This is a genomic window from Porphyromonas sp. COT-239 OH1446, assembly GCF_000768875.1.
In the GTDB taxonomy this organism is placed as follows: Bacteria; Bacteroidota; Bacteroidia; order Bacteroidales; family Porphyromonadaceae; genus Porphyromonas.
Genome location: NZ_JRAO01000030.1, coordinates 1 through 57,671 on the forward strand (window position 1 = coordinate 1; position 57,671 = coordinate 57,671).

The window sequence follows — 57,671 nt, forward strand, 5'->3', positions numbered from 1 at the left end:
CGACCCACAACGCGAGGGTCTATTACCATCGAAAAATAATCGCGTACATCCATACACCAAAGATAGCCCTATTTTGATGCGGTTGCTCTTGGCTCTTGCAGGTTCGGAAAAATGTTGTACCTTTGCATCGTCAAACCTCAAGAGTGAGACTCCCTACGAGGGCCTATAGCTCAGCTGGTTTAGAGCATCTGTCTTACAAACAGAGGGTCATAGGTTCGAATCCTATTGGGCCCACTACTTCTCACAGAGCTTCACCGAGAGATTTGACGTTTGGGGCCTATAGCTCAGCTGGTTTAGAGCATCTGTCTTACAAACAGAGGGTCATAGGTTCGAATCCTATTGGGCCCACCCGAGCATCAAGAGCCGCTCTCTCATTTTTCGAGGGAGCGGCTCTCCTATTTATGGATGGGATTATGGTGTAAACATTTGTGATCCTCCTGTGTTATCCTCTTAATTACAAATCAATAAGAATTCGATTCAAGTATGAAAAAGATCTTCTCTATCCTCCTGGTAGGTTTCATGGCTCTAGACAGTCTCTCGGGACAGGAGGCCTCTACCTCACCCTGGACTCTGAAGCAGGTATCGGGCTTCAATGTCGCCTATACGAGCCTCACGAACTGGGCGGCTGGAGGCGAAGACACCTTCTCGTGGAATGTTTACCTCAATGCCGCAGCCAATTACAAACGAGACAAATGGAGCTGGGACAATGCTCTAGCCGCAGACTTCGGCATGAACTATACCGAGGGTAACAAATGGCAGAAGAGTGTGGATAAGCTCAACATCAGTACCAAGGCTGGTTATGCCTTTGCCCAGCACTGGTATGCCTCACTCCTGGGGGACTTCCTAACGCAGTTCGCCGAGGGGCATAAGAATGCTGCAGACAAGCTCGCCGGTGCTAAGTATGTCTCCCGATTCATGTCCCCAGGCTATATCACCATCGCCTTGGGTGCGGATTACAAACCGAACAAGAACTTCTCCCTGCTCGTCTCCCCCGTAGCGGGCAAGCTCACTCTTGTAACGGACGATTATCTCTCCGAGCAGGGGGCCTATGGGGTAACTAAGGGTAAGAAGGGCTTCGCCGAGCTTGGTGCCTCGGCTGTGGCCAACATTAACCAAACACTTTGGACTAATCTGAGTATTATCAGCAAGCTCACCCTCTTCTCGGCTTATAACAATAACTTCGGCAATATCGACATCAACTGGGACGTTATGCTCGCTTACAAGATCAATAAGTTCCTCACCACAACGCTCACGACGAACCTCATCTATGACGATGATGTCAAGAGCTATGACAAGGCTGGGGTGCAGCATGGGCCGAAGGTTCAGTTCCGCCACATCTTTGGCCTCGGGGTCTCCTATAGCCTCTAGAGGGCTTCTTGGCCGCTGTTTGGATGAATGGATGGTGTCTCTGAGCTGTATGGAGATCTGCTCAGAGGGCAGCTCTTCGGTGTGAATGCTTAGGGAGGGGAGTTGTGCGCTTTGCAGTACTCTGAGGTGCTGACTATTTTAGTATCTTTGTTGCTGTACATCAGGTGTCTACATCTCAGCAGATCATCTCGCAAACATATTAGCTTCGCATGACTAGGCATTACATCCTCACTCGGTTCAACCTCGGTTTGTACAAGCGCAACAAGTATCTGCGTTCGGTTCGGAATGAGGCCTGGCTTGAGCATCGCTTCGAGCTCTTTGAGAAGTACTGTCTGCCTAGCGTTGTCGCCCAGGATAGCCAGTCTTTTGTGTGGCTTGTGCTGTTTGACCAGGATACTCCAGAGGCCTACAAGGGTCGAGTGAGGGGTTATATGAGGGCCTACCCATTCTTTCGTCCCCTATCTGTAAGGGGGGAGTATGCGGCTCACTTCGTACAGATCTACCAGCAGGCGATCCAAAAGGATCTCCAGAGGCTCAAGGCGGCGGGTATCCCTGTCGATCGAGTCATCACCACTTGCCTGGACAATGATGATGCCCTCTCTTCGGACTTCGTTAGCCGTGTGGAACATCTCTATCGACCGCTGCCAGACGCAAGCTTTATTACCTTCTTGAGAGGGCTTCAGTACTTCACGGAGCTCAACATTGCGACTAGGATCAAGTACCCGCAAAATCATTTCTTATCCTTCGTCGAGACCCCGACCGAAGACCTGTGGGTTCGTACCGTCCATGCCTATGGAGATCACTCCCACCTCTACCAATACCAGGGGGTGCACATCCACGAGGTCGATACCCCCGAAGAGCCTGCATGGGTAGAGGTCGTGCATACGACCAACATTGCCAATGATGTATTGATGCACCGAGGGACGGAGCTGGAGGCCGATCGGGCCGTGTTACAGAAGCACTTCTGTATCGACCAGCAGCTCAGTGATAGGGGCTACACGATCTACTGCACCAGCTTCCGAATGCGCCAGGCAAGAGAAGTGTTTCGCAAAGCCTTTTTCAAGGCCTTGTGTTGCCTCCCTGCCTCGGTCTTTAGCAACCAATTTGCCCCTAAACGGGAGGCTTTGCCAAGGGAGTGAGTGCCTCTATATCCTGCTAGAAGCTGTATTTAGCCTTTACCCATATCTCCGAATTGTGCTTGTATACACCAAACACCCCCTCATCACCCCCAAACCAGTCGTAACCGGCCGAGAGCTGGATATAGTCGTTCAGCGCATAGGAGGCTGCAAAGCGACTGAACCAGCCCTTATGGTTTAGGTCGAAATAGGTGAAGTTGGAGAATTGCAAGGTGCTCTCTAGTAGCTTCTTCGAGACGTTGAGCGTAAGGAGCGAACTGTGTCGAGGCTGCATGATAGAGCTCTCGTGTCTCAAAATGCTTTCGGAGGAGAACTGTGCCGACAGCATCCATTCATAGGGCGCATACCAGTCCACCCCGACGAGGTAATTCACAGTATTGAACCCCTTTGGGGCCATGGGGTCTCTCTGAGGTTTATAGCCAAAGTGCTTGCCGATATTGAAAGAAGCTTCGCCTCGCAACACGAACTGCCCCAGCGGCTTGGATACATCCCCGCCGACAAAGACCATACGGTAATAATGTGGCGAGAGCGTGATCTGTGTGGCTGAGGGTTGGTAGGTGATCACAGGCATTTTGCTCCACGTATGCAGTGCAGCCAAAGAGCAATCCACCCCTGGCAGGGTAAAGCTGAGTCTCCCCCCATACTCTATGTTCGAAAAGCGGAGCTTAGGGCGGCTTCCCTGCTCCCTCCATACTAGGGGTCGGAGGACATCCCGGGGCAATATGCTCCACGGATTGATAGCATCGGTGGGCAGCCTATAGCTCTCGAAGGTGGGCACGGCAAGTAGCTCGAGCCTCATCTTATCATTGAAGATGAAGAAGCGCAAGGCATTGACAGGCATGCGAATATCATCATAGTCCTGTGCCAAGAACTCCGTCAAGTCCATAGGAGAAACCAAGTCCGTAATGCGCACACCATCTGCCACCCCCCAAATGACCAGTTGCCGCCCGAAGCGAAAGCCCCAGTGCTCCTCCCGATGGTCAAGGTATGCCTCTCGCAGCTCAAAGCCTGTACGCTCCTCCAACAGAGCGTTGTGGGTGGCATTGAACGACACAAAGAGCGACGAGCCCCCAAAGTTTTTGCCTATCTCCCCCCTTATTCGAGTACGTGAGGCCATCAGGTCATTCGACCCTTCCGAGCGCAAGGCATGATAGGTATCTACAAAGCCCTTGAGTTGCCACGATGATCCACCCTCCTCTTGCCCCCATAGAGTCTTTATAGGCATCAGCAGGCAAACCAGCAGAAAGAGCCTTGCAGCACTACTATTACTCATCTTTGTCATCATAACCTCCCCTTCTCCAATGTCGTAACATTGAATTTTGCCTCCTCTAGAGAGATGTTATACCTCGGATTTTTGATCTCAATAATCGTCTGATGCCCCGTCTGCACATTGGTCATGTGTAGCTTTTGGGCAGTCCAAAATCCCTCGACCTTGGTGATGTCCGAGAGCTTGAGGCGGCGGTGCAGCTTCCCCATCTTGTCGTAGTACTCCACCTCGATCGGGATCAGACAATCTTGGCGTATGAGGGCTATCTTCTTAGAGTAAATCTCCCGCTTATCCTGGGGGGTGGACTCCAGTCTCCAGCATTTATATCCGTCGATATTCTCTTCACCCAGCAACTTGTGCGTGTCCTCGTCCACATTGCGGCTTCCCATGTCGTCATAGGTAAAGTCGCTTCCCATGAAGTAGTCCTGCTTGGCAGATGACCCACTGATACGGCGGATCTTCTTCATCGCAGGTAGGTAGAGCCACTTGTCATCGTTCCTCTTCGGGTCGTCGTAGTCCCACGTTAGGAAGCCCGTACCCTTCACATCCCCAGGGTGTTGGAAGAACATCATGCTCTTGCGATCCTTCTTCCCCTCCCCTACATCGACAGAGTAGGAACTGAGCTTACGCTCACGCACTGCCCCTCTTTTGTTGATCAGCTTCATCACAAGCTCCGACTGGCGAGTATCACCATCGGGACGATCCTTCACCTTTTGGGCAATCTCCCTGCCCGTTTGTGCCATTGCATTGGTAGTGAGTATAATAACCATTACCACTGCTAAGAATCCTTTTTTCATTGTCTTGTTGTTTATTTAGATCTTCACTACTCTCTATCACTAATGCCCTGCTAGAGCAAGGGCCTAAGCTATTCTGTCTTCGCTTCTCTGCCGAATAGCTGGAACTTTTGGAACAGTATAGGTGTAACACAAAGGTCTGCAAGTAGAGCCGAAGCAATACCAGCCACAGAGAGTATCCCCATGTGCATAAAAGAAAGGCCCTCAGAGGTCATATAGACGGCGAAATTGGCACATATTACCACACTCGTCAAGACTATTGGTGCTCCAATGGTTCGAAACGAACGGAGAATACCCTCTCGGTAATTACCCTGACGGTCAAACTCCAAGTGCCCATGGTTGATGAAGTGAATGGTATCATCTACTGCCAGCCCGAGGATCATCGGCATAATAGTGGCAGTCATCATATCCAACGGATACCCCATCCATCCCATCAATCCTCCAACCACTAGAGCCGGGGTTATATTCGGTATCAGGCCAATTAGCCCGATACGTACACTACCGAAGACAAACACCATCAAAATGCCGATTATAAGGAGAGAGATAACGAATGAAACCATCTGTCCACGAGCGACATACTGCATCATTACGGTAAATTGGGGGATGCTACCTACGGTAGTAACAGTAGCTTGAGGAAAGAGCCTATTGGCCTGAGCAACAATATCATTTAGCTCCCACTCTGTCTCCCCCGAGTCGTACGACCTCATCTCGACCATCAGGCGGAGGCGTCGATAATCGTAGTCGATCCAATATTCCGCTTCGCTGCCCCCTGCATTTTCGTAGAGAAGCAGCAGCTGTGCCACCTCGTCAGGATGCTGAGGGATCGTATAATAGGCAGCATCACCGTCATGCAGGGTTTGGTTCAAGTCTTTGAGGATGTTCAATACCGTGGTCGTGCGTTTGGTCAATTTATATCCATCAGCATGTCGAGCCAAGGAGTCTAATCGGACGAGTATTTCGGGGGACTTTGCCAAGCCATCTTCGGGCAAATCGATCATTACGTCATAGGTGTAGATAGACCCTAGCTCGCTTTCGCCGACACTTAGTAGCTCGTTTACATAGGGGATTCTCCTCCCTAGGGTGCGCTCTATGTCGAAGGCTGTCTCTATCTTGGTGAATTGGTAGATAAGTACGGCAGTAATCAGCCCAGTAGCCCACAAAATCAAGGAGGCGTGCTTGAGGACGCACTTCCCCAAAGCCTCTAGCTTCTGATCCAACCACCGCCCCCCTGCTTCCTGCACTTTGGGGTGAGGTACACCATCTTTGCCAAAGCTTAGAAGTATGGGCATCAACGTGATAGCGATGAAGAATGAGAGCATCACGCACGAAGAGGTTGCAACCCCGATAAACCTCATGGGACGCATCGGTATAGCAAGGAAAGAAAGCAAGGCCGCAAAGGTGGTGAGTGCACTGAAGAGTATCGGCCATCCCATTTGCCCAACAGTCTCTTCTACAGCTTGTTTCCTCCGCCCATGTATGAGAAACTGACGTTTGAAATAAGAATATATGTGTATGTTGTAGGCAACCGAAACGGCAAAGGCCAATAACATGGGGATCAGCATCATACCGCTATCTATTGTCATTCCTATATAGCCCAGCATACCATATACTATGATAATAGAGCTCGTGGCAGTGATAAGGGGTACGATAACCCCTATCAAAGAGCGTGTTACCAGCATCAGGATGAGGATGGATACGAGGGCAGCAATACCCATTACACGGGGCATCTCTTTGTTGATCCACTTCATCTTCATAGCGGTAACATAGGGTAGACCAGTGCCTTTGGGGTGGAGCTTTTGATACTTATCTTTGGTGATAATACGCTCCAGTTCGCTGCCAGTGAGCATTTCGGGAGAAATGGAGTTCTCCCCCTTATTCCACACCGAATCCTCGGGAAAGGTACGCAACTTGAGGATAATCCACGAGAGTGTCCCGTCTTTGGAGACAAGCCGTTCGGCAATATGAGGCTTTAGGTAGGCTTTGCGTCGTATCTCCTCCAGCTTGGCCAGATCTGAGGGGATTGTTTCGGGGACAATCTGCTCGATAGCAACCCCTTCTTCCCCTCCCATCATAAATTCGATATCGGTGAGTGACGTTATTTTATCAGCATAGGAGAGGCTATCCATGATCTCGTTCGTAAGCTCACGGATGAGCTCTAGGTTCTCCTTGGTAAATGTATTGTCGCATCGGGTCAGTACCGCAGAGAAGTTGTCATTTCCGAATATCTCCTTGAACTCTTCGGTTTTGACAAGCATCGGATCATTCTCGAGGAAGTAGTCTTCCCACGAAGTACTCACTCTGAAGTATTTCAACCCCATAAAACCGATGGCAAAGACAAGAGCAAAGCCAGCCAACACCAGCCAGCGTTGCCTCACTATCCATCTGCCCCGAAGGGCAAACCAATCGTTAATTCTCTCGATTTTCATATATCTTCTTATTTATTAAGTCCTTTCACTTAGCATAATACATCGGCAGCGCAAAAGAGAACAAATGACCATTTTGTTCAAAAGCAGAGCGAGCCACCCTCCGAGGGTGGCTCGCTCTGCGGAATATGTTGTTGCAATAGGGTATCCCATACACCCGAGGGCTAGAGCAAGCCCAACAACTCAGTCCGTGGATATTTGACTCTAGTAGTCTCATTTCTAGCAGCAATGTCTTCTTTGTCTAAAATCTTTTTGCAGTGAGAGCTATCTCTACTCTGCGTAACCCAAGACTCTTCACAGAAGAAGAGCCCACCAACTCCCTGCACGAGAGTTATTTCTTCATTGCTAATAACATTGGTAACACTCATATACTATACTGATTCTTTTGATTGTACCTAAGACTAGGAGAGAGTTTCACTTCCGATCATTCGCTTCTCCCCTTTACATTCTGCATTCATGAGCTTCTCCCATCCGCCTGTACTAAAGAGGATATACTCCCTGATAAAACATTCGATCTCCTCAGAGGATAGCTCTTCATGCAGTGCGATTTCGCGCAGCATATTGATCCACCAAGAGCAGGTGAAATGCATGAAAAAGGGAGAGATGCAGGTATGTAGATCGGGATGTAGCTTCCTCATCTTCTGCATATATTCCATCCCGATCGCAGTGCTTTTCTCGATCCACTGCTCCCAATAGTCTTCGAGTCGGGAGTCTTGTGCATGGAGGAATAGTAACTTAAACTCTCTACGATAATGGGTTACAATGCTCATCATCTCTCGCATGGATGCACGAAGATAATCTTCGGAGGTAAAGACTTCGAGTGAGAAGCCTTCCGGGCGATTATGATTTTCTAGCATGCTGTTCATTGCCTCCAAAAGGGGATGTAAGACGACAGCTAGTAGATCATCCTTACAAGGATAATAATTATATATATTGCTCAGACCGACACCCGACAATTTGGAAATCTCACGCATGGAAACAGCCTTGAAACCTTTCTGAAGGAAGGCCTCTCGAGCTGTTTTTAGCAATAACATACGTATATGTTCCTTTGTCGTTTGCACAAATTAAACAGAATTTCGCTCTTTGTTGCAAAGGTCGTCATATATCCTTGGATGAACAATACCTAGAAATAGTGATTTTTAAAAGTGTGTTCTTACTTCAATTCACCCCATTGCCACACTCATAGATGGGGTGTACAGAACAAGTTAAAAGTCGCCGAGAGTTGGTGCATTGGGGGATATTAATTAAATTTGTGCGGTAATTAGGAGTTCGAGAGAGCTCGACAGTGTGCTCAAGCCCTCTAGCTCCATCAGCCGAATAAACAGAGCAACGAATACTCAATTTATAATTAACTTACAAGAAAATGATTAAAGTAGGGATCAACGGTTTCGGTCGTATCGGCCGCTTCGTTTTCCGCGCAGCTCAGACTCGCGATGACATCCAGATCGTAGGTATCAATGACCTGCTCGATGTAGAATACATGGCTTACATGCTCAAGTATGATACGATGCATGGCCGTTTCGATGGCACTGTAGAGGTCAAGGATGGCAACCTTGTGGTAAACGGCAACGTAATCCGCGTTACTGCTGAGCGCAACCCAGCTGACCTCAAGTGGGATGCTATCGGTGCTGAGTATGTAGTAGAGTCTACTGGTCTCTTCCTGACCAAGGAGAAGGCTCAGGGCCACATCGATGCTGGTGCGAAGTATGTAGTGATGTCTGCTCCTAGCAAGGACGACACCCCTATGTTCGTATGCGGTGTAAACCAAAACAAGTATGTTAAGGGCACTCAGTTCGTGTCAAATGCCTCTTGCACCACTAACTGTCTCGCTCCTATCGCTAAGGTTCTGAACGACAAGTTCGGCATCGTAGATGGTCTGATGACTACTGTGCACGCTACGACTGCTACTCAGAAGACTGTAGACGGCCCATCTGCTAAGGACTGGAGAGGTGGTCGTGCTGCAGCTGGCAACATCATCCCTTCATCCACTGGTGCTGCTAAGGCCGTAGGCAAGGTAATCCCTGAGCTGAATGGTAAGCTTACTGGTATGGCTTTCCGTGTGCCAACTCTCGATGTATCTGTAGTAGACCTGACAGTGAACCTCGCTAAGGAAACAACTTATGAGGAGATCTGCAAGGCTATGAAGGAAGCTAGCGAAGGCGAACTCAAGGGTATCCTTGGCTATACTGAAGACGAAGTGGTATCTAGCGACTTCCTTGGCGATGCTCGCACCTCTATCTTCGACGCTAAGGCTGGTATCCAGCTCACTAAGAACTTCGTGAAGGTTGTTTCTTGGTACGACAACGAGATCGGCTACTCTAACAAGGTGCTTGACCTCGTAGCGCACATGGCTAAGGTGAACGGATAAACCACCATCATCCAACACTCCAACAGACGGGGCATCCACTTGATTGGCGGGTGTCCCGTCTTTAGTATTCAGTAGAACCGATGAAGATCAGATCACGCTTCGATCACTTCAACTTCAATGTCCTAGACCTCGAGCGTAGCCTTAAGTTCTACGAGGAGGCTCTGGGGCTTGTTGAGGCTCGGCGCAAGGAGGCCTCCGATGGCTCATTCATCCTCGTCTATCTGTCCGACAGTGCCGGGCACTTCCAGCTCGAGTTGACCTGGCTAAGAGATCGGCACGAGCCCTATAATCTCGGCGACCTCGAGTATCATCTCTGCGTCCGTGTGCCAGGGGATTATGATGCAGTGCGAGCCTACCATCGAGAGATGGGCTGCATCTGCTACGAAAATCACAGCATGGGTCTATACTTCATCGCTGACCCCGATGGTTATTGGATCGAGGTCTTGCCTGAGAAGTAAGGGGAGAACAATTGCACATCAACCCGTGCAAATGTGCCGATTATTTAAGTATTTTTGTGTGCCTCTATAGGTTGATCGAGGCAAGACTGAGTGAAGATATTGCATTCATATTAGGTTGTTACAGATGCTATTCCGAAATCTATTCTTCCTGTGCCTCGCAGTGGCACTGAGTGTCCTGGGGCTTAGAGCAGAGAGCTCGAGACCATTTGTTGTCGTGCTGGATGCAGGGCACGGTGGGCATGACCCTGGTGCTGTGGGTAATGGGGGCCGAGAGAAGAAGATCACTCTCTCGGTCGTTCGCAAGCTCGGGAGCATGATACAGAGGGCTCATCCAGAGGTTATGGTGCTCTATACCCGCACTACAGATACCTTCGTCGGGTTGCAGGCTAGAGCGGACTTCGCCAATCGTAACAAGGCCAACCTCTTCATCAGTGTGCACGTCAATAGTGCCAAGTCTGAGGTCTCTGGCACAGAAACCTATGTCTTAGGGCTGGCCAAGCAGGGCAGTAACTTCAGTGCAGCCATCCGAGAGAATAAAGCCATGCTACTCGAGAAGGACTACAAGAGGATCTATCGAGGCTTTGACCCAACGTCTACGGAGAGCTACATTATGTTTGACCTGATGCAGGATGCCTACCTCTCTCGCAGCATCGACCTGGCTAACCTTATCGAGCGAGAATATAAGCGTCTCGGGCGCAAGAGCCGTGGGGTACGCCAAGACATCTTTTGGGTGCTTAGCCAGTCTGCTATGCCCAGCGTATTGACCGAGATTGGCTTCATCTCGGACAAGCGAGAGGCCCGCTTCCTCATCAGCGAAGCGGGGCAGGAGCAGATCGCCCGTGCACTCTCGAAGGCCTTTACCTCCTTTTATTCGGGTTCTACGGAGGCCTCTGGACTGGCCATCGCCTCCGAGCCTACCTCGAGTAAACCTAGACAGGAGGTTGAGGAAACACAGAGCAAGATCAGTCGCTCAAAAGCCGATCGTACGACCTCGGACAGACAAGAGGCCGAGGCCCAGCGTATCGTCCGCAATGCCAAACAAGCCAAGGCACAGAGTGCGCAGCCAGGGGGCAAGAGCCTCAGAGAGATGAGGGCTGAGGACAATGCCCTCAGGGCTGCCGAGGTCAAGGCTGCTCTAGCGCAAAGGCAAGAGCCCAAGCAGGACTTGAAGCACAAGCCTAAGGCCAGTGCAGGAGCACAGACCCAAGCCACCACCGTACAGAGAGAGGCTAGAGCGACAGTGCAGTCGCAGCCAAGCTCGGTCTATCGCATTCAAATCTTTGCCCTCTCGAGGAGGCTTACAGCGGAGTCGCCCGAGTTGAGCTCTCTTGATATGCCCATCACCATCACCCAGGAGGGTGGGCTATACTACTACACTGTCGGTCAAATGTCCACGCTTGGCGAGGCTCGCAAGCTACAGCAGCGCATTCGCAAGCATTACAAGGACGCCTTCATCGTGCGCTATGAGGGTGAGCGACGGGTAGAGAAGATCTTCTAGTCGAGCCTCCAGCTTAGAGGCCGACAGAGGAGTATATTGTATCATTCACGTCTAGTTAAGCAAAGTACTTATGAAGATAAGTAGAGAGATCCGTATCGGGATGCTGACCCTTATAGCCTTAGGATTGGGCTATATTGGGCTCAACTTCCTCAAGGGGATTAGCCTCTTCTCCTCCAAGAGCGTTTATTACGCAGAGTTCTCCGAGCTCAACAACGTCTCTGTCTCCACCCCTGTCATCATCCGAGGGTATAAGGTTGGCTCCGTCCGAGAGGTCAACTTCGGCTATAGCCAGGGCCGAGGTCATGGGGCACAGCTCACCCTCAATATCGACCCTAAGGTACAGCTCCCAGAGGGCAGTACGATCCACATCAAGTCGAATATGCTCAGCGGCCCAGAGGTCGTTATCCAAACTCCAGACAGCAGCTCCGGACGCTTCATTAGCGTAGGTAGTCAGCTCACTGTCCAAGAGAATAAGGGCGATCTGATGACCCTAGCGGCCGAGAAGATCGTCCCTGCTACCAATGAGCTCCTGCCCGTCATCACCTCGATGCTCAACCGAGTGAATGACCTGGTGCGCAGCCGAGCCATAGACTCGACCTTCATCTCCCTAAGACGTACCTCCGAGCAGTTACACGAGCTGAGCATGCACCTCAATCGCTCGGCTGAGGGGATGCCCGAGGCGATGGACAATATCAAACGCTTCTCTCACAGCATGGCTGTCGTGGGCAATGAGCTTCAGAGGATCAAGCTCGACTCGATTATGATCAACCTCGAGCGCACGACCAATAGCCTACGCAAAGCGACCAATCAGCTCAATAGTGGCAATAGCAGCCTCGGGATGCTCCTCTACGATCCGAGCCTCTACAATCGTCTCGATAGCCTGGCCGCAAGTGCCGAGGCCCTGATGAGGGATATCAAGGAGAATCCCAAGAGGTACGTACACGTGTCTGTATTCTAGAAGCTATGCCGATGACACAGGACAAGAAGCGTCTCTTGATCACTGGAGCTACGGGCTTCATCGGAGGGCATATTCTGCGCCAGGCCCTAGAGGACGATAGCCTCGAGGTGTGGGTTGCTGTGCGCCCCTCGACTAATATCTCACGCCTCGAAGGCCTCCCGATACGGGTCGTCGAGATGAACTATGCCGACGAGGAGGGTCTCGTGGCCATCGTCCGCCAATATAGCCGAGAGCATGAGCCCGCCTGGCACTATGTGATCCACAATGCTGGACTGACCAAGACGGCTAGACCCTCGGAGTTTAGAGAGGCGAATGCTGAGAATACCCGCCGCCTCTTCGCTGCTCTAGCCTCGGCTGAGCACCTGCCCGAGCATGTGGTGCTGATGAGCAGCATGAGCACCTACCACACCCCCAGCAGCATGGAGGAGATCATCGTCGAGACAACCCCCCAGAAGCCTCGCTCACTCTACGGGCAGAGCAAGCTACTGGCCGAGCAATATGCCAAGGCCTCGCCCCTGCCCTGCACCATCCTCCAGCCCACGGGAGTCTATGGGCCTGGTGATGAAGACTACCTCATCGCCATTCGCTCGATCAAGCGAGGCCTAAACGCAATGGCAGGACTTGTGAGCCAACGTCTAACCTTCGTCCACGGGGCCGATGTGGCCAGAGCAGCCCTCTTCGTTCTCCGTAAGCCCGAGGCTATTGGGCGCAGCTTCATCGTCTCGGATGGGACGGAGTGCACAGACATCCAATTCGGCCATTTGGTGCAGGGATTACTAGGCCGCCGTCATGTGCTGCATCTGCGTATGCCTCTGCCCCTAGTGCGCCTAGTCTGTATCCTCGGGAGTATCGTGGGGCGGATCACAGGCAGGGCGACCCCGCTCAATCGGGACAAATACCATATCTTGGCACAGCGCAACTGGCGTTGCTCTTCGTTGGCTTTGCAGCTGCTGGGCTTCTCACCCAAGTATGACCTAAGCCGAGGAATGCAGGAGACCATCGAGCACGGGATCAAGGGCTAGCCCTCCCTCGCTCTAGCTATGTTTGTTACTTCTGCTCGAGGGCGGGGCGGAGGGGGTGTTTTCGGCTGCAAGATACAACCTCGAGCTACCCCTTGTCAAGGGTTTTGCCCTAGAATTTGTCCACGACGAAGACAAACCGCTCTCTGACAGGCCTCTGAGGGCGAGGCCCTAGACCGGGGCTTGGGAGGCTATGCTCTCGAGGAGGGCGATGGCAGACTTTCGCATAAAAGTCTTACCTTTGTGCCACTTATCGCATAAGATACAAATCGAACTATAAACTAAAGCAATAAATACATTCGCTATGTCATCACATGATCCAAAGATCGAACAGGAAACCGTAGTAGACGAAGTAATGGTACAGAGTGAACGCTGGGCCGAGCGCAATTACAAAACCATCATCATGGCCGTAATCGCAGCGACCGTGCTGGTGCTCGGAGGGTACGCCTACTACAAGCTCGTACACGAACCTCAGGCAGAGCGTGCCTCGGCCGAGATGTACGTAGCCGAGGAGCACTTCATCGCAGGGCAGGACAGCCTGGCCCTAGTAGGCGAGGGGATCGGCAGCAAGGGCTTCGAAGCGATCAAGAGCGAATACTCGGGCACAGATGCGGCCAACCTGGCTCAGGTCTACAGTGGCATTGCCCTCTACGATGCAGGCAAGTACCAGGAGGCCCTCGAGGCCCTCAAGGAGTTCTCCTCGAGCGAACGCTATGTAGCCCCCTCGGTGCAGCGTCTCATGGGCGACTGCTATGCACAGCTCGGCAAGCTAGAGGATGCCGCCTCGATGTATGAGCGTGCGGCCAAGGCTGCAGACAACGACGCCATCTCGCCCAGCTGCCTCATCAAGGCTGGTCATGTGTATGAGAAGCTCGGTAAGGCCGACAAGGCCCTCGAAGCCTATCAGATGGTTAAGACGAAGTACTACACTGCCCCCGAGGCGCAGACGATCGAGGCCGATATCCTGCGTGCAGAGGCAGCCAAGAAGTAATGCTCTAGGAGAGCTCGACAATAGATTAGATCATGTCTACAGAAGCATACGTTCGCTCTCGCCAAGGAGAAGCCCCCAAGCTTGACGGTAAGGGGCTCTCGATCGGCATCGCCGTGGCAGAGTGGAATAGCAACATTACCGAGGCCCTGCTCGAGGGGGCTATAGCGACCCTTAGGCGTGCCTCGGTCGATCAGATCGAGGTCATGCACGTGCCTGGCACTTTTGAGCTGACAAATGCCTCGGCTCGACTGCGCCTCAAGGGTTACGATGCAGTCATCGCCATCGGCTGCGTAGTACGAGGCGATACCCCCCACTTCGACTATATCTGCCAGGGGGTAAGCGTAGGCATCAGCATGCTCAACGCCACCCCTCTACCCAGCTCGAGGGAGGAGATCTCTCCTGTGATCTTCTGCGTCCTGACGACGAACAATATGGCTCAGGCAGAGGAGCGAGCAGGGGGTGCGCTGGGCAATAAGGGCGAGGAGGCAGCCGAGGCGGCAATAAAAATGTGCCGCCCCTCTTGCACAGTTCAGAAATAGTCCTTACCTTTGCACCGCAAACCTACAGCAAGGGCAGTTACCAGAGTGGCCAAATGGGGCTGACTGTAACTCAGCTGGCTTACGCCTTCGGTGGTTCGAATCCATCACTGCCCACGCAGATAGCTTTCGAAGGTTGCGGAAGTAGCTCAGTTGATAGAGCATTAGCCTTCCAAGCTAAGGGTCGCGGGTTTGAGCCCCGTCTTCCGCTCATAAGAGATGGTGTGGTAAACGAATGTTTGCCACACCATCCCTCTTTTTGCCCCTATAGGTAGGTGTCTCCGAAGGGCTCTGCCTTGGTGGGAGGAGCTCGGGGCGAGCCTAAGAGAAAATCCCTGCCCTCGGCGAGCGAAGCCGCTCCGAGGGCAGGGATTGGTGTTTGTTGGGATAGCCGCCTGGGCTAGAGGCCTAGCTGCTGGAGCATCTTGTCCAGGAGGATGGGCATGGCATAGTCCTCCCGCCGCTGCTGGTCGATAGAGAGGTAGTCCGAGCCCTCGTAGGCATCGGCCTCGATGAGGTAGAGGCGGGCGTGCAGGAGGCGGTGGGTGAGGCGATGCTTGAGGCTCGCCCTAGGAGAGGGGACGAAGCGGGGGGAGCGCAGCTGAGCGATCAGTGCCTGCCAGGCCTCGAGGCCGACGAGCTCACTGGGCTCGACAGCCTGCTCCGTCTCGATGAGGGGGAGCTCATACAGTCCCTGCCAAATATCGCCCCGACCTCGGCGACGCAGGAGGATCTGCCGCTGCTCGCCCTGCCCGACGAGGACGAGGAGGTAGTTGAGGTGTCGCTCGCTGATGCGTAGCTTGCCCACCTTGACGGGTAGGGAGGCCGCATTGCCCTGCCTACGGGCTACGCAGTAGGGTTCTAGGGGACACTCCGAGCAGCGAGGCGAGCGGGGGAGGCAGACCAGGGCCCCGAGCTCGATCATCGCCTGATTGTGCCGCCCAGGGTGCTGCCTATCGAGCAATTGATCGGCTAGGAGGCGGAAGGCCCGCACCCCCTCGGGCCGATCGATCGGTGCATCCAGCCCGTAGAGGCGGCTGAGCACCCGATAGACGTTGCCATCGACAGCAGCGTGGGGCAGATCGTAGGCGAAGGAGAGCACAGCAGCCTGTGTGTAAGCACCCACCCCTGGCAGCCGCTTGAGCTGCTTGGGATCGCTGGGCACCTGGCCGTCGAACTCCTCGACGATCATGCGGGCGGCACGCAGCAGGTTGCGCCCACGAGAGTAATAGCCGAGCCCCTGCCAGAGGCGCAGCACCTCATCCTCGCTGGCCTCGGCGAGCGATTGCACACTAGGCCAGGTCTCCACGAAGCGCAGGTAGTAGGCCATTCCCTGATCGACCCGTGTCTGCTGTAGGATGACCTCCGAGAGGAGGATGTGATAGGGGTCGCTGGTCTCTCGCCAGGGCAGTACCCGAGCCGAGGCCTCATACCACGAGGCAAGCTCTCTCTGTAGCTTAGATAGAGAGGATGCGCAGGTCATCGACGAGGCGGCTGTCTATGGGCTTGTTCTTCTTGATGGCCTTGCTGAAGGGGACGTAGACGATCTCGTCGTCCTGGATGCCGATCATTACATTGCGCTGCCCCTCGAGCAGGGCATCGATGGCCGCCACACCCATGCGACTGGCTAGGATGCGATCCTGTGCGCTGGGCGTCCCGCCCCGCTGGATATGACCGAGGATGACCACTCGACTGTCGAACTGTGGATACTCGTTGCGCACACGCTCGGCAACCCCTATGGCTCCGCCGAGGGCTTCGCTCTCGGAGACGAGTACGATGCTGCTATTCTTCGTCTTGCGGAAGCCGTTCTCGATCGTATCGGCCAGCTGGTCTTTCTCGAGGGCGAACTCGGGGATGATGGCTGCCTCTGCTCCCGAGGCAATCGCCCCATTGAGGGCCAGGAAGCCCGCCTCACGTCCCATGACCTCGATGAAGAAGAGACGCTCGTGCGAGGAGGCTGTGTCTCGCACCTTGTCCACGGCCGAGACGATGGTATTGAGGGCGGTGTCGTAGCCGATGGTCAGATCCGTCCCCGTGAGGTCGTTGTCGATCGTCCCCGGCAGGCCCACGATGGGGAAGTCATATTCGGAGGCGAAGAGGCGAGCTCCGCTGAGCGACCCATCGCCCCCAATCACCACGAGGGCATCGATCCCATGCTCGACGAGGCGGTCATAGGCCAGGCGGCGGCCCTCAGTCGTCTTAAACTCGTCGCAGCGGGCAGTCTTGAGGATCGTCCCGCCTCGCTGGATGATGTTGCTCACGTGCTGGGTCTCGAACTCCTCTATCTCGCCCGTGATAAGCCCCTTGTAGCCTCGGTATATGGCCTTGACCCGCATCCCGTGATAGATGGCCGAGCGGGTAACGGCTCGTATAGCAGCGTTCATCCCTGGAGAGTCTCCTCCAGAGGTCAGTACGCCGATACATTTGATGTTGGACATAGTCTTCGTAATGATGGATTATTCCTTGTTATATGAGGACAAAGATACATCAGAGAGGGCAATCCCGCCCCAGGATCGCTCTGCATTCGCCCCCTCTGAGAGGCTGGATCTCGGGGCGAAGCCCTCTAAGCCTCTCGGCTCGGGCCTCGAGTGAGCCTCGGATGAGGGGGGAGGCTAGAGGAGCGATGGAGGTATAGATAGGCTCGCAGATGAGACCCAAGTAGGATTGCAAGTGAGACTCAAATAGGAACTCGAGCGAAGTCCTACTTATACCTCCATCGAGCTCCTATCTGAGCCTCGAGTGAGGTGTCAGATAGGCTCTGAGAGGAGGTGACCATAGGCCCTCTGCCGCACTCTAGGTAGGGGCTCACATCTTCAAAGGCAACCACTCCGCAGCTGCCCACGAGGGGCATACAGCCGCCCTCTAATAGGTCGCCCGAGCTTCACCGGCTGGATATAAGGTGGTCAATTGGGCTAGAGATATTAACTTTGCATACATGATTTGAGATGCCTGCACGGGAGGCAACCTCCCTCGCACGGGTCGTAGCCCTCGAGGCTAGAGGGCCACTAGGCCCAGCCATGCCCCGAGATCTATCTCGGCGAGGTTGATACTTCCAGTGCTTAGGGCTCATCACCATTTAAGTTATCAAGACAAAGTCATGATCCAGTATTCAGATCTCAAGGGGGGGCACTCTTTCTTCCTCATGGCTGGCCCTTGCGCCATCGAGGACGAAGCGACGGCCCTCAGCATCGCTGAGCATATCACCAAGATCACCCAACGCCTCGGAATCCCCTACATCTTCAAGGGCTCGTACCGCAAGGCCAATCGCTCCCGTGTGGACTCCTTCACCGGTATCGGAGACGAGCGGGCTCTCAAGATCCTCGGGCGTGTGCGCTCGGAGTTTGACATCCCCGTCGTTACGGACATCCACGAGACGCAGGAGGCTGAGATGGCTGCTGCCTATGTGGACGTCTTGCAGATACCCGCCTTCCTCTGTCGTCAGACAGACCTCATCGCTGCTGCTGCACGCACTGGGCGTATGGTCAATATCAAGAAGGGGCAGTTCCTCAGTGCCTCGGGTATGGCCCATGCTGCTCAGAAGGTCGTCGAGTGTCAAAACGATCAAGTTATCCTCACCGAGCGAGGCAATAGCTTCGGTTACTCTGATCTCGTGGTGGACTTCACCAATATCCCCGAGATGCGCTCAACTGGCTTCCCTACTGTGATGGATGTAACGCATTCGCTGCAGCGTCCGAACCAATCCTCGGGTATCACGGGTGGCAAGCCTGCCCTCATCGAGACTATCTCCAAGGCTGCCATCGCCGTCGGAGCAGATGGCCTCTTCATCGAGACCCATCCCGAGCCCTCTATCGCCAAGAGCGATGGGGCTAATATGCTGCGCCTGGAGCTCCTCGAGGGGATGCTCGAGCGATTGGTGCGCCTGCGTGAGGCCATCCTCTAAGCCTATAGACGATGAAGACGACTAGACTGCTTCGCCTGCTCAGCCTCATGGTCCTCCTCCTCGGGGGGGCTTCGTACACGCTCCATGCTCAGCAAACACATCGCCTCTCGGACTACATTGCCCAGTGCCCTCTGATCGATGTAGAGGCCCGTGGGCAGATCGTCGAGGCGATGCGTAGCCTCGAGGCTAAGGGCTCTAGCTCGGAGGTATTCACCCTCCAGGCCAATGAGGTCTCGAACCTCTCGATCACCCTCATGCCTATGCCCAACGGCACACCTGTGATCTGCGTCATCGAGACCCTTAGCCGTCCTCGCCGAGATAGCTATCTGCGCTGCTTCTCGCCCCAGTGGCAGGAGCTAGATGCTCGGGCATTCATTCACCCCGAGCCTCGCCGAGAGGAGCTACTCGCAGCTCTGAGCCTTGCGCCCGAGAGCATCCGAGAGCGTCTGCGACAGATGCTCACCCCCCTCTACTGGGGTCTCGAGTGGGGCGACGGAGCGACCCTGCGCTTCACGCCGCAGCCCATCCCTCTGCCCGCAGGTAGCACCGAGGACGAACTCAACGAATGGCTCTCCAAGCTGCCGATACTCGAGTATCGCTGGCGGGGCGTGCGCTTCGAGCGTCAATAATCCCCCTCTTGGAGTACATTGATCCACTAAATCTATGAAGCTAAAATATACGATCCCCGCTGCTCTGGCCTTCGTGGCGATAGTCGTGGCGGTGTTTTTCCTCTTGCTAGATAGAGAGCGAGACAAGCTCGAGGCCGAGCGGGCCGAGTATGCCCGTGTGCAGCAGGAGGTCATGCAGGAGATCATGCAAGAGGAGCTCAACAAGATCTCCAAAGAGTACGAAGAGCAATATCAGAAGATCAGCTCCAAGGGCAGGGACGGACGCAGCCTTGCCTTCTCGGCCGACTCGCTGCTCAGCCAGCTGAACCGAGAGCGAGAGCGAGTCGATAGCCTCAAGAGAGAGCTCAAGCAGAGCAAGGAAGCCAGCATCCAGCGCATTGCCCAGCTACAGAGAGAGATCGGCATGCTGCGAGATGTGCTCAAGAGCTACGTCGTACAGATCGACTCACTCCATGCTACGAACGAACGCCTCAGGGCCGAAAACAAGGAGGTGCGCCAGAGCTACGAGCGAGTCTCCGACGAGGCTCGGCAGCTCTCTGACGAGAAGGAGCGGCTGACTCAGCGAGTCAATCTCGCCGCCAAGCTCGATGCCACGGCCATCACCGTAACCCCTATCGACAAGCGAGGCCGAGCCACGAAGCGCATCAGCAAGATGGTGCACCTGAAGATCAACTTCGTCGTGGTCAAGAATATCACTGCCCCCGTGGGCTACAAGCAGTTCTATGCCCGCATCATGCGTCCCGACGATGAGGTCATGCTCAAGAGTGAGGCGGGGAACTTTGAGTTCGAGGGCCAGCAGATCCCTTACTCTATCCGCCGAGAGCTGGAGTATGGGGGCGAGGAGCTACCCGTGGAGATGTTTTGGCCCATCGAGGAGACCCTCCTGGCGGGTAAGTATCGCCTTATCCTCTTCGCCGACGGCAATATCATCGGTGAGTCTACCTTCTCCCTCTAACTCCCAAAGTCGAGCAAACTCATGCAGCCCCTTCCCTACGACCTAGGCCTTGCTCTCAGCGGAGGCAGCATCAAAGGTTTCGCACACCTAGGTGTCCTCAAGTGCCTCGAGGAGCGAGACCTTCGGCCCGACATCATCGCTGGCACGAGCGCAGGGGCTCTCATGGGGGCCCTCTATGCCGACGGCTATTCGCCCCAAGAGATCTTTGAGCTGCTGCGTGAGCAGGGCTTCATGGGGATGACGACCCTGAGGCCCTCGGGTGGTGGAGTCTTCGACACGAGTAAGTTCGTCCGTTATCTCAAGGAGCTACTCCATCACGAGCGTCTCGAGGAGCTGCCCCTGCCCGTACGCATCGTAGCCACAGACCTGGATGCAGGCGACCAGCACGTCTTCTCCGAGGGCCCACTGGCCGAGGTTATCACTGCTTCGTGCTGCATCCCCGTGCTCTTCAACCCCATTGTCCTCGACGGGGTGCGCTACGTCGATGGAGGGCTATTCCGCAACCTCCCCGTCTCGGTCATCCGCTCCGAGTGCCGAGAGGTTATCGGGGTGAACCTCGGCCCAGAGGAGGACAGCGAATACAAAAAGACCGTCTTCGGCGTGGCCAATAGAGCCTGGGAGCTCGTCTTCAGACAGAATACTCGCCCCGACAAAGAGGCTTGCGACCTGCTCCTTGAGACCCAGGAGGTGCTCCAGTATGGGATGTTCGAGGTCGATGCCGCCACAGAGATCCTCGAGATCGGCTACCGCCTGGCCTGTCAGAGCCTCGACGAATACAAAGCAAAGAAACAATGAAGCATCAAGAGAAAATCATCATATACTCCCTGCTGCCCCGCCTCTGGGGCAACGACACCCAGCAGCTGATCCCCTCGGGCTCTATGCAGCACAACGGCGTGGGCAAGATGGCCGACCTGAGTAGCGAAGACCTCGACTACATCCGCTCGCTCGGCTGCAACTACGTCTGGTACATTGGCCTCCTCGAGCATGCGACGAAGACGAGCTTCGCCCACGAGGGCATCCCCACAGATCATCCCGCCATTGTCAAGGGGGAGGCAGGCTCGCCCTATGCCATCCGAGACTACTACGACATTGCCCCTAGCTTGGCCGAGGTCGTCTCGGAGCGTATGCAAGAGTTTGAGGCCCTCGTCGAGCGAAGCCACAGGGCAGGCCTCAGGGTGATGATCGACTTTGTCCCCAATCACGTAGCCCGTACTTATAGCTCCGACCAAGCCCCCCGAGGGGTGCAGGATCTTGGCCAGGGGGACGACCCTGGTCTGGCTTTTAGCCCCACCAACTGCTTCTACTATCTTCCTGGGCAGAGGCTCGAGCTCCCCCAGGAGGCGCAGCAGAGCTCTATCCCCTACGAGGAGATGCCTGCTCGAGCCACAGGTAACGACTGCTTCTCCGCCCACCCCAGCATCAACGATTGGTTCGAGACCGTCAAGCTCAACTACGGCATAGATTACCAGGGCTCGGGCCAGCTCTCGTGCGAGAGCATCCCCACGACTTGGCATCGCATGCTTGAGATCCTCCGTTTTTGGGCCGCTAAGGGTGTAGATGGCTTCCGCTGCGATATGGCTGAGATGGTGCCCGAGGCCTTCTGGGCCTGGGCTTTAAGTGCCCTCAAGGCCGATTATCCCGACCTCATCTTCCTGGCAGAGATCTATCAGAACCATCGCTATGCCGCCTATCTCGAGGCCGGATTCGACTTCCTCTACGACAAGGTGGGTCTGTATGATGGCCTACGCAGCATCGCCATGGGGCAGGCCTCGGCCTCGACCTTCACGGCTGCTCGAGATGCTGTCGGGGCTATGCAGCCTCGGATGTGCTACTTCCTCGAAAATCATGACGAGCAACGCTTCGCCTCGGACTTCTTCTGTCCCGAGGGCAAGGCCTGGCTACCCAGTCTAGCGGCTACCACCCTCTCAGGGCCTAATCCGTACCTGCACTACTTCGGCGGAGAGCTAGGCGAGCGAGGGATGGATGCCGAGGGCTTCAGCGGTCGAGACGGCCGTACGACCATCTTCGACTACTGGGCTCTGGACAAGGTGCAGCGGCTTCGGCATGGCGGCTTCGGCCCTGCGCTACTGACAGATCAGGAGCTAGAGCAGCTGACTGAGACGCAGCTCCTTCTAGGCAGCATCGCTCAGCATCCTCTAGTCCTCGAGGGGGGCTATCATGGGCTGAATTACTGCAACGAGGCCTCACCCGAGTACGACAGCCATCGGGTACTGAGCTTTGCCCGCTATAGGGATGGCGAGCTCCTCCTCGTTGTCTCTAGTTTCGCTTCAGAGGCTCGGGAGCTCTCCCTCCACCTACCCAAGTCCGTCCTCGAACACATGGGCATCGATGTAGGCAAGCCCATGCTCCGCCAAGATCTACTCTTTGGAGGTAGTGCCATCATGGCCCTCACACCTCTAGCCCCATTGAGACTAAGCCTAGGGGCCTATGATACCCTCATTTGGCACTTCATCCCCCTCTCCTGAGAGCTTCCCTAGAGACCAACGAAACAAAATGAATCAGACTAATCCTATACTGCTACCCTACGATACCCCACACGGGGCTTACCCCTTCGACCGAATAGATATCGAGCACTACCGTGAGGCCTTTGCAGAGGCTCTCAAGATCAAACGTGCCGAGGTTGATGCGATCATCAACAATCCCGAGCCGCCAACCTTCGACAATACCATCCTCGCCCTCGAGCGGTGTGGCGATGCGATGGAGCGGGTCTCAGGCATCTTCTTCAACCTGCTGCATGCCCATGCCAATGACGAACTGATGCAGATCTCCGAGGAGATCATCCCTCAGATGTCCGAGCTATCGACGTATATTATTCTCAACGAAGCCCTTTTCGAGCGGATACACTCTGTCTATCAAGAGAGAGAAAGCCTCGGTCTCGATGAGGAGGAGCAGAGACTGCTACAGAATTGCTACGAAGGCTTCGCCGAGAGCGGTGCTACACTGCCCGAGGTGCAGAAGCAACGCCTGCGAGAGCTCAGCCAAGAGCTCAGCCGCAGTGGTCTGCTCTTCGGACAGAATACCCTTAAGGATCAGAAGCGTTATCGCCTCTACCTCAGCGACGAGAGTGAGGTCAAGGGGATGCCCGAGTCATCTCTACTCATGGCTCGAGAGGCTGCTGAGAGGGAGGGACATCCAACGGGTTGGCTCTTTGACCTTTCTGCCCCTAGCTACTTCCCCTTCATGCAGCATTGCCCTGTGGGTGAGCGCAGACGAGAGATGTACCTGGCTAAGATGGCCATCGGAGCTGCAGGGGATGAGTACGACAACCGAGAGCATATTCGTTCACTTGTCAATGGTCGCCTAGAGGAGGCTCAGCTACTGGGCTATGAAACCTTTGCCCATCTAGCCCTACACAAGCGTATGGCCAAGCATCCGAGTGCGGTGTATGAACTCCTGGATAAGCTCCTCGATGCCTACAAGCCCGTCGCAGAGCGAGAGATCGAGCAGGTGCGGAGGTTTGCCCTCGAGCGAGGTGTCGAGACAGAGCTACAGAGCTGGGACTGGAGCTACTGGGCCGAGCAATACAAGCAGGCCTATTACGAACTGGACGATGAACTGTTGCGCCCCTACTTCGAGCTCTCTCGAGTGATCGAGGCTGTCCTAGGCCTTGCTACCCAGCTCTACGGCCTAGGCTTCGAGGAGAGAGGGGATATACCCGTGTATCATCCTGATGTCAAGGTCTTCGAGGTCAAGGATGAGGATGGCTCTTATCTAGGCCTCCTGTACACAGACTTCTTCCCCCGAGAGGGCAAGCAGAGTGGGGCTTGGATGAATAACCTACAGGAGCAATATCACCTGGAGAGTGGTGAGGATCATCGCCCGCATATTGTCCTGGTGATGAACTTCACCCCACCGACGGCAGAGAGGCCTTCGCTGCTGACTGTTGGCGAGGTGCACACCTTCCTGCACGAGTTCGGTCATGCCCTGCATGGGCTTTTGTCTCAGTGTCGCTTCTCCTCGCTCAGCGGTACGGGTGTAGCCCGAGACTTCGTTGAGCTCCCCAGTCAGATCATGGAGAACTGGCTCTCGGAGCCCGAGTGGCTAACCAGCTTCGCTCGGCATTATCAGAGCGGTGAAGCGATCCCGAGCGAATATATTGATCGGATGCAGCGAGCCCGCCACTTCCTCGTTGGCTATGCTGCCTGCCGTCAGCTGAGCTTTGGTTACCTGGATATGGCTTGGCATACGCTCAGAGAGCCCCTGGGTGAGGCGTTAGATGTCCGAGCCTTCGAGGATGAAGCCTGGCACAAGGCCCTCGTACTGCCTCCAGCCTCCGAAGGGGCTATCATGAGCACCTCCTTCGGGCACATCTTCTCTGGGGGCTACAGTGCTGGTTACTATGGCTACAAGTGGGCGGAGGTGCTGGACGCAGATGCCTTCTCCCTCTTCAAGCAGCATGGGATCTTCAGCCGAGAGGTCGCCCAACGCTTTCGCCGAGAGATCCTCTCTCAGGGGGATAAGCGGGAGGCTATGGATCTCTACGAGAGCTTCCGAGGGGCTAAGCCCTCGATCGATGCGCTGCTGCGCCGAGACGGGATCTTGCCCCTAGAGGCCTAAGCCTCTAAGGTTCTTATCATACTTTCACTTCATTCTATTTCTCAATGCAACACGCTCCTATGCAACAGCCTCAGAGCCCAACCCTACTCTATGCCTCTCGTGCAGGCATAGTCTTTGGGCTTTACTTTGCCATCAAGTATCTGGCCTTGATGTATATGATTCCTCATCCAGGTCTCTCCCTAGCCTTTTTGCTCGGGACACTCTTCGTGCCCTTCTTGGCCTATCGCCTGACGAAGAGCTATCGAGAGATAATAGCTCCTGTGGGGGACTTCAGCTTCCGAGACGGATGGGTCTTTGGGGTCTTGATCTACCTCTTCGCCTCGATCGTCGTGCTGATCCCCCACTACATCTTCTACACCCGCCTCTTGCCTGAGCAATTCCCCATACTGGCGGAGAAGCTCTCCGAGATCTACGCACAACTGCCCGAGATCTATCAGCAGCATCAGCTCCTACTCGGAGGTGAACCCCTGGAGATCATGACCGAGCAGATGCAGCAGCTCCCTGTGGGACGAATGCTCGTGGCCGATGTACTCAACAACGTCTTCCTCGGCTCGCTCCTGAGCCTCATCAACGCAGCCCTGCTCAGACGCAAGGCCTAACCCCTCTACAGCAACATCATGGATATATCCGTTGTCATACCCCTGTACAATGAGGCAGAGTCTCTGCCCGAGCTCGAGGCCTGGATCCGTCGGGTCATGGACGAGCATGGCTTCAGCTATGAGATCCTCTTCGTCGATGATGGCAGCACAGATGGCTCTTGGCAGATCATCCGAGGACTACAGAAGAGTAATCCGCATATCCGAGCGGTGAAGTTTCGCCGCAACTATGGCAAGTCGCCTGGGCTGCACTGTGCCTTCGAACGGGCTCGAGGAGAGGTCGTCATCACAATGGATGCAGACCTACAGGACAGCCCGGAGGAGATTCCCGAGCTCTACCGCATGATCAAGCAGGAGGGGTACGATTTGGTCAGTGGTTGGAAGCAAAAGCGGTATGACCCTATACTCACGAAGAACCTCCCCTCGAAGCTCTTCAATGCTACGGCTCGTCGCCTCTCGGGCATCGACAACCTGCATGACTTCAACTGTGGTCTCAAGGCCTATCGCTGCGAAGTGGTCAAAAACATCGAGATCTACAATGATATGCACCGCTATATCCCGTACATGGCCAAGAATGCAGGCTTTCATCGTATCGGGGAGAAGGTCGTGCAGCACCAGGCCCGCAAGTATGGGCAGTCCAAGTTCGGCCTCAACCGCTTCGTTAATGGTTACCTCGATCTGATCACGCTGTGGTTTACGTCCAAGTTTGGGCGCAAGCCCATGCACTTCTTCGGTCTAGCGGGTAGCTTGATGTTCGTGGTAGGCTTCATCGCTCTAGCCATTATCCTGCTGAATAAGTTCCTGCATCTCTACCACGGTACTCCTGCACCACTGGTAACCGATCGGCCTTACTTCTTCATTGCTCTAACGGCGATGATCATCGGGACACAGCTCTTTCTAACAGGCTTTGCGGCCGAATTGATTAGTCGCCAGGCAAGCGACCGCAACGAATACAAGATCGAAGAAGAAATATAACCCCACTTCCCCTATCGCTCCTATGGCATTCTCTACTGGCAAACGACCCAAGTGGCTCGTCTCCCTCTCTCGCCTTATCGCTGTCCTTCTAGTCGTGTGTTGTGCCTATTGGGGCATCAAGATCTATAGGCAGTCGCAGCAGCATCATGGGCAGTTCTCTCATCTCTCGGGAGAGATCTTCCACACCTATTACTCGATCAAGTATGACCGCACGGCGAACTACCAGGCGGCGATCGACTCGGTCTTCTCTACCTTCAGCCATTCGCTGAACCCCTTCGACAGCACAAGCCTCATCGCCTATATCAACCGCCATGAGGCTGGGCCTGCGGACTCGATGCTGCTGCGTGTCTGGGCGGCCTCTCGCCGCATCGCCGAGGCCTCGGGCGGTTCGTACGATGTAACCTGCTCACCACTGATCAATGCCTGGGGCTTCGGCTTCTCCGACTCGGATACGATCTCGGCCAAGGTCTTGGATAGCCTGCGCAGCTTCGTCGGTTACAATCGAGTGCGGGCGACGAGGGACTCGCTCATCAAAGAAGATCCTCGGATGAAGATCGACTTCTCCTCCATCTCCAAGGGCTACTGCTCAGACCTCGTGGGCGAATACCTCCATGCTCAGGGAGCCGAGCACTATATGGTCGATCTAGGGGGTGAGGTGGCCTTCCGAGGGCTCAACCCCCAGGGGAAGCCCTGGCGCATAGGGGTCAGCAAGCCCATAGACGACCCCACTGGCCTCATGCAGGAGCTGGAGCTTATCATCAGCCTCGATATGCCCCAGGGTGGGCTTGCGACCTCGGGAAACTATCGCAACTACAAGATGATCGAGGGGAAGAAGTATGCCCACACGATCAACCCCCTGACGGGCTACCCCATACAGACCGATGTGCTCAGTGCGACCATCATAGCTCCCAGCTGCATGATGGCTGATGGGCTGGCGACGGCCTGTATGACCAAGACCTCTCAGGAGATCCCGGCCTTCCTCGCCCAGTTTGAGGGGGTGGAGTACATGCTCATCCTTGGGGGGGAGGGACAGAGCTACCGTAGCATCATGAGCCCAGGCTTCTCTAGGCTCGTCGTCCCAAAGGAATAGCCTCTACCCATACTCCGCACCATAAGCCCGCCCCTCGAACTGCTCCTAGGAGTCTCGAGGGACGGGCTTGTTCTTTCTCGTCCTAAGGGATCGGGGGAGGTAGCGAGCCTCTTACAGAGCCCCTCGGTACGTCTCTAGCAGGCTCTCCGACGAGGTACTGATCGGGCCTCGGCGGAGGTCTCGGTAGGTTCGCAGATGAGACCCAAGTAGGATCGCACGTGAGACTCAAATAGGAACTCGAGTGAAGTCCTACTTATACCTCCATCGAGCTCCTATCTGAGTCTCGAGTGAGGTGTCAGATAGGCTCTGAGGAGAGGCGACCATAGGCCCTCTGCCGCACGCTCGGTAGGGCCTCGGTCGAGTGCCTCCCCAAGTCGTACTCCAGCCCCTATGACGCAAAGAGGGCGGAGGCCGTGAGGCACTCATTGCTGAGCCCACACTGGCCTCCGTCCTCACGGACATTCACTAGTCCCCTAGCTGCTCGAGCGAGCTGCTAGGTCGAGGGGGATAGCTTAGTTCTCGGGGACGTAGATGATCTCGCCATTGTCCAGCTCGTAGGCGATACCGACACGTCGTCCTTTGCTCCGGTTCGACGAGCTGGGCTCTTCCTTGGGGATAAACTTCTTGATCTCTCGACCTTCTTTGGTGATAATCTCCATATTATCCTTGCCCGGATTCTTGACGATAGTGAAGTCCTCCTTACCAAATATCTCTGTCATATTCATGTGCATAACCATGGCCACCATGAGCGAAACGGCGAAGACCATCGCCACATCGAACATATTGACAATAACCGATAATGGATCTTCATCGTCCTGCCCGAGGAGCATCCCCCTGCGTCTCGTATGCCGCTGGGGATTGCTCCTTCGTTGGGCTTCCGGGCGATTCTCAGATGTGATATGATTGTCTTGCTTCATAATATTGCGAGGTTTGGCGGATTAGTTCGCCCGACGTTGCTGCATGACACGGGCGATGTAGAGCAGATTGTTCGTATCCTTGGCGTACCAACGCTGCTTATATTGCAGGGTAATCAATCCTACAGCACTGATCACGAGCCCCACAACCGTGGTTGCGAAAACAACCTGCATATTGTAAGCCATACCCCCAATATCGCCCGTCGAAAGGCCTACGAGGGCTGGGCTCATGGCAATCAAAGTCCCTACAAGACCAAGTACAGGCCCCATCTTGGCCAAGAGACGGCTTAGTGTCAGGTCTTTGGTCGCATGAAGCTCAAAGTTTGTGATCGTATATTCGGCAAAGTCCTCATCAGCCCCATGCTCGAGGATCTGACGCATATAGGGCATCACAAGCGTATTGTCTCGCTTGGGCAGAAGCTCACACAGCTCTTCCAACTCGTGCTCTCGCAAACGATCTATGATAGGCTGGAGCTTGACCATATTGCGACGATTGGCGGTGAATTGGGCATAGAACGAACCTGCTAGCATGATCGAACGAACAAAGAGAGCGATCAGCAGGATGATGTCTGGGATCAGCAAACTATTGGCAATGCCAAAAAGAAGTTGGGATATAAAGTCCATAGAAAGTATTAGGGATGATTAGCGATGACCTCGGGCCGAACGATACTTCCTCCTCAACTCAAGAAAGAATCCTGCTCCGAAGAAAATCAAAAAGACAATTAGGGCCAAAAGATATAGGATAAAGGGTGCACGGCTCGAGGCCATCGGTGCAAAGAGAATCTCTTCGCTCGTGGTCGACAGCAGTGCAGAGATACAGAGCAGGATCGAAAGCGAAAGAACTAGCTCCTCTCGCATACTGCGCAGCGGCAGAGCCCAGCGCATCAGCAGAGCCACCAGGGGAAAGAAGAGCAACGACCCCACCGCAACAAGTAGTGCCGAAAGCTCGAAGGCAACTCCAGGCAAAGCATAGATCACTTGCGTCTCTATGAAGAAGAGCGTCGGCAACACGAGCAGCGATATATAGTACTTCTGCAACCACCATAGTGGGGTCATCAGACGTAGCTTGATCGAAGCCCAGCGTCCCTCATGCCTTAGCTCCTCTGGATTCTTCGAAACGCTCCACTGTCTGAAGGCAAAGGCCAATACAAGGGCACACTCGATCGTTACCCAAATGGCCACATACTGCCGAGCCTTGAGCGAGGCTAGATAGCTCGCCACTTCGTTGCGGCTGCTATCAATAGCCCAGGGCATCACGAGCCAGGCGAAGAGACCTAGCAATGCCCCATAGATCAGCGTTCGCCACGAGCCAATGAGGCTCAGCTTGGCCGATACGGCTAGGAGGCAGAGCAACATGACGATGTAGACTAGCGTTGTCATTGGACTAATAGGGTTCGGGAGCACGAGCAGTAGAGCCCCTCCACCACCGAGGCGATGGGCCGAGGGATCAAGGGGCTCTATATGCTCTAGGGTGCTAGGTTAGTCTTCGATATTCTGATTACGCTTGCGCAGCAGGAGTATCCCACCGATGAGCAGAACCAAGATCCCTGCTCCGAGGGCGAGATACCAGCCCTTGGACTCTTGCTCATCGCTTTGGTGGCTCTGAGCCGTGGCCTGCTGGGTCTTCTTGTCTTGCTCCAGGACGACACTCTTCTGATCACTCTGTTTGCGCTGCTCGAGTGGAGCCTTCATCTGCTGTTGGTACTGCTTCGCTGCCTCGGGCTTGAGTCGCTGAGCGATGAAGTCTCTCAGAGCAGCATTGGAGGCCGCAAAGCCTGCTCCCGAAGGGCCATGGCGCTGCACGATCTGGCTGTGCAGCTCAGAGAGCCGCTGCACCTGCTCGCTCGAGGCTGCCCACATGCCCTTGCGTGCAGTCTCGAGCATAACGCCCGTGATCTGCTCGAGGGCAGCAGGATTGTTCTTCTCGAAGAACTCCTTCGTCCCCAGGCCTTGCTTATCCTCGATCCATGTGTCGTAGATATTGTCCCAGAGCTCGTCGTCGATAACCTCGGGCTTCGATACTTCCCAGCCGTAGGTGTTCTCGATGATCTCAGCGATGCCTCCAGCACGAGAGTTGCCCCCCTTGAGGGCCTCGCGAACATAGTAGGGGTTGAGGATCGTACTGCGACTCTCGATCCCGATAGCCTCCTTCAGATCCTGCATCTTGACATGATTGCGGTTGCGATAGTCGGCGAAGAGAGCCTCAGGTTCCTTGCCCGTTACCTGCGTGATCGTGAGGTTGAGCCCACCCATGAACTCGAAGACGTGGTCGAGACTCAGTGCTCCCCAGCTATTACTCTGTCTGGGCTGGATGATCACATCCGTCCTCTCGACAGCGGCACGGAAGAGCCCCTTGGCCACCGCCCCCCAGTTCTCTGTAGAGGCATAGGCTGCTCCCATGTTGTTCAGGTAGACCTCAGCGATCTCGGCACGGTCGTCCCACTTGTCTCCAGCCTTGATCATCGCTTGAATGCCTGTGCCGTACATCCCGTTGATGCCCCCGAAGACACGTACGCCAGCCCACTCTCTAGCCTCGCGGGGCGAGAGACCAGCCTCGACGAGACGCTTCTCAATATTCACGTTGCCCTCGTGGACGAAGTTGGTGTGGTATTCCTCCGTCCCTGCTGCAGCCGCTAGAGAGACAGCCTTGGAGATGAGGTTGAGGCGAGAGGCTGCCAGGTCTCGGAACTGCCCCGAGGTCTGCACCAGCACGTCTACACGAGGACGGCCGAGCTTAGCCGAGGGGATGAGGCGTACATCGCTCACTCGTCCCATGACATCTCGGACGGGCTCGACCCCAAGCATATACAGTACCTGGGCGATCGTAGCCCCGCCGGTCTCGATAAATTCGCTACTCCAAAAGGTGTAGCTGACCTTCTTGGGGTACTCCCCATGTTTCTTGACATAGGCCTCCAGGGTGCTCTCGGCGAGCTTCTTCCCCTTCTCCCAGGCCAGCTCGGTGGGCGTTACCTCAGCGTTGATGCTGTAGAGGTTACGCCCCGTAGGGATAGCCGAGGGATTGGCCACAGGGTCTCCGCCCGAGGTGGGGGCGATGTAGCCTCCATTGAGGCCTCGGATGACAGAGGAGAGCTCAGCCTCGGGGCTATGCTCTAGGCCTGTTTGGTAGCGGCGAACGTTCATTAGCGTTCGGGTGAGTTCCATGATGGCCTCGGCATGGGCCTTCTTCTCGGGAGTAATCCCTCCCTGAGCCGACAGAGCCCCTGGATGTCCACCCATTGCCTGAGCCATTCCCTTGGGCATGCCTCCGGGGTGTCCCTTGGACTTGCCCATCTCTTTAGGCATGCCGCCAGGGTGTCCTCCCATCGCCTTAGGCATCTCCTTGGGCATCCCAGCAGGGTGTCCCATGGCCTTGGCAGAGCCATCGGCAGAGAGCTCCATGCTCTTGCGGGCCTGCATGGCCTCCATCATAGCGGCCATGCCCGTGAGACGAGGGCGGGTCAACTCAACCGCCTGGCGCAGCTCATCCATCGTGATCCCTGCATACGAGCAGACGAAGGCCGAGTCTATCTGTCGCCCATCGAGGATCTCCCCGACAAGACGCTTAGCAGGGGCGAGGTAGTGGTCTGTTAAGTAGGTCTGACGAGCATAGTTCTCCTCCGAGAGCTTGCCCCGCATACGATCGAGGGCCGCACGGCTATAGCCTATCGGATCACTAGCCATGGCCAAGACAGTCGAGCGGATCTTATCCTTGGCGAAGGGGATACCCGTGATGTAGAGGGCTGTGCTGATCTTCTCGCTGGCGATCTCTTCGGCGAAGTTGTCCAGACGTAACATATCCTCCTGGCTGTAGGGCTCACTCAGCACGCTGTCTAGGCGCAGCTCTCGGTGCAGGCCCATGCGCACAGCCTCTCGCTTGACGTCGAGGGCGAACTTGCGCTTGATGTCGTCTCGGTCTGCCTTCTCGTAGGAGATCATATCTCGGCGTAGACGGTCGAAGCTCGAGCGCATGCGGCTCTCTTCATACGGAGGGTTGAGGTAACTGAGAGTCGTGGCATAAGAGCGTCGCTTGGCCATCATGGACTCCCCGACGTTGGCGATGGTGTAGTAGTAGAAGTGAGGAGTAGTACCTACTAGAGCATCAGGCCAGTCGCTACTAGAGAGGGCCACTTGCTTCTGAGGGGTGAACTCGAGGCTGCCATGCGTACCGAAGTGCATCATAGCATCGGCCTTGAAGGCCTCCTTAGCCCAAAGATAAGCTGCGACATAGGGGTGTGGAGGGGGAGACTTCGCTCCGTGTACAATGGCGAAGGAGTCGCCTCCGACGCCCGACATAGGTTGGGGCAGGAGGACAACATTGCCTAAGTTAACGGTGGCGATGCTGATGAAAGGGACTCCGTCCTTGACCCCACTCATGTATTGCCCTGGTGCTGCACCATGGACCTCGGTAAGCTCGGCATACTTCTCGGGTGTCAGTCGTCTCTTGAGCCAGGTGTCATACTCTGCGGCATCGACCTGGAGGGTAGAGGCCTGCTGCATGAATTCCTGGATCGCCCCCTCTGTGAAGTCGCTAAGCACTGGGCCGTGCTTCATAATCAAGGCCATGAGAGCCTCGGGACTAGAGGGCAGATCGAGCGTGTAGCCCTCGTCCTTGAGCCGCTTGAGGACGTTGTAGAGTGAGGGAACAGTCTCCAATCCCTGAGCCAATAGGCCACTCTGTCCAGGGCCCTTGAAGTAATAGATGGCTAGACGCTTGTCCTTGTTGGCCTTGCGCTGTAGGGCTACGGTATTGGCTACAATATCGGAGAAGCGGTTCAGACGCTCAGGGATGGCGATGGTCTCGACGATGCCGTCAGCGTTCTCTCGTTGGGCATTGACGACATAGGGATAGATCGCTCCATCGAGCTCAGGCATGACGAGGCTTTGAGACATGAAGCCCCCCGACATTCCCATAACATCCTGCTGCCAACGTTGCTCTGTGGTCATCATCGTGAGGGGGATGAAGAGAGGGGCATTGTATCTCTTGAGGGCCTCAATGACTTCATCGCCTGAGCCTCCCGATATCCGTCCATGGGGGAGGTAAATGATCGCTTGGGGCTGTACGGCATCGAGGAAGCCCAGTCGCCCACGGCCCGAGAGGATGGGGTAGACGTTGAAGCCTCGAGTATGGAAGGCCATGATCATGCTGTCGAGGTTGGCCTTATTACCACTATAGGGGTCGTTGATAGCCCCTGTGATGGCCACGCTAGGGCCTCCCTCGTGGTAATGGCCGATCTGCTTGAGATAGGCGTCGAAACTAGGCTTATCCTTGATGGCGACATCCTCGTCTATGTGGTAGAATACCTCCGAGGCTAGAGGAACGACCTCGAGAGGCTCGGGGGCAAAGAAGCTCTTCTTGTCAATGTACTTGCGGATGTAGTTGGCTAGAGAGACATAATTCTTCCGGTTACCGTTGTTGAAGTACGAGAGCAGGGTCTCCCCTGTGATGCTGTCTAGGTTGTTGATGCTGTTGGCGGGGTTCGTTACCCGTACGACCTTGAGCGGATGCCCCGCATCGGCATAGCGTTGGATGGCAGCTCGATGCTCCTCGTCGATTTTGAGGCCCATGCCGGAGATGAGGACGAAGTCGTAGGTCTTCGACCCGTCGAACTCCGTAGCCGAGAGGACATGGTAGGCGACATGGGTGTTCTCGTTGGATTTGACGATGGCCGAGCTCTGCACAGCCGGGAAGTTCACCAGTGCCACCTGAGTGGTCGAGCCCTCCTTGCTCCACCACCACCAGAGGGCAGCTCCGATGAGGACAAGCGAGCTTAGGACTAAGAGAATGCGGTTAGGTTTCTTCATAGGATTTACCGTTGTTAGTGATTGTTGTATGCCTTTTGTTTACAGTCTAAAAGAGAGTTTAGCAGCGAAAACACGCCCTGGGGTTAGAGAGGCGTTCTGCACACCGATGTTATTGGCCTTGTAGTTGAGCAGATTGTCCGCACTCACCGAGAGAGTGATACGATGGTCGTAGGACAGACTGGCCGTGGTGCGCAGCATCGGATAGCCCTCGAAATAGCGAGGATGTACGGAGAGTTCTTTGGTCTTACTATCCTGATTGATGAGGTTGATAGTCTGCCCTGAGAGGTACTGACCGATGAGGGAGGCTGAGACACTCCACTTAGGATGCCACGACTTGTAGGCATCGAGCTTGAGGAGTAGGTTGTGTGGGCGTACTCGGCTGATATTGACCTGCTGCCCGTTGATCTTCTGATAGAGGGGGTTGTAGGAGAAGGTATAAGATGCCGAGAGATTGATCCCATTGTAAATGCGCCAAGAGGCTTGGGCATCAAGGACAGTCATGTGCGAATAGCCATCGATGTTGATGTGCTGTTGATTGCCCTTGCTGTCGGCTCTCATGACGATGCGATCGTGGAAGAGCGTATGCGTCGCTCCAGTCGAGAGGCTGAGCCCTCCTCTAGACCACTCGGCATTGACGAGGAGCTGGTTGGCTGTCTCAGGTTTGAGGTTGGGGTTGCCGAAAATCTCGAAGCTCCCCTGATGACTCCACCTGAAGTATAGCTCCATGAGCGAAGGGAACTTGAAGGCTCGAGCGTAGCCTCCCCTTAGAACCCAGTTTCGGTGCTTGTAAGAGAGGGTTGCCTTGGGAGAGAAATGCAAGATCTTGTTGGGGTGGTAGTCTGCACGGGCTCCATAAAGTAGGCGCAGGCGAGGACTGATGTGCCAAAGGTGCTGGGCGAAGAGGACACCATAGTGGATCCCCTTCTTCTCCTTTGCCTCTCCGATCTGGTCTGAGAGCATCGACTCGAAATGCCCCTCGAGCCCGACGCTGAGGTTACTCCCCCCCTCAAGCTGTAGGTCGTGCTGCAAACGCATCGTCTGTACGAGGTTGCGGTGTAGGGTATCGACCTCATTGGCCTTGACATATTCTCTCCTGCGCCAGGAGAGGTCTGCATTGTAAAGGAAGTTTAAGCTTGAGTGAGGGCTCAGCTTCCAAGCTGCTCTCAGTCCGTTGGTGAGATAGTCATAGACATCATGCTGGTATTCGTTGCGGTATTGTCTACGATTGGAGTGATTGAGATCCCAGCGTAGAGAGATATTTTCGGTAGGGTTGAAGCGCAGGCTATTGCCCAGGCGCAGGACGTCGTTCTGAAGGACATTCATCGAGCTCGAACCGTCTCGAGAGCTGAGCAGATAGCCAGCTTCCCGGTCGTAGGAGCCGTAGGTAGAGTTGTTGAATCGCCCCAACTTAAAGCCTGCTTGTAGGTTGCTTGTCCATCCGCCCAACTGACTATAGCCAGCCGATCCATTTAGAGAGAGAGGTTGATTGTACTGTCTAGTAACTAGGTTGACCACTCCTGCGATGGCATTCGAGCCATAGAGTGCAGAGCCAGCTCCCTTGACAACCTCTACACGCTCGATGTTGTCTGGGCTAAGGCGAGAGAGGTCTATACTCCCATTCTTCAGGCCTGCGACCTCCTCTCCATCGATGAGGAAGGCAATGTAATCGGCCTTGTAACCCTGCATGGTAATGTGAGTAATGCCACCATGCTGGCTGAGCTCGATCCCAGGGATGGAATAGATGAGGATGTCTCGAGTTGATGTGGGGGCAATGCGTTCGATCTTGGTTCGATTGATTACCTGAACAGGTACGGGGACGTCCTTGTGATGGCGTAGAGCTCTAGTCGAGGTTACAACATATTCTTCGAGGTCATTGGATCGTTCCTTGAGCATCAAATCACCCAAATCATGGTCTTTGTTTCTCTGAGAGAGTTTTGTCCTGTACGGCTCATAGGTTAGATGGCTAATGCGTAGTGAGAGGCTCTCTGTCCCCTTGCTCCTAAGACGAAGGATAAGGCGAAAGTACCCCTGGGCATCGGTTTGCCCTCGTACTACGATGCGCTTCCCCTCGAGCAGCTCAACGATGGCATCTCTGACTGGCTGCTGGTTGTGTTGGCTGATCACCCGTCCTCGAATACAGCTCTCACCCTCCCTCGACTGAGCGAGAGAAGGTGAGCTGTAGACAAGAGATATGAGTAGGACAATCAAGCCAAGGCTGTGTCTAGCACTCATATGTATAATCTATCGTGAAGGCTTGTAGTTCTTAGAGTTCTTGGTATTGGAAGGAGAGGGTTGCTCCACGCTTACCCTTGGCGTTGGTAGAGCCTGTCATGCGAAGTTTGTAGTAGGTCTTACCATCAGCTGCTCTGAAGACAAAGATGTTCTTCCTAACTGGATACATGGCAGCAGCACCCTCCATCATTTTCTTCATATCTATGTCAAAGAGTTGATAAGTATTAGGCTTACCCACATAGACGAACTTCTGCTTCTCCATCTTAGGAGCCTGCCCTTCAGGCAGCCCCATACCGCTCTCGACCTTGAGCATAGCCTCGACGTTGGTCTTGAACTCCAAACCTGCTGTCTTGATCTCAGCATTGAAGTCCGTGCTCCCCGTCATTACTACCCCTGCCTTGCCAGGATAGCCGAGGGCGGCATTGACGCGGATATTAGCACGATTGAAGGCTACGTCCCACTCTGTGCTTGTCTCTGGCTTGGCGACCTCTACGACCTTACCTGTGGCAAAAGAGAAGTAAGTCCACTTGTCGTACGCCGTAGCATCGATATACTCGGCCTTCTTGATCTCAGTAGGTTTCTTCGGCTGGGGGTCGGGGTTGTTTTTGTTGTTTTTGTCGCAGGAGGTGGTCATTAGAGTCAGACCTGCCAAGAGGGCGGCGCAGAGCACCTTCGAAAACTTGTTCATAACAGTGTTTAATAAATTTGGTTTGTTTATGAATAATGTTTGTTGGTTTCGACATTGCAAAAGTAGGCCTGTACCTAGCCCTAGAAAATACTCCTTAGTAGGTATTTTCCCCTCCTGTCTCCTCATTATGAGGTATAAGCGCAGAGAATGATGCCTTCGAGGACACTGTCAACTTTTTTCAGTACACGACACTCGATCGAGCTCCTACTTGGGTCTCGATAGCGATCCTATTTGAGTCTCTATTGCGATCCTACTTAGACCTCGATTGCGATCCTATCTTAGACCTCGGTGGAGGTTCCACTTATACTTCGATTGAGGCTCTATCGAGATCTCGGTCAAGGAGAGAAGAGGACTGTCGCTCAGAGCCTTCCTGCACTCAAAGACCATGATAAAGAAGTAGATAAGCCAGTTTTGTATATCTTTGCCCAGCGAAAACTTAGGGGGCTTCCCCCCTCATGGATAATCTAAACAAAGACTAATGAGCAAGATGACTACAAACAAGGGCCTGCTGCTGGGCAGCATCCTTGCCCTAGGGCTCGTGGCTTGCAGCCCTAGCGATCGTGGCCAGAGGGCCGAGGATCTGCTCGCCTTCGTCGATCCCTTCATCGGGACGGGAGGCCACGGGCATACCTTCCCAGGGGCTACACGTCCTGGAGCAATGGTACAGTTCAGCCCCGACACCCACCTCCTGGGTTGGGAGGCCAGCAGTGGTTACCACGAGAGCGATAGCGTGATCCATGCTTTTAGCCTCACACACCTTAGTGGTACAGGCATTGGCGACCTGGGGGATGTAGCCCTCTTGCCCTTCTCTGGGGCTTATGAGCAGAAGCCGATTGCCTCCTTCGACAAGGCTCAGGAGGTGGCCTCCCCTGGCTACTATGCCGTGAGGCTGGAGAACTTCGGCATCCAGACCGAACTCACCTCTACCGAGCGTGTCGGTCTGATGCGCACCCGCTACGACAACCCCTCGGATCGTAAGCTCCTGCTCGATCTCTCCCACATCTTACAACCCAACTGGGGGCACAAGGTAACGGGTAACGAAGTCGATATCATCAGCCCCTCGGTCATCCGAGGCACTTACCATACCAAGGGGTGGGCCGATCAGCACCGCATGAGCTATGCCCTGCATCTAGATCGTGCCGCCGACTCGATCGTCCTCGAGTGTGGGGGCGTACGTCAGCGAGTAGAGCGATTTCCCCTACATCTGGCCGATGACGAGGTGATCCGTCTCTACATTCATCTACCTGAAGGCGAAGACCTATGCCTTACGAAGGTTGGCCTCTCGCACGTTAGCCCCGAGCAAGCGGAGAAGAACCTCCAGGCCGAATTGCCCGACTGGGACTTCGACGCCGTGCACGAGCAGAGCCGAGCGCAGTGGCGTGAGGTCCTCGAGCGCATCCGCATCCGCACCTCGGATCAGGATGTCCTGCACAACTTCTACACAGCGATGTACCATGCCCACATCGCTCCCTACAACTATCAGGATGTGGACGGACAGTTCAGGGGGATGGACAAGCAGGTGCACACCAACGCCAACCCAGCCGATGGCCACTACACGGTCTTCTCCCTCTGGGATACCTATCGTGCCCTGCATCCCCTGCTCACGATCATTGACCCCGACAAGGCTCTGCGCTACGGACGCAGCCTCGTGTCCGATTACCAAGAGGGCAGCATCCTGCCTCGCTGGCCTTTGGCGGCGAACTATACGGGTTGCATGCCAGCCTATCACTCGGTGAGCGTCTTGGCAGACCTCGTGGCCAAGGGATTGGCTTCGGACGAGGATCTCAAGCTCTGGACAGAGGCCTGCCTCAGGAGCTCCGTTTACCGAGCCGACCTCGCAGAGCGATTTGCCGGCACGAGGGAGCTAGACCTCATCACCCGACACCCTCACTACAAGGAGACCTTGGGCTTCGTGCCGGCCGACTCGATCCCCGAGAGCGTCTCCTGGGGTGTAGAGATGGCCTACGATGACTGGTGTGTCGCCCGCATTGCTGAGGCAGCAGGCCTCGATTCGGTGGCTAAAGCCTATGATCAGCGCGGTCTCTACTATCGTCGCTACTGGGATCCTGAGTATCGCCTCATGCGTCCAGTCATGGCAGACGGCAGCTTTCGTACACCCTTCAACCCTCGTTACTCTGCCCATATGAAGAGCGACTATACCGAGGGGAATGCTTATCAATGGAGCTTCTACGCTCCGCACGATATGCCTGGCTTCATCCAGCTCATGGGGGGGCGAGAGGTGCTCGAGGCTAACCTCGATACCCTCTTCACTACCTCCTCACGCATCGATGGCCAGGAGCAGTCAGGCGACATCACGGGCCTCATCGGACAGTATGCGCACGGCAACGAACCCAGCCACCATATCGCATACCTCTACAACCACACCTCCTCGCCACACAAAGGGCAAGCTCTATTGGACTCGATCCTCTATACCTTCTACAAGCCTGTGCCCGATGGCATCATAGGCAACGAAGACTGCGGACAGATGTCGGCCTGGTACATCCTCAGTTCGCTCGGCTTCTATCAGGTTTGTCCTGGACTGGCCGAGTACTCGATCGGCCGCCCCATCATCGACGAGGCCGAGATTAAAGTCAAGGGTGGGACGTTCCGCATACTAGTCAAGGGCAACAGCCGAACGAATAAGTACGTTCGCTCGGCACGCATCAATGGGCGAGACATCAGCCGAGACTTGACCTTCTCCCACGAAGATCTCAAGCCTTCGGGCACGCTCGAGATCGAGATGGGCCCAAGCCCCCAATAATTCCTTCTAGTGCAGAGAGCTCGGGCTTCGGGAGAGCTTCCCCGAGCCTGAGCCTTCTGCGCCTCTTATTCTCCCACCTTAAAGATTATAGAGGTGGTAATATTATCCTAACCCAACAACATGATACTAGAAACAAGCTGGGAAGTATGTAATAAGATGGGCGGTATCTATACCGTCCTGAGCTCTCGCGCTCGAGTGATGATGGAGCGTCATGCAGGAGAGGTAGTCTTCGTTGGTCCGCTCCTCGCTGCTGAGGGCGAGCCCTATCCGCTGGACTTCGAACCCTGTGTCCCCGAGCAGCTGCTTCCCTGGGTCGAACGAGGGCAGAGGGACTTCCCCCTGCGCACTGTGGTCGGACGCTGGCGTATCCCTGGAGAGCCAGCCGTAGTGCTCGTGGACTTCTCTCCCCTGTGGCAGGAACGTGATGCTCTATACTTCGAGATGTGGAGTCAGTATGGTCTTCAGGGAGACAAAGGCTATGGAGACTACGATGAGTGTTGCCTCTTCGCCGTAGCGGCTGCCCGTACGATGGGTAGCATCGAAGCCTTCACACATCGAGACGGAGATCGCTCGATCTTGATCTTCAATGAGTGGCAGACAGCCATGGGCTTGCTCTATAACCGCATCTATGCCCCCCAGTTGGCTTCGATGTTCATTACCCATGCGACGACGGTCGGCCGCTCTATCGCAGGCAACGGCAAGGAGCTCTATGAGTATATGCCGCATTATAACGGCGATCAAATGGCGGCAGAACTCAATGTCGAGGCGAAGCACGCCGTAGAGAAGAGGGCCGCTCACGAGGCCTCAGTCTTTGCCACCGTGAGCAAGCTAACGGCTCGCGAGTGTAGCCAGCTCATCGAGCGCACCCCGATCGTGCTGCCGAATGGCTTCGAGGCAGACTTCGTCCCCCAAGGGCGGGCCTTCGGTGCGGCACGCAAGAGAGCTCGCAAGCGTCTCGCAGAGGTTGCCCGTGCTTTGACGGGTAGAGAGATCGAGGAGGATGCCCTCTTTGTCTCGCTAGGTGGACGATATGAGTACCGCAACAAAGGCATTGACCTCTTCGTCGAGTCCATTGCTCGTCTGAGGGAGCGGCATCGAGAGGGGCGCAGCGTTGTGGCCTTCCTCCTCGTCCCCGCTTGGGTGGCTGAGCCTCGGGCCGATCTAGCCTACCTTCTCAAACATCCTAAGGAGCTCACCCACGAGCCAATGCAGCACCCTACGCTGACGCATTGGCTGCACAACCTCGAGAGCGATGCTACGCAGAGCCATCTGAGACACCTAGGTCTCGATCGGGCGAGGGCAGACGAGGCTGTGCACTTCGTCTTCGTCCCCTGCTACCTCGATGGGCACGATGGGATTATGAATATGAGCTACTATGACCTGCTCATCGGGATGGATATGACCGTCTATCCGAGCTACTATGAGCCTTGGGGTTATACTCCACTGGAGAGCATTGCCTTTGGAGTACCTACGATCACAACGGGCTTTGCGGGCTTTGGCCTGTGGGCAGAGGAGGAGCTCGAGGGCGACTCAGCTTTTGAGCGAGAGAGGCTACCCGTGTGCCTCATCCGTCGTACTGACCACAATCGGGACGAGGCCATCGAGGCTATTGTCTCGCAGCTCGAACGTCTAGTCTCTGGAGAGCTGCCCGAGACTGCGAAGATGCGCCGCTTAGCCCAGGACTTAGCCTCTCGGGCAGCGTGGAAGCACTTCTATCGCTACTATGAGGATGCCTATCGTAGTATCACGGATCACTTCTAGAGCGAGGGTCTCGATCGAGTCGAAGCAAATGCGAAAGGAGCTCTCCTGCCCGAGGCAGGAGAGCTCCTTCGTTATATAAAGCCACGAGTAGATAAAGTGAAAACTCCGAGAAACAAGATTTGAGTGCCTAACTCCCTTTGTAATCCACTGAGCTAAGCTCTCCCGAGGGAGTGTGGCCCGCCATTAGGAGGTCGGCTGAACTCGGAATTGAGATATAAACGATGAGTTTCCCTATCGATCTCGTGGCTTATAGAAGCCTTTTGTCTGAAGCAAAGATAAGGACTTCGGCCCAAAGCTCCAAACTTTTTGACGAGTATTATCTCTCGGGACGCTGGATGTAGGCGATAGCCTCCTCGAGCAGCTCGATCCGCTCGGCCGGGATCTCTCGCCTAAGGTCTTCGACACTGGCAGCTACACAATAGTCTCCAGCAATGCCTGCGACATAGATATGTTCAGCCTCGAGCAGTATCGAGGGAATAACCTTCTCGAAGGCACTGTAGCTGTCTCGCTCCTGCGTCGTCGCCTTCTCGATCATTAGGACAGGCCGCCCCTCCCTGCGCTGGGCCTCTACAGCCTCGAAGACCGCAGGGTGGATCGCTGCACCGACACTATAGCGGACGCAGTGAGGTGGCCATGGCCCTCCCTCGTGGGCGAAGCTGCAGTGGTTAGCTGGGTGCTGATCCATGGTTAGGACGATGGCCTCATAGTCAGAGGCATGACCCTTGATCCAATCTGCGAGGAACTGCATGGCTTCCTCTGCTTTGGGTACGGCTAGTGAACCGGATATGAAGTCGATCTGAGGATCGACGATAAGTAATACGTTCATACGTCGCGTGTGGATAAGTGATATTCGGTATAATACAACAGAGACCACCCCGAGAGGGTAGTCTCTGTCTTAGTCGATAGGATTGTCAAAGCTCGAGGTCGAGGTCGAACTGCTCCTGCCAGGGCAAGCCCTGTGTCATGAGCTGCTGCATGAATGGATCGGGATCGAACTCCTCGACGTTGTACACCCCAGGCTTGCGCCAAAGGCCCTTCATGAACATGATGGCACCAATTGTGGCAGGTACACCCGTTGTGTAGCTGACTCCCTGGGCGCCAGTCTCCTGGTATGCAGCCTGGTGGCTACAGTTATTCCAAACGTAGTAGGTACGCTCCGTGCCGTCCTTGATGCCTCGGATGCGGCAGCCGATCGACGTCTCTCCAGTGTAATTCTCGCCGAGGTCGCCTGGGTTGGGCAGTACGGCTTTGAGGAACTGGATGGGGACGATCTCGACGCCGTTGTACATGATGGGGTCGATGCGTGTCATCCCAATATTCTGCATCACGCGCAGGTGGGTCAGATACTCTTGCCCGAAGGTCATCCAAAATCGTGCTCGCTTGATCGTGGGGAAGTTTTTCACCAAAGACTCGAGCTCTTCGTGGTAGAGGAGGTAGGACTCACGCTGCCCGATATTAGGGTAGGTGAGTGGGAGGTGGATCTCCTGAGGTTCGGTCTCGATCCATGCGCCATCCTGCCAATACTTTCCCTTCTGCGTGATCTCTCTGATGTTGATCTCGGGGTTGAAGTTTGTGGCGAAGGCCTTGTGATGGTCTCCGCCGTTGCAGTCTACGATGTCGAGGTAGTGAATCTCGTCGAAGTGGTGCTTGGCTGCGTAGGCAGTGAAGACTCCCGTTACTCCAGGGTCGAAGCCGCAGCCTAGGATAGCCGTTAGTCCAGCTTCTTTGAAACGCTCCTGATAGGCCCACTGCCAGCTGTACTCGAACTTAGCCTCGTCAAGGGGTTCGTAGTTGGCAGTATCGAGATAATTGACTCCTGCCTCTAAGCAGGCGTCCATAATGTGCAAGTCCTGATAAGGGAGGGCAACGTTGATCACCAGCTCGGGGCGAAACTCTCGCATCAAAGCTACGAGTTCGGGTACATTATCTGCATCGACGGCAGCTGTTTGGATCTTTACGTTTTTGATTTCGGACGCGATCTTGTCGCACTTGCTTTTGGTGCGGCTAGCAAGCATGATGTCAGTGAAGATATCACTATTCTGAGCGACCTTCTTGGCCACTACAGTCCCTACGCCACCAGCACCGATGATAAGCACTCTTCCCATAGGCTCTATTTCTTTTGATTGCTATTAAATTATAAACCTTTTCGTTCTGTCTCTACGATTTACTTTGCAAAGATAACAAGAATAATGTACTGCTCGAGGATGCACCCCTTGATGCCGCATAATATTCAGATATATAGTTTGTTGGTGTCTTTTTTGAGGGCTTGTCCGTAGTCCCGTCGATCTGGAGGGGTAGGGAGGTATTGATCAATGTCTCTAGAGAGACCTTATAATTGCTTGATATATACATGCTCATGCGAGGATGCTTGCCTCTCTTTAGAGGTTTAGATAGGATCGAGGATGAGACATAGATAGGAGCTCGAGTGAAGTCCTACTTATGCCTCGATCGAGGTCTAAGTAGGATCGCAATAGAGGTATAAGTGGATGCTCAACGTAGCACTCACATGGAGCGCACTCGAAGCCCTAGTAGACCTGCGCCGATCGGTTAGAGGGAGATGCTTCGGATACAAAAAGCAGTAAGGGAAGTCTCTAGTAGAAACTTCCCTTACTAAGGCTGGGTGGATGATGGGGCTCGAACCCACGACCTTCGGAACCACAATCCGACGCTCTAACCAACTGAGCTACAACCACCATGTGAACAGGAGTGCAAGTGCTCTCGCTCTCTTTCGAGTGCAAAGGTAATATATCTTTCGAAATTGACAAATACTTGCCAAATCTTTTGTCTCTCGAGGCTAGGCCCTCATCCCTCCGTCCTCTCCGTTCCCATGGTGGGGTAGGCGAGGCCTTTCCCCTCCAGCCTTCCTCGGAGATACAAGAGGCTGCGCCCGAGGGTCGATACGCTCAACCCTCCGGCGCAGCCTCTCTCTCTCTCGATGCCTAGCGGTCTAGTCTCTAGGTCTAGTAAGCTCGGGCGAAGATCACGCGCTGAGCACTGGGCTTGCCCGTTACCATGCACTGCCCAGGGGTCTTGTCCCCCTCGAGAGGGATGCAGCGGATCGTGGCCTTGGTCTCGGCCTTGATGCGCTCCTCGGTCTCGCTCGTCCCGTCCCAGTGTGCCAAGATGAAGCCCCCAAGCTCGATCTTCTCCTTAAACTCTTCATAGCTATCTACCATGATCGTATGGCTCTCACGATATTCGAGGGCCTTGCGATAGATATTGCTCTGGATCTCCTCCAGTAGATCGGCTACATAGGCATCGATCCCCTCGAGGCTGACAGTCTCCTTGGTGAGCGTGTCTCGGCGAGCAACCTCGATCGTTCCCTGCTCGAGATCCCTTGCTCCGAGGGCCAGGCGTACGGGTACGCCCTTGAGTTCGTATTCGGCGAACTTCCATCCTGGCTTCTTGTTGTCCGAATCATCATACTTGACACTGATGCCCCGTGCCTTCAATGCGGTTACGATGTTAGCTACTCGCTCAGACACCCTGGCTAGCTGCTCCTCGCCCTTGTAGATGGGGACGATGACCACCTGGTAGGGGGCTAGCTTGGGAGGCAGTACGAGCCCGTTATCGTCTGAGTGAGACATGATGAGCGCACCCATGAGGCGTGTAGAGACACCCCAGGATGTGGCCCATACATACTCCTGTGCACCTTCCTTGGTAGCGAAAGTTACGTCGAACGCTTTGGCAAAGTTCTGTCCCAGGAAGTGTGAAGTACCACTCTGTAGGGCCTTGCCATCCTGCATCAAGGCTTCGATCGTGTAGGTGTCTACTGCTCCAGCGAAGCGTTCGTTCGCACTCTTGACCCCAGTAACGACGGGTACAGCCATGAACTCTTTGGCAAAGCGTTCGTAAACGTGTAGCATACGTACAGCCTCTTGCTCGGCTTCCTCTCGGGTAGCGTGAGCTGTGTGCCCCTCCTGCCAAAGAAACTCTGCCGTGCGCAAGAAGAGGCGTGTGCGCATCTCCCAGCGTACTACATTCGCCCACTGATTGCAGAGGATCGGTAGGTCTCGATAGGACTGTATCCAGTTTTTATATGTATTCCAAATGATCGTCTCGGAAGTAGGGCGGACGATCAGCTCCTCCTCTAGGCGTGCCTCTGGATCGACGACGACACCTCCCTCGGGGTTAGTCTTGAGGCGATAATGAGTTACTACGGCACACTCCTTGGCGAAGCCCTCCACATGGTCAGCCTCACGGCTGAGGAAGCTCTTGGGAATGAAAAGCGGGAAGTAAGCATTCACATGCCCTGTCTCCTTGAACATATCGTCCAGCACTCGCTGCATCTTCTCCCATATAGCATAGCCATAGGGCTTAATTACCATACAACCTCGTACAGCCGAGCTCTCTGCCAGATCGGCCTTGATTACCAAGTCCTGATACCACTGAGAGTAATCTACGCTGCGAGAGGTTAGTTCCTTCAGTTCTTTAGCCATCTAAAAATATATGTTATTTGTATTGTTTCGACTTGAATGCAAAGTGCTGGCAAAGTTAATAAAAACGTCCATGCCGTCTAAGCAAACTGCTTGATCCATGCGCATTCTACCGTCCGTTGAGGGGGTGGTGATTGTGAAAAAATGCTCAAGAACTAGTTTATATTAAAATTATTTAATAACTTTGTATCCGAAAAAGGAGGTAATTAAACCTCTTCTTATCAATGATGACAATGTATATGAAGCAATTATTTACAATGGGGTTAGCCCTGGCCGTTCTCTTCAGTAGCTGTGGCAAGAATGATCCCATCCCTACCCCCCACCCCCCTAAGCCCACTCCTGAACAGCCACAGACCAAAAAGCCTGGTGAGGAGAAGAAACCCGAAGACCCCAAGACTCCGCAGAAGCCTGAGGAGCCTAAGAAGCCCGATACGCCTCAGCCCAAGAAACCAAAGCAACCTGAGGCTCCTAAGCAGACACCTCGTCCTCAGGATGTCGATATGGGTTTGCGTTCGATAGCTAAGTGGTCTGTCTCTGAGGCCAAATACCTCAAGGACTTTAACTTCGAGGCTCTCTATGTTGATAACAAAGCCGAAGAACTCAATATCCAAGCCTTCAAGGATCTTATCTCCATCGAGGTTGTTGGCTTTGACGGATCTACCTATACTTTCACCGAAGAGGATCTGAAGCATGTAACGATACAGGATGTTAAGTTTACAGGGTCGGACTTTACGAGTGGTCGTATTACCTTCCGTACAGTTTACAAGGGAGTACGCAGTCAGATCGAGACTTCTCTTCCCTTCGATCACAAGGCTTTCTATAGGAATAAGATCTCAACGAACCTTGCCAAGACAGGCAAGCGTTACCTCAGAGGGTCGGCCGAGTATCTGTCGGTTTTCTACAACAGCCTGTTGAACTATGACACGGATCGCTACCGTATCATTCTCAAGTCAAGCCTCGGCGTCTCTGTTAATGAGTCAAGCAATAGCATCACTTGCCACCTCTCTGTGGAGCACATTGGCACTGACAAGCCTTTGGCTACGATCCTCTACGAGATCGAAGGCTTCAAGACCCTCTCAGCGCTCAAGAGCGAGCTACAGATTGCCAGTACCCACGAGCTTATGACCAATATGAAGGATAGGTTCAAGAGATATTCTCGTAATCCACAGTTGTTCTCGAAATCGGTTGAGAGCACGGTGAAGCAATGGATCAAGCTTGCCGACCTCTCCATCGATAGAGGGGATAGTGGTGTGCAGACTCTGTCTTGGGAAGAAGTCTCTGCTCAGGGTCGTGGGATCTTTGATGTCCTCAAGGCAGGAGGCGAATACTACAACTTGGATGCTAGCTTTGAGTCCCCCCAGTTCATAGTAAAGAATGTTCGGTGGGATGACACAGATCTTCTCATCACGGTAGAACTACAGGCGATAGGCGAAGTCGCAGGTCTCGGCATTGAGAAGACGATTCGAGTGCCCAAGGTGAAGGCTTAGCCCCCTCGCCCCCTCTCTCGAGAAGGCAATCGCCCCGCTGTGCATCGATGCACAGCGGGGCGATTGCTTTGTGGACAGCCTCGTAGGCGGGGGTTAAGGTTTGGCCTGTAGGCAGACGATAGGGTTATGTTCATCGACCTGTATCTTCATTTCTCGAGCGATGCGCCAGCCATGGCGGTCGATAGCCTCTCGGAAGAGCGCAAGCGTATCCTCGGAGACCGAATTGAAGACGATACAGGGGTCGCTACCCTCCATCAGAGGGATGAGCCGATCGATGAAGAGGCCCATCTTGCCACCATGCCCCCCGATGAAGGCAGCCTCTGGAGGAGCGAACTGCGAGAGATCGAAGCTCAAGAAGTCGCCGATATGGTACTCGATACCTGGGGCTCCGAAACGACGGCTATTTGTACGCATGAGTTCCTCTCCCTCTGCTCTGATCTCGAACGAGGTAATGCTGAGGTGGGGGAACTGTAGTCTCGCCTCGATGGATACCGACCCTGTGCAGAAGCCGATATCCCACAAGCTACGCTTGCGGTGTAGCTCTAGGAGGCTGAGGCTAAGCAGTCGGATTGGCATCTTAGTAATCATATTAACTCGTCCGTTCAGAGGCATGAAGTCCAGCTCGCTGAGCCCCAACACAGGGGCATAGGCCTCGGTGGGGTTGAGGCACTCGATGATCACGCAGTTGGGGACGTCGAAGCTCTGCGCCCGAGCCTCCTGAAGCGACAGGGTGTAGAGCTGCTGACGTGCTCCGCCGAGCTTGACCCCGATATGCATCCGATAGCCCGTGTAGCCGTAGTCTATGAGGCGAGCAGCTATGGCCTCGGGGGTATTCTTGCGGTCAGTCAAGATGCCGATCTTGGGGGCTCGCTCGATCAGGGCTCGGTCTAGCTCCTGCCATGGGCGACCTGTCAGCGAGACCACACGCATATCGTGGTAGGGCAGGGTGAGGGCATGTGAGAGGAGCTGAAGCGAGTTGAAGGAGGGGAAGGTACGTCTCACTCGCCCTGGAAACTCCCGCATCAGCGTCGTCGTATAGCCGAAGAAGAGTGGATCGCCCGAGGCAAAGACGAGGATGGGTTGGTTCAGCTCTCGGTAGCGTTCGTAGACTTGGCTTAGAGGGACGGTAACATCGATCCACTCCGCCCTCTCGGGTAGGAGGTGAGAGACAAGCTCCCGATGTCGTTTGCCCCCAGAGAAGGCCTTGTGGGTCGAGATCAAACTGAGGACTTCTTCTGTGAAGAGGGGGTTGTCTTCGTCGCTCATGCCGACGACGACGAAGCGCAGGTCATCTTGCTCCGAGGGTCTACACATCTCGTCCTGGTCTTAGCTGTGCGGCATCGTCGAGGGTGAGGATGGAGTTCACCAGCGTTGCGGCGAGGTTGCTCCCTCCCTTACGTCCTCGGATGATCACCTTGGGGATATCCTTGAAGGGCATGCACATATACTTAGATTCTCTCACATTAACGAAGCCCACGGGGGCTACGACCATCCCACCAGGCTTGGCCTTGCCCTTGCGCATGAGCTCGCACAGCTCGATCACTGCCGTAGGGGCATTGCCGAAGGCGAAGAGGGCATTCGGATGCTCTTCCACAGCCAAGCGAATGCCTGCCTGTGAACGGGTGATCCCTAATCGGCTGGCCATCTCACTGGTGCGAGGATCATTGAGGTAGCACTTGACATTCAGACCGAGACGCTCGAGTGCGCCCTTGCGGATGCCCGAGGCGACCATCGTAACGTCGGTGATGATGGTGTCGATCTCCCTTCGGACGATGGCTTGATGGAGGCGTTCGATCGCACCAGGATCGCTGTAGAGCAGCTCCTCCATCTCAAAGTCTGCGGTCGTATGGATCGCATGGAGCATTGCCCACTTGTGGTCGAGTGGACGCTCGGGATTGCTAAGCTCTGAGTGGATGGTGCGGAAGCTCTCGATCATGATCCCTTGGCCGATATTGACCTCCTTGTCGAAGCGTCCCTCTCGGTAGTAGCCCCGAGGGGTAATGAAGTGATCCTCGTAGATGTAGGACTGTGTATTGCCGATGATGATGACGGTAAACATGTCGATCTCCTCGGGGTCGAAGGCTTCGAGGGTCGTTAGGACAACCTGCTGCTCCTCTCGACCTGCCTGGCGCACATAGCCCACTGGTGTATCGGGCGAGCGGTGCTCGGCGAAGATCTCTAGGAGGCGATAGAGCTGCCAGTAGCGACCGACACTCTTGGGATTGTAGATGGCGGTGATGAAGTCGGCCTCGGCTGCAGCTCGTATGCGACGCTCGATCAGCATCCATGGGGTCATCAAGTCGCTCAATGAGATGATGCATAGATCGTGCCCGATGGGACAACCCAAGACGCTCGCCGCTTTCTGAAATGCGCTAATGCCTGGCAGCACCTCGATCTCGATGTCCTCGACCCCCTGCTCTCGCTTCATCTCATAGATCAGGGGGGCCATGCCGTAGATCCCAGCATCGCCCGAGCTGATCACGCAGACGGTCTTGCCCTCGAGAGCGTAGCGGAAGGCTTCCTCGGCTCTCTGACGCTCCTTTTTCATGCCGCTGTCGATACATACGGTCTCGGGGCGCAGGTAGGGGGTGATGAACTGGAAGTAATACTTGTAACCCACTACGACGTCGCTCTCGACGATCGCTTTCATGACGGCGGGCGTGATGTCAGCCTCGCTGCCAGGGCCTATGCCCGCAACGATAATTCTATTCTTGGAATGCTTATCCATCCTGTTTTGATGTTGATATTGGCGTTGATATTCTGCTTGTGGTGTGTGCTTTAGTTCGGTGCACAGCACACCATAATTACTCAACAATTGAAGGCTCGAGTTCGTTGTCCCCTCGAGGGTGAATTTTATCTCCTCCTCCGTATGGGCCGATGTCTCTCCCCCATGTGGGGCGGATGACCTCGTCCAATCGGAAGGCTCGATAGGTCAGGCTTGCTCCCTTTGTATGGGAATTTTTTATATGTCTGTATTATAGCTGTTTATTGGCTCTCTTTCGAGGCCCTATGTATTCCCCTCTAGAAGTCTAGATAGGATCGCCATCGAGGTCTAAGTAGGATCGCAAGTGAGGCATAAATAGGAGCTCGATAGAGCTCCTATTTATGTCTCGAGAGAGGTCTCGTCTAGCCCCTCAGTTGAGGTCTCGATAGGGCCTTGATAGAGGGGGGATTGGGGTACAGGTAGAGGCTCTCTAGACTTGCTAAAGAGGCTAGGATATTTGGAGTGAAAAGGCTATCTTTGCCACAATACATTCATTTCAAGTCTCTCATGGATCAAGTCTACTTCATCGGTATCGGTGGCATCGGTATGAGTGCCATCGCTAGGTACTTCAAGGCTAAGGGGTTTTCCGTAGCTGGTTACGACCTCACCCCCAGTCCCCTGACTCGTGCGCTCGAGCAGGAGGGGATGCCCGTGTGCTATAGTGATGAGATAGAGGCCATCCCAGCGAGTTACCGCTCGGCTAAGACCATGGTCGTCTACACGCCTGCTGTCCCCGAGAGTCATCGACAGCTCCGTTACTACCACGAGCTAGGGGCACGGGTGCTCAAGCGTAGCGAGATCTTGGGTGAGATCACCCGTATGGCCCGAGCTCTCTGTGTGGCTGGGACGCATGGCAAGACCTCGACCTCGACCCTCCTGGCGCACCTGCTGCACCAGAGCCATGTAGGCTGTAGTGCCTTCCTCGGGGGCATCTCGAACAATTATGAGACCAACCTCTTGCTTTCGGAGCATAGCCCCTGGGTGGTGATCGAGGCGGACGAATTTGACCGATCCTTTCACCGCCTTAGCCCCGAGATGGCGATCATCACCTCGGCAGACCCCGATCACCTCGACATCTACGGCACGGCTGAGGCCTACCGAGAGAGCTTCGAGCACTTCACCAGCCTGATCTCTCCCAGTGGTGTGCTGGTGATGCGCCAGGGCATCCCCGTGAGCCCTCGCCTGGCGGCTGGGGCACGCCTCTATACCTACGATGTGGAGCAGAGGGCAGACTTCTATGCCTCAAACATCGAGGTGCGGGAGGCGAAGCTCTACTTCGACTGGCATTACCCCGCCGTGGGGGATGCACCCGAGGGTGTGATGCGTGTTGAGTTGGGTGTACCCCTACGGGTCAATGTAGGCAATGCTACGGCTGCGATGGCCCTGGCTTACCTCTCGGGGGCAAGGCTCGATGAGCTGGCCGAGGGCGTCTGCTCATGGAGAGGGGTGCATCGACGCTTCGACCGAGTGGTTGATAGTGCACACTGCGTCCTGATTGACGACTATGCCCATCACCCCGTAGAGCTCGAGGCCTCGATCGCCTCTGTACGGGCTCTTTACCCCGAGAGACGACTGGTGGGGGTCTTCCAACCCCACCTCTATAGCCGTACAAAGGACTTCTACCAAGAGTTCGCCCACAGCTTGGATGGCCTCGACGAACTGATCCTACTGGACATTTACCCCGCCCGAGAGCTCCCCATCGAGGGCGTGAGCTCGGCAATGATCGCTCGGGAGATGAAGCATTGCCCCGTGCAGCTGATGACGAAGGAGGCCTTCTTGCCCTATCTGCAGAGCCTCGAGCAGCTGCCCGAGGTCATGCTCATGGTCGGGGCAGGGGATATTGACCGCTTGGTTGCCCCTGCGGCCGAGCTTATTCGACAGAGATTATGATCAAGCGTATTATCCTCATCTTAATAGGACTACTCTTACTGGGTTATATTGGCTACACCGCTTGGCAACGCCCAGCCCTACCTCATGGGGCGCAACCCTGTCGAGGCGTAGAGGTTTCGCTCCATATCCCCGAGGGCACAGCAGCCTTCATGAGTGAGGCCGATGTGCTGCGAGAGATCGAGCGGATGCAGATCAAGACCGAGGGCACGCCCCTCGAGCAGATCGATGTCTATCAGATCGAGCAGAAGCTCAAGGAGAACCCGATCTTCAGCACTGCCGAGGTATACCTCAGCACCTCGACGCAGTTCCTGCATGTGGATTTAGAGCAGAAGGAGGCCCTCTACCTCGTCTTGCCCGATGGCGAGCACCCCTATTACGTTACGAGAGAGAGGGGCTTCATCCCCGCTCAACCCAATTATACGATCTATGTGCCTGTTGTCTCTGGACGGGTCAAGCTCGCCGATGCCCTCGGACGCATCTACGACCTCGAGGAGTGTCTCAGGCAAGATCCAGACTATCGAGACTACTTCGGCCAGTGCTATGTAGACCGGGATGGGGCGATCACTCTCGTCCCTAGAGCCCTCGGCCCTAAGATACTCCTGGGGCACAGCACCCAGTGGCAGGGGATGCTCGACAAGCTCCGAGCCTTCGAACGTGAGGTCTCTGGACGCAGAGGACGCAATGCCTTCGAGTATCTCAAGCTACAGTTCGAGGGGCAGGTCGTGGCCAAGAGCCGCTTCACCCCCGAGAAGAGCCCCGAGGCCAATATCTAAGCACAAGCAGCATACAAACCAAAGACCATACTAGTTATGAGCGTAACTCCAAACGAGCCTCTATACGCCGTCATCAATCTAGGGACGGCTTACATCTCTGGGATGCTTGCCCGCAAGCACCCCAATGGGCGCATCTATCCCCTTGCCCAGCATCGCATGCCTAGCTCTGGATGTATTCGCCAGGGCTGTGTACACAACATAGACAACGCCGCCTGTATCATCGACAGCATCATCGAGGTACTCAGCAGCTCCCTCCCCGAGCAGGGCCGCATCAACTCCGTCTACGTCGGTCTCGATTGCCGCTCTATGGCCTCGCAACCCTATACCACACAGATAGACTTCGGAGCTCAGGAGCAGATCATCACCCAGGAGCACCTCGACGAGCTGCGCAGGCAGGCCTTTGCTGTACAGTTCCCCTCGCTAGAGGTATTACACCTCTCTGCCCCTAGCTACATCCTCGACGGCAAGAGAGAGGCGAACCCCCGAGGGGTGCGCTGCCGCCGCCTCGAGGCTACCTACCAGCTGATCACGGTGCGCAAGTCCATTGTCAGCAACGTCCGTCAGGTCTTCGACGAGTCCCTCTCGCTGGGCATCTCGGGCATCGTCCCCACACCCCTGACCGAGGCCATGCTGACCCTGACCAACGAAGAGGCTATCCTGGGCAGTGCCTTCGTCAATATCGGTGCGGGGACTACCTCACTGGCTATCTTCCACAATCGCCTCCTCTCTGCCCTCTACGTCCTGCCGATGGGTGGAGGCAACGTTACTCGAGACCTCATGAGCCTCAAACTCATCGAGAGCGATGCCGAACGCCTCAAGCTCAGCCGAGGATCTATGCGCCTCGAGGGCGTGGACAAGGAGGAGCGTGTCGTCGGGACTTCCTCTACGGGCGAGCGCATTCTCAAGCAGATAGACATCAATCGCCTCGTTGCTGCCCGCATGAATGAGATCCTCGGCAACGTCTTCCACGTCATCGAGATCTCGGGCAATGAAGACCGTGTCGCCTCGGGGCTCGTCCTCTCGGGCGGCGGCTCTCGTATCGACCACCTGACCGAGGCCCTTGCCTCGATGGAGGTGCCCATGCGCTTTGGGCATATCCGAGCAGACTTCGTCGATGAGTCGGTCAATCCCTCCCTACTGCGAGAGTACTCGGCCGAGCTCTCCCTCGTACACTTCGCTACCGAAGACTCGCTAATCTACGAGCCTGTTAGTCTCGAGGATCTCTTCGAGAGCGTGCAGCCAGAGCCTAAGCCCTCCTCTGCGCCCACCTCAGTTGTAGAGAGTGATGAGGATGAGGGCTACAACTTCGACGAGGGGAATGAGAAGGAGGTCGAGGAGGGCACTAAGCCCCAGCCTAGGAGGCCTAAGCGTCCCGCTTGGGTGCGTAAGGCCAGTATATTCTTTCAGAAATTCAATGCTAATGATGAGGACTAACCTATGATGACCGAAGAGAGAGGAAACATAGACTTCAACTATACACAGAGCCAAATGAAACAGATTATCAAGGTCGTGGGCGTCGGTGGAGGCGGAGGCAATGCCGTCAATAAGATGGCTACGCAGGGCACCGTCCCTGGGGTATCCTTCCTACTCTGCAATACCGACAGACAAGCTCTCGAGCATAGTCAAGTCGCCAACAAGATCGTGCTCGGAGAGAAGAGCGTAACCAAAGGTCTCGGGGCTGGCAATAAGCCCGAGAGGGCCGCTGCTGCCGCTGCCGAGAGTGCGGATGAGATCCGTCAGCACCTGAGCTCAGACGACACTCAGATGGTCTTCATTACTGCTGGGATGGGTGGAGGTACAGGCACTGGAGCTGCACCTCTAATCAGCAAGATAGCCATGGAGCTGGGGATCTTGACCATCGGTATCGTTACCATTCCCTTTGAGTTTGAGGGGAAGAACAAGATCTTACAAGCTCTGCGTGGGGTGCAGGAGCTACGCAAAAACGTCGATGCTCTGCTCGTTGTCAACAACGAGCGGCTCATTGACATCTACCCTGACTTCACGGTCAAGAACGCCTTCGCCAAGGCTGACGAGACCCTGAGCAATGCTGCTCGGGGCATCTCCGAGATCATTAATATTCGTGGGGAGATCAACCTGGACTTCAACGATGTAGAGACTACGCTCAAGGCCGGTGGGGTAGCGATCATCAGTACGGGCTATGGTCGGGGAAGCAATCGCCTCGATAAAGCCATCCAAGATGCGCTCAACTCGCCCCTGCTCAATAACAACAACGTAACCAAGGCCAAGAGGGTGCTCCTAAGTATCTATTCCTCCTCGGCTAATCCCCTGACTACTGAGGAACTGAAAGAGGTCTCGAACTTTACCAGTACGCTTACGCCTGAGTTTGAGAACATCTGGGGCTATCGAGAGCGAGACGACCTCGAGGAGGATACAGTCGCTGTAACGCTGCTTGCCTCGGGCTTCGACTACGAGGTAACGGAGCAGAGCATACGAGGCTTCGGCCGTGTACAGGAAGATCCCATAGCAGACCCCGAGCGATTGCAGAGCCAAGAGGAGGAGCAGAAGCTCTTCGAGACCTTCTACGGCAAGGACATCTTCGTCAAGAAGATCTCGAAACCCTTGCTGTTGAACCTTGACGAGCTTGATGATGAGAGCATCCTCTCGATCCTGGAGGATACCCCCGCTCTACACCGAGACCTGCACCCCGTAGAGCTACTTAGGGCTGATCGGCAACGCTACAAGGCTGTCGAGAGGACTCGAGGAGGAGAGGCTGCCCCCGCAGCTAAGCCCACAGAGGCAGAGAGCAAGCCTCCCCGTGCTGGAGGCGGCTCTCGCATCACGATCAACTTCCAGTAGACGAACACCTAGAGGTGGGGTCGAGCCCTCGCCTCAGATCCATCTGAATACCCCCGTCAGTGAACCTTAGAGTTCGCTGACGGGGGAGTTGTTTGTTGGCTGGGGAGGATGAGAGCTAGGGGCATGAGAGCTTAGTCTCGCTCGCTCCATACACTAAGGAGCAGGGAGATGGGTAGGTTGAGCTTGATGGCAAAGCGAGAGTCGTCCAAGGCTGTATCGTAGCCGTAGAAGATCCCAAGCCGAGACACATTGCCCCAGCCGATTGAGTAGCCAATCTCGGCATAGGCTCTATTATCTAGACCTTTGTATGCTCTTAGGTGTAAGGCCTCGTCGAGGCCGAGGGAGACTTGTTTGAGGGGTGAGAGCAGCAGCCCATAGGTGTATAGATTGGCTTGAGCCATGAGCCAGGCCTCACCTGCAGTCCACTCTTCGGGCAAGGCTGCCCATTGGTAGCTTAGGGGCAGTCTGCCGACAATGGGGTCTTGTGGCAGGAAGCGTTCGTCTAGTCTGCTCATTCGATCTCTGTTGAGGTACTTACCGACATTGATCCGATAGTCTAGGCGTAGCTCGGGGTCGATGGCGATAGCTCCTGAGAGGCTAGCCTCTGCAAGCTGATATTTGCTGTAGTGTGCCCCTAGATCGATGGCTGAGCGGAATCTTAGCCCCAGCTCAAGTGGATTGTACCCCTGGGCCCGAATAGGAGTCGAGCGATGGGGCTGTGGCTCTATGTAGTCGATGCTTCCTAGGGGGATGAGGACGATAGAGGTAGCTGCCTCGAGTGTAAGAGCTCGATGACGGTTGAGCAGGTGTCTGAACTCGATCTGAGGCTTACGATCTTCGTAGCTGGCCAGCATGTTGAGCCCGAGGCGGCTTGTTGGGTTGATACGGTGGCGCAGAGAAATAAAGTATTTGCGCCACTCAGGTCTAGTCTCCCCCCCAATGATCTCAGGGTAATGACCTCGATATAGCTCCTCGGGTGTGAGGTGAATGCTCGAGCGTGAGGTATGCCCTGCCGAGAGGACAGCGAGGGCGTTGAGCTCGGGGGCGTAGTGTAGCAGGAGGTGGTTCTCGGAATACCAATGCTTGCTCCTGAGGGCATAGTTTTGCGAGGAGCGTAAGATGAGTTTGTTTCGGGCGGCCAGCTGGTAGGTGAGCTGGACTTCGTAGCCGAGCCACAGACCATCAGTTTTGTTGTAGTGAGGGAACATGAAGACCAGTCCATCGATGCCTAGATCCCAGCGACCGAAGGCAAAGTTTCGCCCAGCCAAGAGGTACGACCATGGGGCATACATCACGAGGGGATCCTCTCGCCTGCGGAGCTTGCCCGAGACATCTGTAGGGCGTGTCATGGCTCTGAGGAGCTGATAGCCGCCGTCGTTGTCGAAGGGGTAAGGTGGGGCATAGCGCAGCAGTCTGTGTGGCTCGGGCTCGTTCGCATTGGTCGAGGTCTGTGCCTGTAGCTGAGGCATAACCGTAGAGAGTGCGAGCAGCAGTGTGGCTATGCGGGCAATATATCTCATCGTTGCTTGAAGTCTAGAATGGAGTCAAAGTTAAGAAAAAGTATTAGCTTTGTCTCGCTATGAAGATCAATGTCAAAACAACCAATCGGATACTCCTCATCCTCGGAGTAGTCATCGTGGTGGCAGCTGCCATCTCGTGTATTTGGCTCAATGATGCCCAGCGCATGGTTGTCGGCATCGGAGCTTTCTTCGCTGTGCTGAACCTACTTTTCCTCTCCTACTTCTTCAACAAGAATGTAAGGAGGCGCAGGTAGCCCCTCTCGAGCAAGGCCTCTCGTCCAGTAGA

Annotated in this window: 44 protein-coding genes and 5 tRNA genes; 30 read left to right on the top strand and 19 right to left on the bottom strand. The window is 54.9% G+C overall.

What is annotated here, in order from left to right:
• Positions 1-159: 159 nt before the first annotated feature.
• From HQ37_RS06355 to HQ37_RS08115, 4 genes are all read left to right on the top strand, one after another.
• Positions 160-234: transfer RNA gene (locus HQ37_RS06355), tRNA-Val, on the top strand.
• A 39-nt stretch (positions 235-273) separates the two neighbouring features.
• A tRNA-Val gene (locus HQ37_RS06360) sits at positions 274-348 on the top strand.
• Between the two features lie 135 nt (positions 349-483).
• The gene (locus tag HQ37_RS06365) at positions 484-1,368 is read left to right on the top strand and encodes a DUF3078 domain-containing protein (protein ID WP_036881593.1); all 885 of its coding nucleotides are present in this window, start codon (positions 484-486) and stop codon (positions 1,366-1,368) included.
• A gap of 209 nt (positions 1,369-1,577) precedes the next feature.
• Entirely contained in the window at positions 1,578-2,507 is a 930-nt protein-coding gene (locus HQ37_RS08115) for a glycosyltransferase (RefSeq protein ID WP_052080827.1), read from the top strand.
• Positions 2,508-2,523: 16 nt separating this feature from the next.
• Here HQ37_RS08115 and HQ37_RS06375 read toward each other — a convergent pair whose 3' ends face one another.
• From HQ37_RS06375 to HQ37_RS06395, 4 genes are all read right to left on the bottom strand, one after another.
• Entirely contained in the window at positions 2,524-3,786 is a 1,263-nt protein-coding gene (locus tag HQ37_RS06375) for a DUF1302 family protein (RefSeq protein WP_036881739.1), read from the bottom strand.
• The gene (locus HQ37_RS06380; RefSeq protein WP_036881595.1) at positions 3,786-4,568 is read right to left on the bottom strand and encodes an outer membrane lipoprotein-sorting protein; all 783 of its coding nucleotides are present in this window, start codon (positions 4,566-4,568) and stop codon (positions 3,786-3,788) included. The genes HQ37_RS06375 and HQ37_RS06380 overlap by 1 nt, the downstream gene beginning before the upstream one ends.
• A gap of 68 nt (positions 4,569-4,636) precedes the next feature.
• Complete coding sequence (locus HQ37_RS06385; protein ID WP_036881597.1) at positions 4,637-6,991, bottom strand: RND family transporter; 2,355 nt, start codon at positions 6,989-6,991, stop codon at positions 4,637-4,639.
• A 398-nt stretch (positions 6,992-7,389) separates the two neighbouring features.
• Positions 7,390-8,049: a TetR/AcrR family transcriptional regulator gene (locus tag HQ37_RS06395; protein WP_036881599.1), complete on the bottom strand. Its 660-nt coding sequence runs from the start codon at positions 8,047-8,049 to the stop codon at positions 7,390-7,392.
• A 302-nt stretch (positions 8,050-8,351) separates the two neighbouring features.
• Here HQ37_RS06395 and gap point away from each other — a divergent pair, with 302 nt between their 5' ends.
• The 9 genes from gap (at position 8,352) to HQ37_RS06440 (ending at position 15,027) form a co-directional block, all read left to right on the top strand.
• Positions 8,352-9,356, top strand: coding sequence for a type I glyceraldehyde-3-phosphate dehydrogenase (gene gap / locus HQ37_RS06400; protein WP_036881601.1), 1,005 nt, complete (start codon positions 8,352-8,354; stop codon positions 9,354-9,356).
• 80 nt (positions 9,357-9,436) lie between these two features.
• On the top strand, positions 9,437-9,814 hold the full coding sequence (locus HQ37_RS06405) for a VOC family protein (protein ID WP_036881602.1): 378 nt from the start codon (positions 9,437-9,439) through the stop codon (positions 9,812-9,814).
• Positions 9,815-9,938: 124 nt separating this feature from the next.
• Positions 9,939-11,312: an N-acetylmuramoyl-L-alanine amidase gene (locus tag HQ37_RS06410; protein WP_052080828.1), complete on the top strand. Its 1,374-nt coding sequence runs from the start codon at positions 9,939-9,941 to the stop codon at positions 11,310-11,312.
• Positions 11,313-11,382: 70 nt separating this feature from the next.
• Complete coding sequence (locus tag HQ37_RS06415) at positions 11,383-12,270, top strand: MlaD family protein (protein WP_036881603.1); 888 nt, start codon at positions 11,383-11,385, stop codon at positions 12,268-12,270.
• Between the two features lie 5 nt (positions 12,271-12,275).
• The gene (locus HQ37_RS06420) at positions 12,276-13,292 is read left to right on the top strand and encodes an NAD(P)-dependent oxidoreductase (protein ID WP_235264646.1); all 1,017 of its coding nucleotides are present in this window, start codon (positions 12,276-12,278) and stop codon (positions 13,290-13,292) included.
• 301 nt (positions 13,293-13,593) lie between these two features.
• Positions 13,594-14,280, top strand: a complete 687-nt coding sequence (locus HQ37_RS06425) for a tetratricopeptide repeat protein (RefSeq protein ID WP_036881606.1) — start codon at positions 13,594-13,596, stop codon at positions 14,278-14,280.
• Between the two features lie 32 nt (positions 14,281-14,312).
• Positions 14,313-14,819 (top strand): 6,7-dimethyl-8-ribityllumazine synthase, encoded by a 507-nt coding sequence (gene ribH / locus HQ37_RS06430; protein WP_036881607.1) that lies wholly within the window; start codon positions 14,313-14,315, stop codon positions 14,817-14,819.
• Positions 14,820-14,850: 31 nt separating this feature from the next.
• A tRNA-Tyr gene (locus HQ37_RS06435) sits at positions 14,851-14,933 on the top strand.
• Between the two features lie 21 nt (positions 14,934-14,954).
• Positions 14,955-15,027: transfer RNA gene (locus HQ37_RS06440), tRNA-Gly, on the top strand.
• Between the two features lie 189 nt (positions 15,028-15,216).
• Here the strand turns inward: HQ37_RS06440 and mutY are convergent.
• Together mutY and pfkA are read right to left on the bottom strand one after the other, a co-directional pair.
• Entirely contained in the window at positions 15,217-16,299 is a 1,083-nt protein-coding gene (gene mutY, locus HQ37_RS06445) for an A/G-specific adenine glycosylase (protein ID WP_036881608.1), read from the bottom strand.
• The gene (gene pfkA, locus HQ37_RS06450) at positions 16,274-17,254 is read right to left on the bottom strand and encodes a 6-phosphofructokinase (protein ID WP_036881609.1); all 981 of its coding nucleotides are present in this window, start codon (positions 17,252-17,254) and stop codon (positions 16,274-16,276) included. The genes mutY and pfkA overlap by 26 nt, the downstream gene beginning before the upstream one ends.
• A 659-nt stretch (positions 17,255-17,913) precedes the next feature.
• Between pfkA and kdsA the strand changes: the two genes are divergently transcribed.
• The 9 genes from kdsA to HQ37_RS06500 are packed head-to-tail and all read left to right on the top strand — an operon-like array spanning position 17,914 to position 27,540.
• Positions 17,914-18,717: a 3-deoxy-8-phosphooctulonate synthase gene (kdsA, locus tag HQ37_RS06460; protein ID WP_036881612.1), complete on the top strand. Its 804-nt coding sequence runs from the start codon at positions 17,914-17,916 to the stop codon at positions 18,715-18,717.
• A gap of 11 nt (positions 18,718-18,728) precedes the next feature.
• Positions 18,729-19,346, top strand: a complete 618-nt coding sequence (locus HQ37_RS06465) for a DUF3256 family protein (RefSeq protein WP_036881613.1) — start codon at positions 18,729-18,731, stop codon at positions 19,344-19,346.
• Positions 19,347-19,380: 34 nt separating this feature from the next.
• The gene (locus HQ37_RS06470) at positions 19,381-20,301 is read left to right on the top strand and encodes a hypothetical protein (RefSeq protein WP_036881615.1); all 921 of its coding nucleotides are present in this window, start codon (positions 19,381-19,383) and stop codon (positions 20,299-20,301) included.
• Between the two features lie 21 nt (positions 20,302-20,322).
• Positions 20,323-21,096, top strand: coding sequence for a patatin-like phospholipase family protein (locus tag HQ37_RS06475; RefSeq protein WP_036881617.1), 774 nt, complete (start codon positions 20,323-20,325; stop codon positions 21,094-21,096).
• Positions 21,093-22,787 (top strand): alpha-amylase family glycosyl hydrolase, encoded by a 1,695-nt coding sequence (locus tag HQ37_RS06480; protein WP_036881619.1) that lies wholly within the window; start codon positions 21,093-21,095, stop codon positions 22,785-22,787. The genes HQ37_RS06475 and HQ37_RS06480 overlap by 4 nt, the downstream gene beginning before the upstream one ends.
• A gap of 28 nt (positions 22,788-22,815) precedes the next feature.
• Positions 22,816-24,879, top strand: coding sequence for a M3 family metallopeptidase (locus HQ37_RS06485; protein ID WP_036881622.1), 2,064 nt, complete (start codon positions 22,816-22,818; stop codon positions 24,877-24,879).
• Between the two features lie 59 nt (positions 24,880-24,938).
• Positions 24,939-25,478 (top strand): DUF4199 domain-containing protein, encoded by a 540-nt coding sequence (locus HQ37_RS06490; protein ID WP_036881624.1) that lies wholly within the window; start codon positions 24,939-24,941, stop codon positions 25,476-25,478.
• An 18-nt stretch (positions 25,479-25,496) separates the two neighbouring features.
• Positions 25,497-26,450 (top strand): glycosyltransferase family 2 protein, encoded by a 954-nt coding sequence (locus HQ37_RS06495; RefSeq protein ID WP_036881625.1) that lies wholly within the window; start codon positions 25,497-25,499, stop codon positions 26,448-26,450.
• A gap of 22 nt (positions 26,451-26,472) precedes the next feature.
• A complete protein-coding gene (locus HQ37_RS06500; RefSeq protein ID WP_052080829.1) occupies positions 26,473-27,540 on the top strand; it encodes an FAD:protein FMN transferase in 1,068 nt (355 codons plus the stop codon).
• A 512-nt stretch (positions 27,541-28,052) separates the two neighbouring features.
• Here the strand turns inward: HQ37_RS06500 and HQ37_RS06505 are convergent.
• From HQ37_RS06505 to HQ37_RS06530, 6 genes are all read right to left on the bottom strand, one after another.
• Positions 28,053-28,370 (bottom strand): DUF2149 domain-containing protein, encoded by a 318-nt coding sequence (locus tag HQ37_RS06505; protein ID WP_036881626.1) that lies wholly within the window; start codon positions 28,368-28,370, stop codon positions 28,053-28,055.
• Positions 28,371-28,478: 108 nt separating this feature from the next.
• Positions 28,479-29,078: a MotA/TolQ/ExbB proton channel family protein gene (locus HQ37_RS06510; protein WP_036881627.1), complete on the bottom strand. Its 600-nt coding sequence runs from the start codon at positions 29,076-29,078 to the stop codon at positions 28,479-28,481.
• A gap of 18 nt (positions 29,079-29,096) precedes the next feature.
• Positions 29,097-29,834 (bottom strand): hypothetical protein, encoded by a 738-nt coding sequence (locus HQ37_RS06515; RefSeq protein WP_152566810.1) that lies wholly within the window; start codon positions 29,832-29,834, stop codon positions 29,097-29,099.
• 99 nt (positions 29,835-29,933) lie between these two features.
• The gene (locus HQ37_RS06520; RefSeq protein ID WP_036881630.1) at positions 29,934-34,256 is read right to left on the bottom strand and encodes a cobaltochelatase subunit CobN; all 4,323 of its coding nucleotides are present in this window, start codon (positions 34,254-34,256) and stop codon (positions 29,934-29,936) included.
• 39 nt (positions 34,257-34,295) lie between these two features.
• Positions 34,296-36,488: a TonB-dependent receptor gene (locus HQ37_RS06525; RefSeq protein WP_036881632.1), complete on the bottom strand. Its 2,193-nt coding sequence runs from the start codon at positions 36,486-36,488 to the stop codon at positions 34,296-34,298.
• A 31-nt stretch (positions 36,489-36,519) separates the two neighbouring features.
• Complete coding sequence (locus HQ37_RS06530) at positions 36,520-37,176, bottom strand: HmuY family protein (protein ID WP_036881635.1); 657 nt, start codon at positions 37,174-37,176, stop codon at positions 36,520-36,522.
• 487 nt (positions 37,177-37,663) lie between these two features.
• Between HQ37_RS06530 and HQ37_RS06535 the strand changes: the two genes are divergently transcribed.
• Together HQ37_RS06535 and HQ37_RS06540 are read left to right on the top strand one after the other, a co-directional pair.
• Entirely contained in the window at positions 37,664-39,937 is a 2,274-nt protein-coding gene (locus HQ37_RS06535; RefSeq protein ID WP_036881742.1) for a GH92 family glycosyl hydrolase, read from the top strand.
• A 120-nt stretch (positions 39,938-40,057) separates the two neighbouring features.
• Complete coding sequence (locus HQ37_RS06540; RefSeq protein WP_036881637.1) at positions 40,058-41,698, top strand: glycogen/starch synthase; 1,641 nt, start codon at positions 40,058-40,060, stop codon at positions 41,696-41,698.
• A 316-nt stretch (positions 41,699-42,014) separates the two neighbouring features.
• On the opposite strand, the gene HQ37_RS06545 is transcribed toward HQ37_RS06540, so the two are convergent.
• From HQ37_RS06545 to proS, 4 genes are all read right to left on the bottom strand, one after another.
• Entirely contained in the window at positions 42,015-42,524 is a 510-nt protein-coding gene (locus HQ37_RS06545) for an isochorismatase family protein (protein ID WP_036881639.1), read from the bottom strand.
• An 85-nt stretch (positions 42,525-42,609) separates the two neighbouring features.
• Positions 42,610-43,803: a saccharopine dehydrogenase family protein gene (locus HQ37_RS06550; protein WP_036881641.1), complete on the bottom strand. Its 1,194-nt coding sequence runs from the start codon at positions 43,801-43,803 to the stop codon at positions 42,610-42,612.
• Positions 43,804-44,317: 514 nt separating this feature from the next.
• A tRNA-His gene (locus HQ37_RS06555) sits at positions 44,318-44,391 on the bottom strand.
• 267 nt (positions 44,392-44,658) lie between these two features.
• Positions 44,659-46,137 carry a proline--tRNA ligase gene (proS, locus tag HQ37_RS06560; protein WP_036881643.1) on the bottom strand — a complete coding sequence of 493 codons (1,479 nt, stop codon included), beginning with the start codon at positions 46,135-46,137 and terminating at the stop codon, positions 44,659-44,661.
• Between the two features lie 236 nt (positions 46,138-46,373).
• Between proS and HQ37_RS06565 the strand changes: the two genes are divergently transcribed.
• Positions 46,374-47,621, top strand: coding sequence for a hypothetical protein (locus tag HQ37_RS06565; protein WP_152566811.1), 1,248 nt, complete (start codon positions 46,374-46,376; stop codon positions 47,619-47,621).
• Positions 47,622-47,714: 93 nt separating this feature from the next.
• Here the strand turns inward: HQ37_RS06565 and cbiE are convergent, their stop codons facing one another.
• Positions 47,715-48,935, bottom strand: a complete 1,221-nt coding sequence (gene cbiE / locus HQ37_RS06570; RefSeq protein ID WP_036881645.1) for a precorrin-6y C5,15-methyltransferase (decarboxylating) subunit CbiE — start codon at positions 48,933-48,935, stop codon at positions 47,715-47,717.
• Positions 48,928-50,349: a precorrin-3B C(17)-methyltransferase gene (gene cobJ / locus HQ37_RS06575; protein WP_036881646.1), complete on the bottom strand. Its 1,422-nt coding sequence runs from the start codon at positions 50,347-50,349 to the stop codon at positions 48,928-48,930. The genes cbiE and cobJ overlap by 8 nt, the downstream gene beginning before the upstream one ends.
• Before the next feature lie 543 nt (positions 50,350-50,892).
• On the opposite strand from cobJ, the gene murC reads away from it, so the two are divergent.
• From murC to ftsZ, 4 genes are read left to right on the top strand one after another with little or no spacing between them, the layout of a single operon-like run.
• Positions 50,893-52,275 (top strand): UDP-N-acetylmuramate--L-alanine ligase, encoded by a 1,383-nt coding sequence (gene murC / locus HQ37_RS06580; RefSeq protein WP_036881647.1) that lies wholly within the window; start codon positions 50,893-50,895, stop codon positions 52,273-52,275.
• Positions 52,272-53,048, top strand: a complete 777-nt coding sequence (locus HQ37_RS06585) for a hypothetical protein (protein ID WP_036881648.1) — start codon at positions 52,272-52,274, stop codon at positions 53,046-53,048. The genes murC and HQ37_RS06585 overlap by 4 nt, the downstream gene beginning before the upstream one ends.
• A 36-nt stretch (positions 53,049-53,084) precedes the next feature.
• Entirely contained in the window at positions 53,085-54,482 is a 1,398-nt protein-coding gene (locus tag HQ37_RS06590) for a cell division protein FtsA (RefSeq protein WP_036881649.1), read from the top strand.
• 3 nt (positions 54,483-54,485) lie between these two features.
• Positions 54,486-55,865, top strand: coding sequence for a cell division protein FtsZ (gene ftsZ, locus HQ37_RS06595; protein ID WP_235264647.1), 1,380 nt, complete (start codon positions 54,486-54,488; stop codon positions 55,863-55,865).
• Positions 55,866-55,996: 131 nt separating this feature from the next.
• On the opposite strand, the gene HQ37_RS06600 is transcribed toward ftsZ, so the two are convergent.
• Entirely contained in the window at positions 55,997-57,385 is a 1,389-nt protein-coding gene (locus HQ37_RS06600) for a DUF5686 family protein (protein ID WP_036881651.1), read from the bottom strand.
• A gap of 59 nt (positions 57,386-57,444) precedes the next feature.
• Here HQ37_RS06600 and HQ37_RS06605 point away from each other — a divergent pair, with 59 nt between their 5' ends.
• Positions 57,445-57,639, top strand: a complete 195-nt coding sequence (locus tag HQ37_RS06605) for a hypothetical protein (RefSeq protein WP_036881653.1) — start codon at positions 57,445-57,447, stop codon at positions 57,637-57,639.
• The last annotated feature ends 32 nt before the right edge of the window (positions 57,640-57,671 follow it).

What these genes read in the sequence shown, in the direction of transcription:
- HQ37_RS06585 (WP_036881648.1), top strand. Translation starts at nt 52,272, where the DNA reads ATGATCAAGCGTATTATCCTCATCTTAATAGGACTACTCTTACTGGGT.
- HQ37_RS06505 (WP_036881626.1), bottom strand. Translation starts at nt 28,370, where the DNA reads ATGCTCCTCGGGCAGGACGATGAAGATCCATTATCGGTTATTGTCAAT.
- HQ37_RS06510 (WP_036881627.1), bottom strand. Translation starts at nt 29,078, where the DNA reads ATGGACTTTATATCCCAACTTCTTTTTGGCATTGCCAATAGTTTGCTG.
- ribH (WP_036881607.1), top strand. Translation starts at nt 14,313, where the DNA reads ATGTCTACAGAAGCATACGTTCGCTCTCGCCAAGGAGAAGCCCCCAAG.
- HQ37_RS06405 (WP_036881602.1), top strand. Translation starts at nt 9,437, where the DNA reads ATGAAGATCAGATCACGCTTCGATCACTTCAACTTCAATGTCCTAGAC.
- kdsA (WP_036881612.1), top strand. Translation starts at nt 17,914, where the DNA reads ATGATCCAGTATTCAGATCTCAAGGGGGGGCACTCTTTCTTCCTCATG.
- HQ37_RS08115 (WP_052080827.1), top strand. Translation starts at nt 1,578, where the DNA reads ATGACTAGGCATTACATCCTCACTCGGTTCAACCTCGGTTTGTACAAG.
- HQ37_RS06480 (WP_036881619.1), top strand. Translation starts at nt 21,093, where the DNA reads ATGAAGCATCAAGAGAAAATCATCATATACTCCCTGCTGCCCCGCCTC.
- cobJ (WP_036881646.1), bottom strand. Translation starts at nt 50,349, where the DNA reads ATGGATAAGCATTCCAAGAATAGAATTATCGTTGCGGGCATAGGCCCT.
- HQ37_RS06545 (WP_036881639.1), bottom strand. Translation starts at nt 42,524, where the DNA reads ATGAACGTATTACTTATCGTCGATCCTCAGATCGACTTCATATCCGGT.
- HQ37_RS06365 (WP_036881593.1), top strand. Translation starts at nt 484, where the DNA reads ATGAAAAAGATCTTCTCTATCCTCCTGGTAGGTTTCATGGCTCTAGAC.
- HQ37_RS06525 (WP_036881632.1), bottom strand. Translation starts at nt 36,488, where the DNA reads ATGAGTGCTAGACACAGCCTTGGCTTGATTGTCCTACTCATATCTCTT.
- HQ37_RS06490 (WP_036881624.1), top strand. Translation starts at nt 24,939, where the DNA reads ATGCAACAGCCTCAGAGCCCAACCCTACTCTATGCCTCTCGTGCAGGC.
- proS (WP_036881643.1), bottom strand. Translation starts at nt 46,137, where the DNA reads ATGGCTAAAGAACTGAAGGAACTAACCTCTCGCAGCGTAGATTACTCT.
- HQ37_RS06495 (WP_036881625.1), top strand. Translation starts at nt 25,497, where the DNA reads ATGGATATATCCGTTGTCATACCCCTGTACAATGAGGCAGAGTCTCTG.
- HQ37_RS06515 (WP_152566810.1), bottom strand. Translation starts at nt 29,834, where the DNA reads ATGACAACGCTAGTCTACATCGTCATGTTGCTCTGCCTCCTAGCCGTA.
- HQ37_RS06410 (WP_052080828.1), top strand. Translation starts at nt 9,939, where the DNA reads ATGCTATTCCGAAATCTATTCTTCCTGTGCCTCGCAGTGGCACTGAGT.
- HQ37_RS06550 (WP_036881641.1), bottom strand. Translation starts at nt 43,803, where the DNA reads ATGGGAAGAGTGCTTATCATCGGTGCTGGTGGCGTAGGGACTGTAGTG.
- HQ37_RS06475 (WP_036881617.1), top strand. Translation starts at nt 20,323, where the DNA reads ATGCAGCCCCTTCCCTACGACCTAGGCCTTGCTCTCAGCGGAGGCAGC.
- HQ37_RS06385 (WP_036881597.1), bottom strand. Translation starts at nt 6,991, where the DNA reads ATGAAAATCGAGAGAATTAACGATTGGTTTGCCCTTCGGGGCAGATGG.
- ftsZ (WP_235264647.1), top strand. Translation starts at nt 54,486, where the DNA reads ATGATGACCGAAGAGAGAGGAAACATAGACTTCAACTATACACAGAGC.
- mutY (WP_036881608.1), bottom strand. Translation starts at nt 16,299, where the DNA reads ATGACCTGCGCATCCTCTCTATCTAAGCTACAGAGAGAGCTTGCCTCG.
- HQ37_RS06565 (WP_152566811.1), top strand. Translation starts at nt 46,374, where the DNA reads ATGAAGCAATTATTTACAATGGGGTTAGCCCTGGCCGTTCTCTTCAGT.
- HQ37_RS06465 (WP_036881613.1), top strand. Translation starts at nt 18,729, where the DNA reads ATGAAGACGACTAGACTGCTTCGCCTGCTCAGCCTCATGGTCCTCCTC.
- murC (WP_036881647.1), top strand. Translation starts at nt 50,893, where the DNA reads ATGGATCAAGTCTACTTCATCGGTATCGGTGGCATCGGTATGAGTGCC.
- HQ37_RS06535 (WP_036881742.1), top strand. Translation starts at nt 37,664, where the DNA reads ATGACTACAAACAAGGGCCTGCTGCTGGGCAGCATCCTTGCCCTAGGG.
- HQ37_RS06500 (WP_052080829.1), top strand. Translation starts at nt 26,473, where the DNA reads ATGGCATTCTCTACTGGCAAACGACCCAAGTGGCTCGTCTCCCTCTCT.
- HQ37_RS06375 (WP_036881739.1), bottom strand. Translation starts at nt 3,786, where the DNA reads ATGACAAAGATGAGTAATAGTAGTGCTGCAAGGCTCTTTCTGCTGGTT.
- HQ37_RS06530 (WP_036881635.1), bottom strand. Translation starts at nt 37,176, where the DNA reads ATGAACAAGTTTTCGAAGGTGCTCTGCGCCGCCCTCTTGGCAGGTCTG.
- HQ37_RS06470 (WP_036881615.1), top strand. Translation starts at nt 19,381, where the DNA reads ATGAAGCTAAAATATACGATCCCCGCTGCTCTGGCCTTCGTGGCGATA.
- HQ37_RS06605 (WP_036881653.1), top strand. Translation starts at nt 57,445, where the DNA reads ATGAAGATCAATGTCAAAACAACCAATCGGATACTCCTCATCCTCGGA.
- HQ37_RS06380 (WP_036881595.1), bottom strand. Translation starts at nt 4,568, where the DNA reads ATGAAAAAAGGATTCTTAGCAGTGGTAATGGTTATTATACTCACTACC.
- HQ37_RS06425 (WP_036881606.1), top strand. Translation starts at nt 13,594, where the DNA reads ATGTCATCACATGATCCAAAGATCGAACAGGAAACCGTAGTAGACGAA.
- HQ37_RS06520 (WP_036881630.1), bottom strand. Translation starts at nt 34,256, where the DNA reads ATGAAGAAACCTAACCGCATTCTCTTAGTCCTAAGCTCGCTTGTCCTC.
- HQ37_RS06540 (WP_036881637.1), top strand. Translation starts at nt 40,058, where the DNA reads ATGATACTAGAAACAAGCTGGGAAGTATGTAATAAGATGGGCGGTATC.
- pfkA (WP_036881609.1), bottom strand. Translation starts at nt 17,254, where the DNA reads ATGTCCAACATCAAATGTATCGGCGTACTGACCTCTGGAGGAGACTCT.
- HQ37_RS06415 (WP_036881603.1), top strand. Translation starts at nt 11,383, where the DNA reads ATGAAGATAAGTAGAGAGATCCGTATCGGGATGCTGACCCTTATAGCC.
- cbiE (WP_036881645.1), bottom strand. Translation starts at nt 48,935, where the DNA reads ATGTGTAGACCCTCGGAGCAAGATGACCTGCGCTTCGTCGTCGTCGGC.
- gap (WP_036881601.1), top strand. Translation starts at nt 8,352, where the DNA reads ATGATTAAAGTAGGGATCAACGGTTTCGGTCGTATCGGCCGCTTCGTT.
- HQ37_RS06485 (WP_036881622.1), top strand. Translation starts at nt 22,816, where the DNA reads ATGAATCAGACTAATCCTATACTGCTACCCTACGATACCCCACACGGG.
- HQ37_RS06420 (WP_235264646.1), top strand. Translation starts at nt 12,276, where the DNA reads ATGCCGATGACACAGGACAAGAAGCGTCTCTTGATCACTGGAGCTACG.
- HQ37_RS06590 (WP_036881649.1), top strand. Translation starts at nt 53,085, where the DNA reads ATGAGCGTAACTCCAAACGAGCCTCTATACGCCGTCATCAATCTAGGG.
- HQ37_RS06600 (WP_036881651.1), bottom strand. Translation starts at nt 57,385, where the DNA reads ATGAGATATATTGCCCGCATAGCCACACTGCTGCTCGCACTCTCTACG.